Source organism: Micromonospora sp. NPDC049089, from assembly GCF_040648775.1.
Classification (GTDB): domain Bacteria; phylum Actinomycetota; class Actinomycetes; order Mycobacteriales; family Micromonosporaceae; genus Micromonospora.
The window spans coordinates 1-53,853 of sequence record NZ_JBEZEH010000011.1 but is presented as its reverse complement, the minus strand read 5'-3'; the positions used below and the strand labels follow the sequence as shown (position 1 = coordinate 53,853).

64 protein-coding genes and 1 pseudogene (1 of these 65 only partly in view) are annotated in these 53,853 nt (G+C 72.2%); 37 read left to right on the top strand and 28 right to left on the bottom strand.

What is annotated here, in order from left to right; translation table 11 throughout:
* A protein-coding gene (locus tag AB0B48_RS04065) for a hypothetical protein (protein ID WP_357195545.1) crosses the window boundary here: on the bottom strand, positions 1-584 show its start. Its footprint begins 895 nt before the window's first position; 584 of the gene's 1,479 nt are visible here — the first part of the coding sequence; it begins with the start codon at positions 582-584; the stop codon falls past the left edge of the window.
* Positions 585-712: 128 nt separating this feature from the next.
* On the opposite strand from AB0B48_RS04065, the gene ndhC reads away from it, so the two are divergent.
* Positions 713-1,090 (top strand): NADH-quinone oxidoreductase subunit A, encoded by a 378-nt coding sequence (gene ndhC, locus AB0B48_RS04060; protein WP_091394827.1) that lies wholly within the window; start codon positions 713-715, stop codon positions 1,088-1,090.
* Positions 1,091-1,157: 67 nt separating this feature from the next.
* Here the strand turns inward: ndhC and folP are convergent, their stop codons facing one another.
* Positions 1,158-2,027 carry a dihydropteroate synthase gene (gene folP / locus AB0B48_RS04055; RefSeq protein ID WP_357195542.1) on the bottom strand — a complete coding sequence of 290 codons (870 nt, stop codon included), beginning with the start codon at positions 2,025-2,027 and terminating at the stop codon, positions 1,158-1,160.
* Between the two features lie 156 nt (positions 2,028-2,183).
* On the opposite strand from folP, the gene AB0B48_RS04050 reads away from it, so the two are divergent.
* Positions 2,184-2,759, top strand: a complete 576-nt coding sequence (locus AB0B48_RS04050) for a DivIVA domain-containing protein (RefSeq protein ID WP_357195539.1) — start codon at positions 2,184-2,186, stop codon at positions 2,757-2,759.
* Positions 2,756-3,253 (top strand): SRPBCC family protein, encoded by a 498-nt coding sequence (locus AB0B48_RS04045; protein WP_355005087.1) that lies wholly within the window; start codon positions 2,756-2,758, stop codon positions 3,251-3,253. Before AB0B48_RS04050 ends, AB0B48_RS04045 begins: the two co-directional genes overlap by 4 nt.
* On the opposite strand, the gene AB0B48_RS04040 is transcribed toward AB0B48_RS04045, so the two are convergent.
* Positions 3,198-4,118: a sterol desaturase family protein gene (locus AB0B48_RS04040; RefSeq protein WP_355005088.1), complete on the bottom strand. Its 921-nt coding sequence runs from the start codon at positions 4,116-4,118 to the stop codon at positions 3,198-3,200. The two genes, AB0B48_RS04045 and AB0B48_RS04040, sit on opposite strands and share 56 nt — an antisense overlap.
* A 113-nt stretch (positions 4,119-4,231) precedes the next feature.
* Here AB0B48_RS04040 and AB0B48_RS04035 point away from each other — a divergent pair, with 113 nt between their 5' ends.
* A complete protein-coding gene (locus AB0B48_RS04035) occupies positions 4,232-4,813 on the top strand; it encodes a DNA-3-methyladenine glycosylase I (RefSeq protein WP_357195534.1) in 582 nt (193 codons plus the stop codon).
* A 13-nt stretch (positions 4,814-4,826) separates the two neighbouring features.
* Positions 4,827-5,450, top strand: a complete 624-nt coding sequence (locus AB0B48_RS04030; RefSeq protein WP_357195531.1) for a hypothetical protein — start codon at positions 4,827-4,829, stop codon at positions 5,448-5,450.
* Here AB0B48_RS04030 and AB0B48_RS04025 read toward each other — a convergent pair.
* The 4 genes from AB0B48_RS04025 to AB0B48_RS04010 are packed head-to-tail and all read right to left on the bottom strand — an operon-like array spanning position 5,447 to position 9,674.
* Positions 5,447-6,688: a DUF1501 domain-containing protein gene (locus tag AB0B48_RS04025; protein ID WP_357195529.1), complete on the bottom strand. Its 1,242-nt coding sequence runs from the start codon at positions 6,686-6,688 to the stop codon at positions 5,447-5,449. The genes AB0B48_RS04030 and AB0B48_RS04025 overlap by 4 nt on opposite strands.
* A gap of 13 nt (positions 6,689-6,701) precedes the next feature.
* Positions 6,702-8,000 carry a DUF1800 domain-containing protein gene (locus AB0B48_RS04020; protein WP_357195526.1) on the bottom strand — a complete coding sequence of 433 codons (1,299 nt, stop codon included), beginning with the start codon at positions 7,998-8,000 and terminating at the stop codon, positions 6,702-6,704.
* Positions 8,001-8,059: 59 nt separating this feature from the next.
* Positions 8,060-8,851, bottom strand: a complete 792-nt coding sequence (locus AB0B48_RS04015) for an enoyl-CoA hydratase-related protein (protein WP_355005093.1) — start codon at positions 8,849-8,851, stop codon at positions 8,060-8,062.
* Between the two features lie 4 nt (positions 8,852-8,855).
* Positions 8,856-9,674, bottom strand: coding sequence for a PaaX family transcriptional regulator C-terminal domain-containing protein (locus AB0B48_RS04010; RefSeq protein ID WP_091394799.1), 819 nt, complete (start codon positions 9,672-9,674; stop codon positions 8,856-8,858).
* A gap of 190 nt (positions 9,675-9,864) precedes the next feature.
* On the opposite strand from AB0B48_RS04010, the gene AB0B48_RS04005 reads away from it, so the two are divergent.
* Together AB0B48_RS04005 and AB0B48_RS04000 are read left to right on the top strand one after the other, a co-directional pair.
* Complete coding sequence (locus tag AB0B48_RS04005; RefSeq protein WP_007455245.1) at positions 9,865-10,032, top strand: DUF3117 domain-containing protein; 168 nt, start codon at positions 9,865-9,867, stop codon at positions 10,030-10,032.
* 147 nt (positions 10,033-10,179) lie between these two features.
* On the top strand, positions 10,180-11,655 hold the full coding sequence (locus AB0B48_RS04000; RefSeq protein WP_357195523.1) for a leucyl aminopeptidase family protein: 1,476 nt from the start codon (positions 10,180-10,182) through the stop codon (positions 11,653-11,655).
* 54 nt (positions 11,656-11,709) lie between these two features.
* Here AB0B48_RS04000 and AB0B48_RS03995 read toward each other — a convergent pair whose 3' ends face one another.
* A complete protein-coding gene (locus tag AB0B48_RS03995) occupies positions 11,710-12,405 on the bottom strand; it encodes an O-methyltransferase (protein WP_308193641.1) in 696 nt (231 codons plus the stop codon).
* A 189-nt stretch (positions 12,406-12,594) separates the two neighbouring features.
* Between AB0B48_RS03995 and AB0B48_RS03990 the strand changes: the two genes are divergently transcribed.
* Complete coding sequence (locus tag AB0B48_RS03990; protein ID WP_357195520.1) at positions 12,595-14,049, top strand: trypsin-like peptidase domain-containing protein; 1,455 nt, start codon at positions 12,595-12,597, stop codon at positions 14,047-14,049.
* Between the two features lie 97 nt (positions 14,050-14,146).
* Positions 14,147-14,572: a preprotein translocase subunit TatB gene (locus AB0B48_RS03985; protein ID WP_357195517.1), complete on the top strand. Its 426-nt coding sequence runs from the start codon at positions 14,147-14,149 to the stop codon at positions 14,570-14,572.
* A gap of 139 nt (positions 14,573-14,711) precedes the next feature.
* On the opposite strand, the gene AB0B48_RS03980 is transcribed toward AB0B48_RS03985, so the two are convergent.
* The 3 genes from AB0B48_RS03980 to AB0B48_RS03970 all read right to left on the bottom strand — a co-directional run bounded on the left by AB0B48_RS03980 (position 14,712) and on the right by AB0B48_RS03970 (position 17,866).
* Entirely contained in the window at positions 14,712-15,860 is a 1,149-nt protein-coding gene (locus tag AB0B48_RS03980) for an Mrp/NBP35 family ATP-binding protein (protein ID WP_357195513.1), read from the bottom strand.
* A 76-nt stretch (positions 15,861-15,936) separates the two neighbouring features.
* A complete protein-coding gene (locus AB0B48_RS03975; RefSeq protein WP_357195510.1) occupies positions 15,937-16,587 on the bottom strand; it encodes a DUF1003 domain-containing protein in 651 nt (216 codons plus the stop codon).
* Positions 16,580-17,866, bottom strand: a complete 1,287-nt coding sequence (locus AB0B48_RS03970) for a CBS domain-containing protein (RefSeq protein ID WP_355005098.1) — start codon at positions 17,864-17,866, stop codon at positions 16,580-16,582. Before AB0B48_RS03970 ends, AB0B48_RS03975 begins: the two co-directional genes overlap by 8 nt.
* Before the next feature lie 33 nt (positions 17,867-17,899).
* Here AB0B48_RS03970 and AB0B48_RS03965 point away from each other — a divergent pair, with 33 nt between their 5' ends.
* Together AB0B48_RS03965 and AB0B48_RS03960 are read left to right on the top strand one after the other, a co-directional pair.
* Complete coding sequence (locus AB0B48_RS03965; RefSeq protein ID WP_357195506.1) at positions 17,900-18,769, top strand: PhzF family phenazine biosynthesis protein; 870 nt, start codon at positions 17,900-17,902, stop codon at positions 18,767-18,769.
* A gap of 12 nt (positions 18,770-18,781) precedes the next feature.
* Positions 18,782-19,312, top strand: a complete 531-nt coding sequence (locus AB0B48_RS03960) for a hypothetical protein (protein ID WP_355005100.1) — start codon at positions 18,782-18,784, stop codon at positions 19,310-19,312.
* Positions 19,313-19,320: 8 nt separating this feature from the next.
* Here the strand turns inward: AB0B48_RS03960 and AB0B48_RS03955 are convergent, their stop codons facing one another.
* Entirely contained in the window at positions 19,321-20,040 is a 720-nt protein-coding gene (locus AB0B48_RS03955) for an HAD family hydrolase (RefSeq protein ID WP_357195503.1), read from the bottom strand.
* 106 nt (positions 20,041-20,146) lie between these two features.
* Between AB0B48_RS03955 and AB0B48_RS03950 the strand changes: the two genes are divergently transcribed.
* On the top strand, positions 20,147-21,103 hold the full coding sequence (locus AB0B48_RS03950; RefSeq protein ID WP_357195500.1) for a DMT family transporter: 957 nt from the start codon (positions 20,147-20,149) through the stop codon (positions 21,101-21,103).
* 7 nt (positions 21,104-21,110) lie between these two features.
* Here AB0B48_RS03950 and AB0B48_RS03945 read toward each other — a convergent pair whose 3' ends face one another.
* Positions 21,111-21,755 carry a hypothetical protein gene (locus tag AB0B48_RS03945; protein ID WP_357195497.1) on the bottom strand — a complete coding sequence of 215 codons (645 nt, stop codon included), beginning with the start codon at positions 21,753-21,755 and terminating at the stop codon, positions 21,111-21,113.
* A gap of 240 nt (positions 21,756-21,995) precedes the next feature.
* Here AB0B48_RS03945 and AB0B48_RS03940 point away from each other — a divergent pair, with 240 nt between their 5' ends.
* Positions 21,996-22,520 carry a SigE family RNA polymerase sigma factor gene (locus tag AB0B48_RS03940; protein WP_279515046.1) on the top strand — a complete coding sequence of 175 codons (525 nt, stop codon included), beginning with the start codon at positions 21,996-21,998 and terminating at the stop codon, positions 22,518-22,520.
* Complete coding sequence (locus AB0B48_RS03935; RefSeq protein WP_357195493.1) at positions 22,517-23,905, top strand: hypothetical protein; 1,389 nt, start codon at positions 22,517-22,519, stop codon at positions 23,903-23,905. Before AB0B48_RS03940 ends, AB0B48_RS03935 begins: the two co-directional genes overlap by 4 nt.
* On the opposite strand, the gene AB0B48_RS03930 is transcribed toward AB0B48_RS03935, so the two are convergent.
* On the bottom strand, positions 23,879-24,196 hold the full coding sequence (locus AB0B48_RS03930) for a hypothetical protein (RefSeq protein ID WP_357195490.1): 318 nt from the start codon (positions 24,194-24,196) through the stop codon (positions 23,879-23,881). The two genes, AB0B48_RS03935 and AB0B48_RS03930, sit on opposite strands and share 27 nt — an antisense overlap.
* Positions 24,189-25,013 carry an SDR family NAD(P)-dependent oxidoreductase gene (locus tag AB0B48_RS03925; RefSeq protein ID WP_357195567.1) on the bottom strand — a complete coding sequence of 275 codons (825 nt, stop codon included), beginning with the start codon at positions 25,011-25,013 and terminating at the stop codon, positions 24,189-24,191. Before AB0B48_RS03925 ends, AB0B48_RS03930 begins: the two co-directional genes overlap by 8 nt.
* A gap of 128 nt (positions 25,014-25,141) precedes the next feature.
* Between AB0B48_RS03925 and AB0B48_RS03920 the strand changes: the two genes are divergently transcribed.
* The gene (locus tag AB0B48_RS03920; protein WP_357195487.1) at positions 25,142-26,098 is read left to right on the top strand and encodes a CoA ester lyase; all 957 of its coding nucleotides are present in this window, start codon (positions 25,142-25,144) and stop codon (positions 26,096-26,098) included.
* Positions 26,099-26,173: 75 nt separating this feature from the next.
* Here the strand turns inward: AB0B48_RS03920 and AB0B48_RS03915 are convergent, their stop codons facing one another.
* Entirely contained in the window at positions 26,174-26,722 is a 549-nt protein-coding gene (locus AB0B48_RS03915; RefSeq protein ID WP_357195484.1) for a DUF4190 domain-containing protein, read from the bottom strand.
* Between the two features lie 118 nt (positions 26,723-26,840).
* Between AB0B48_RS03915 and AB0B48_RS03910 the strand changes: the two genes are divergently transcribed.
* A complete protein-coding gene (locus AB0B48_RS03910) occupies positions 26,841-27,746 on the top strand; it encodes an SDR family NAD(P)-dependent oxidoreductase (RefSeq protein WP_357195481.1) in 906 nt (301 codons plus the stop codon).
* A gap of 27 nt (positions 27,747-27,773) precedes the next feature.
* Here AB0B48_RS03910 and AB0B48_RS03905 read toward each other — a convergent pair whose 3' ends face one another.
* Positions 27,774-28,313, bottom strand: coding sequence for a DUF4190 domain-containing protein (locus AB0B48_RS03905; RefSeq protein WP_357195478.1), 540 nt, complete (start codon positions 28,311-28,313; stop codon positions 27,774-27,776).
* A gap of 177 nt (positions 28,314-28,490) precedes the next feature.
* Between AB0B48_RS03905 and AB0B48_RS03900 the strand changes: the two genes are divergently transcribed.
* Positions 28,491-29,687, top strand: coding sequence for an acyl-CoA dehydrogenase family protein (locus AB0B48_RS03900; RefSeq protein ID WP_357195564.1), 1,197 nt, complete (start codon positions 28,491-28,493; stop codon positions 29,685-29,687).
* Between the two features lie 105 nt (positions 29,688-29,792).
* Here the strand turns inward: AB0B48_RS03900 and AB0B48_RS03895 are convergent, their stop codons facing one another.
* Positions 29,793-30,200 carry a CoA-binding protein gene (locus tag AB0B48_RS03895; RefSeq protein WP_357195475.1) on the bottom strand — a complete coding sequence of 136 codons (408 nt, stop codon included), beginning with the start codon at positions 30,198-30,200 and terminating at the stop codon, positions 29,793-29,795.
* A 19-nt stretch (positions 30,201-30,219) separates the two neighbouring features.
* Positions 30,220-31,263, bottom strand: coding sequence for an Rv2578c family radical SAM protein (locus tag AB0B48_RS03890; protein ID WP_357195472.1), 1,044 nt, complete (start codon positions 31,261-31,263; stop codon positions 30,220-30,222).
* Between the two features lie 93 nt (positions 31,264-31,356).
* On the opposite strand from AB0B48_RS03890, the gene AB0B48_RS03885 reads away from it, so the two are divergent.
* Complete coding sequence (locus tag AB0B48_RS03885) at positions 31,357-31,776, top strand: DUF393 domain-containing protein (RefSeq protein ID WP_112620689.1); 420 nt, start codon at positions 31,357-31,359, stop codon at positions 31,774-31,776.
* Here AB0B48_RS03885 and AB0B48_RS03880 read toward each other — a convergent pair.
* The 3 genes from AB0B48_RS03880 to trxA form a co-directional block, all read right to left on the bottom strand.
* Positions 31,740-32,711, bottom strand: a complete 972-nt coding sequence (locus tag AB0B48_RS03880; RefSeq protein WP_357195468.1) for an HTTM domain-containing protein — start codon at positions 32,709-32,711, stop codon at positions 31,740-31,742. The genes AB0B48_RS03885 and AB0B48_RS03880 overlap by 37 nt on opposite strands.
* Positions 32,708-33,148 (bottom strand): hypothetical protein, encoded by a 441-nt coding sequence (locus tag AB0B48_RS03875; RefSeq protein ID WP_355005113.1) that lies wholly within the window; start codon positions 33,146-33,148, stop codon positions 32,708-32,710. The genes AB0B48_RS03880 and AB0B48_RS03875 overlap by 4 nt, the downstream gene beginning before the upstream one ends.
* Positions 33,149-33,301: 153 nt before the next feature.
* Positions 33,302-33,664 (bottom strand): thioredoxin, encoded by a 363-nt coding sequence (gene trxA, locus AB0B48_RS03870; RefSeq protein ID WP_007455291.1) that lies wholly within the window; start codon positions 33,662-33,664, stop codon positions 33,302-33,304.
* 548 nt (positions 33,665-34,212) lie between these two features.
* On the opposite strand from trxA, the gene AB0B48_RS03865 reads away from it, so the two are divergent.
* From AB0B48_RS03865 to AB0B48_RS03815, 11 genes are all read left to right on the top strand, one after another.
* Positions 34,213-34,728 (top strand): MaoC family dehydratase, encoded by a 516-nt coding sequence (locus AB0B48_RS03865; RefSeq protein ID WP_030486570.1) that lies wholly within the window; start codon positions 34,213-34,215, stop codon positions 34,726-34,728.
* 94 nt (positions 34,729-34,822) lie between these two features.
* Positions 34,823-35,359, top strand: coding sequence for a hypothetical protein (locus tag AB0B48_RS03860; RefSeq protein WP_357195463.1), 537 nt, complete (start codon positions 34,823-34,825; stop codon positions 35,357-35,359).
* 51 nt (positions 35,360-35,410) lie between these two features.
* Positions 35,411-36,034, top strand: a complete 624-nt coding sequence (locus AB0B48_RS03855; RefSeq protein ID WP_357195561.1) for an RNA methyltransferase — start codon at positions 35,411-35,413, stop codon at positions 36,032-36,034.
* Between the two features lie 10 nt (positions 36,035-36,044).
* Positions 36,045-36,791, top strand: coding sequence for a DUF6758 family protein (locus AB0B48_RS03850; RefSeq protein ID WP_357195460.1), 747 nt, complete (start codon positions 36,045-36,047; stop codon positions 36,789-36,791).
* Between the two features lie 116 nt (positions 36,792-36,907).
* The gene (locus AB0B48_RS03845; RefSeq protein WP_007455302.1) at positions 36,908-37,066 is read left to right on the top strand and encodes a hypothetical protein; all 159 of its coding nucleotides are present in this window, start codon (positions 36,908-36,910) and stop codon (positions 37,064-37,066) included.
* Positions 37,067-37,072: 6 nt separating this feature from the next.
* Positions 37,073-37,948, top strand: a complete 876-nt coding sequence (locus AB0B48_RS03840; RefSeq protein WP_357195457.1) for a PH domain-containing protein — start codon at positions 37,073-37,075, stop codon at positions 37,946-37,948.
* A 103-nt stretch (positions 37,949-38,051) separates the two neighbouring features.
* Complete coding sequence (locus tag AB0B48_RS03835; RefSeq protein ID WP_357195454.1) at positions 38,052-38,834, top strand: SigE family RNA polymerase sigma factor; 783 nt, start codon at positions 38,052-38,054, stop codon at positions 38,832-38,834.
* Positions 38,831-40,093 carry a hypothetical protein gene (locus AB0B48_RS03830; RefSeq protein ID WP_357195451.1) on the top strand — a complete coding sequence of 421 codons (1,263 nt, stop codon included), beginning with the start codon at positions 38,831-38,833 and terminating at the stop codon, positions 40,091-40,093. Before AB0B48_RS03835 ends, AB0B48_RS03830 begins: the two co-directional genes overlap by 4 nt.
* 53 nt (positions 40,094-40,146) lie before the next feature.
* Positions 40,147-41,019, top strand: a complete 873-nt coding sequence (locus tag AB0B48_RS03825; RefSeq protein ID WP_357195448.1) for a PHP domain-containing protein — start codon at positions 40,147-40,149, stop codon at positions 41,017-41,019.
* Positions 41,020-41,060: 41 nt separating this feature from the next.
* The gene (locus AB0B48_RS03820; RefSeq protein WP_091394729.1) at positions 41,061-41,675 is read left to right on the top strand and encodes a MarC family protein; all 615 of its coding nucleotides are present in this window, start codon (positions 41,061-41,063) and stop codon (positions 41,673-41,675) included.
* Between the two features lie 43 nt (positions 41,676-41,718).
* Positions 41,719-42,639, top strand: coding sequence for a PD-(D/E)XK nuclease family protein (locus tag AB0B48_RS03815; protein ID WP_357195445.1), 921 nt, complete (start codon positions 41,719-41,721; stop codon positions 42,637-42,639).
* Between the two features lie 22 nt (positions 42,640-42,661).
* Here the strand turns inward: AB0B48_RS03815 and AB0B48_RS03810 are convergent, their stop codons facing one another.
* Together AB0B48_RS03810 and AB0B48_RS03805 are read right to left on the bottom strand one after the other, a co-directional pair.
* On the bottom strand, positions 42,662-43,525 hold the full coding sequence (locus AB0B48_RS03810; RefSeq protein WP_357195442.1) for an oxygenase MpaB family protein: 864 nt from the start codon (positions 43,523-43,525) through the stop codon (positions 42,662-42,664).
* Positions 43,526-43,584: 59 nt separating this feature from the next.
* Positions 43,585-44,013 carry a Fur family transcriptional regulator gene (locus AB0B48_RS03805; RefSeq protein ID WP_357195440.1) on the bottom strand — a complete coding sequence of 143 codons (429 nt, stop codon included), beginning with the start codon at positions 44,011-44,013 and terminating at the stop codon, positions 43,585-43,587.
* Positions 44,014-44,215: 202 nt separating this feature from the next.
* Between AB0B48_RS03805 and AB0B48_RS03800 the strand changes: the two genes are divergently transcribed.
* Complete coding sequence (locus tag AB0B48_RS03800; RefSeq protein WP_357195558.1) at positions 44,216-44,698, top strand: DUF2231 domain-containing protein; 483 nt, start codon at positions 44,216-44,218, stop codon at positions 44,696-44,698.
* A gap of 34 nt (positions 44,699-44,732) precedes the next feature.
* Here AB0B48_RS03800 and AB0B48_RS03795 read toward each other — a convergent pair whose 3' ends face one another.
* Positions 44,733-45,233: a hypothetical protein gene (locus AB0B48_RS03795; RefSeq protein ID WP_357195437.1), complete on the bottom strand. Its 501-nt coding sequence runs from the start codon at positions 45,231-45,233 to the stop codon at positions 44,733-44,735.
* A gap of 170 nt (positions 45,234-45,403) precedes the next feature.
* Between AB0B48_RS03795 and AB0B48_RS03790 the strand changes: the two genes are divergently transcribed.
* On the top strand, positions 45,404-45,586 hold the full coding sequence (locus AB0B48_RS03790) for a hypothetical protein (RefSeq protein WP_355005124.1): 183 nt from the start codon (positions 45,404-45,406) through the stop codon (positions 45,584-45,586).
* 124 nt (positions 45,587-45,710) lie between these two features.
* Here the strand turns inward: AB0B48_RS03790 and AB0B48_RS03785 are convergent, their stop codons facing one another.
* The gene (locus tag AB0B48_RS03785) at positions 45,711-45,908 is read right to left on the bottom strand and encodes a hypothetical protein (RefSeq protein ID WP_357195433.1); all 198 of its coding nucleotides are present in this window, start codon (positions 45,906-45,908) and stop codon (positions 45,711-45,713) included.
* Between the two features lie 281 nt (positions 45,909-46,189).
* On the opposite strand from AB0B48_RS03785, the gene AB0B48_RS03780 reads away from it, so the two are divergent.
* Complete coding sequence (locus AB0B48_RS03780; protein WP_357195570.1) at positions 46,190-46,414, top strand: hypothetical protein; 225 nt, start codon at positions 46,190-46,192, stop codon at positions 46,412-46,414.
* Between the two features lie 14 nt (positions 46,415-46,428).
* Here the strand turns inward: AB0B48_RS03780 and AB0B48_RS03775 are convergent.
* Both AB0B48_RS03775 and AB0B48_RS03770 read right to left on the bottom strand, forming a co-directional pair.
* Positions 46,429-46,635, bottom strand: a pseudogene (locus tag AB0B48_RS03775) (FmdB family zinc ribbon protein); the annotation flags it as partial.
* Positions 46,632-47,309 (bottom strand): 5-formyltetrahydrofolate cyclo-ligase, encoded by a 678-nt coding sequence (locus AB0B48_RS03770; protein WP_357195430.1) that lies wholly within the window; start codon positions 47,307-47,309, stop codon positions 46,632-46,634. The gene AB0B48_RS03770 and the pseudogene AB0B48_RS03775, both read right to left, overlap by 4 nt.
* An 84-nt stretch (positions 47,310-47,393) precedes the next feature.
* Here AB0B48_RS03770 and AB0B48_RS03765 point away from each other — a divergent pair, with 84 nt between their 5' ends.
* From AB0B48_RS03765 to AB0B48_RS03745, 5 genes are all read left to right on the top strand, one after another.
* Positions 47,394-49,748 (top strand): diguanylate cyclase, encoded by a 2,355-nt coding sequence (locus tag AB0B48_RS03765; protein WP_357195427.1) that lies wholly within the window; start codon positions 47,394-47,396, stop codon positions 49,746-49,748.
* A 9-nt stretch (positions 49,749-49,757) separates the two neighbouring features.
* Entirely contained in the window at positions 49,758-50,720 is a 963-nt protein-coding gene (locus AB0B48_RS03760) for a UTP--glucose-1-phosphate uridylyltransferase (RefSeq protein WP_357195424.1), read from the top strand.
* Complete coding sequence (gene glp, locus AB0B48_RS03755; protein WP_357195422.1) at positions 50,717-52,030, top strand: gephyrin-like molybdotransferase Glp; 1,314 nt, start codon at positions 50,717-50,719, stop codon at positions 52,028-52,030. Before AB0B48_RS03760 ends, glp begins: the two co-directional genes overlap by 4 nt.
* Positions 52,031-52,141: 111 nt before the next feature.
* The gene (locus tag AB0B48_RS03750) at positions 52,142-52,792 is read left to right on the top strand and encodes a GNAT family protein (RefSeq protein ID WP_357195419.1); all 651 of its coding nucleotides are present in this window, start codon (positions 52,142-52,144) and stop codon (positions 52,790-52,792) included.
* A gap of 200 nt (positions 52,793-52,992) precedes the next feature.
* On the top strand, positions 52,993-53,775 hold the full coding sequence (locus tag AB0B48_RS03745) for a hypothetical protein (protein ID WP_357195416.1): 783 nt from the start codon (positions 52,993-52,995) through the stop codon (positions 53,773-53,775).
* Positions 53,776-53,853: the final 78 nt, after the last annotated feature.

Below are 53,853 nucleotides of genomic sequence, written 5' to 3'. Positions count from 1 at the left end.
ACGGTGACCTGGAGGGTGGCGGCCATGCTCGGCGTGTTCCAGTACGCCTCGGTGAGGGTGACGTCGCCGGTGGTGACCTGCACGCCCAGCGGGCTCTGCGGCGGCGGCGCCGAACCCGGGGCGGGCGGGCGGACCGTCGGCCCCGGCGGTGTCGGCGGGGCGGGGGGCGCCGTCGGTGGCACCGGGGGAGCCGGGCTGGGCGGTCGGGTGGTGGCGTCCGGCGCGGGCGCGACGGTGGTCGGTGCCGGCGGGATCTCCGGGGCGGTGGTCACCGGTGCCGGTGGTGTCGTCTCCGGTGGTGGCGCGGAGGTCTCCGGCGCCGGGCCGGTCGGCTCCGGTTCACCGCCCGGGTCCTCGGTCGGGGTGGGCTCCTCCGCCGGTGTGGTCGGGGGCTCCTCGCCTCCCGGCTCGTTGACCGGCTCGGCCGAGGTCGCGACCGGCTCCGCGTCCGGTGCGGCCGCGCTGGCCCAGGCCGGCCCCACGGCGAGCGCCGTGAGCAGGCCGAGCGCGAGCGCGGTCGCCAGCAGGGGCGTGGAACGTCGCCCCTCCGCCCGGTTACCGGGCGATGTCTTCACGCGGGACATCAATCCTCCGGTGACATGGGTGGGTGTCCAGTATTCGGTAACAGTTGCCCCGGGGCACTAGTCCCATGCGAAACAAATTCGTAACGTGTTTGGGACGACCCGTCCGGGCGGACGGTAGGCTGCCGACTGTGAACGGATACCTGGGCTCGTACGCGACGCTCGGGCTCCTGCTGCTCGCCAGCGTTCTCTTCTTCGTTACGGCGTTCTCGGCGAACCGGGTGTTACGCCCGGCGCGTCCGGCCGACCCGCCGGGCAAGCGGGCCAGCTACGAGTGCGGGCTCGACCCGGTCGGTGCCGACTGGGCGCAGATGCAGATCCGCTACTACGTGTACGCCTACCTCTACGTGCTGTTCGCGGTCGAGGCGGTGTTCCTCTTCCCCTGGGCGGTGGTCTTCGACCGGCCCGGCTTCGGTCTGGTGACGGTGGTGGAGATGGCGGTGTTCGTGGCCGTGCTGGCGCTCGGCATCCTCTACGCCTGGCGTAGGAACATCCTCCGCTGGACCTGAGCGCCACTGCTTCCGGCGATCGTGTCGGTCCCTCGGACCGTTCGCTGTCGGTTACGGCGACGACCGGTCAGGCGAGGCCCCGGCGGGTGGCGGTGGGCGGGCGGTCGCCTCGGATCGAGGCCACCATGTCCAGCACCCGGCGGGTCGGGCCGACCTGGTGGGCCCGGAAGACCCGGGCACCCAACCAGGCCGAGACGGCCGTCGCGGAGAGCGTCCCCTCCAGCCGTTCGGCCACCGGCAGGCCCAGCGTCTCCCCGATGAAGTCCTTGTTGGAGAGCGCCACCAGCACCGGCCAGCCGGTAGCGGTCAGCTCGTCCAGTCGGCGGGTGATCTCCAGCGAGTGCCGGGTGTTCTTACCGAAGTCGTGCGCCGGGTCGATGAGGATGCCGTCGGGGCGTACCCCTGCCGCCACCGCGCGCTCGGCGAGCCCGGTCACCGTCGCGACCACGTCGGCGACCACGTCGGTGAAGGCGGCCCGGTGCGGCCTGGTCCGCGGCGTCAGCCCGCCGGCGTGCGAACAGACCAGGCCGGCACCGGTCTGCGCGGCCACCCGGACCAACGCCGGGTCGGCGCCCGACCAGGTGTCGTTGAGGAGGTCGGCGCCGGCCGCCACGGCCTCCGTCGCCACCTCGGCCCGCCAGGTGTCGATGGAGATCACGACGTCCGGAAACGCGGCTCGGACGGCGGCGATGGTGTCCACCGTGCGCCGGATCTCCTCGGCGACGTCCACGTCCGCGCCGGGGCCGGCCTTGACGCCGCCGATGTCGATGATGGCCGCGCCCTCGTACACCGCCCGCTCCACCGCGCGCAGAGCGCTGTCGGCGGCGTAGGTGGCCCCGCGGTCGAAGAACGAGTCCGGCGTGCGGTTGATGATCGCCATCACCACCAGCTCGCCGGGGGCGAACGTGTGCCCACCCAGCCGAAGCGCCCCGGCCATGCCCGCCTCCTGCAAGTTCACGCCGCCGCCGCCGCGTCGGCCGGTCCCGACGCTAGCCGGTCGCCCGTCCACCATCCCGGGCGGGCGTCGGCACCGATCGTGATCGAGGCGGGTGGCGGGGTCGCTCCCGGCCGGCTGCCATGCCACGATCAGTACATGGGTCAGCTTCTGCTCCTTCTGGTCGTGGCGTTGACAGTCGCAGCGGTGATATTCGGTGTGACGGTGCTGGTCAGCGGGCGTGATCCCGGCCTGGTGCCGGCCGAGCCGGATTCGCAGGCCGTGGCGTTGCCGGGCACCCGCCCGTTGCGTGAATCCGACGTGGGGGCGGTCCGTTTCGACACCGGGTTGCGCGGGTACCGGATGGACCAGGTCGATAAGGCGTTGCGCCGTGCCGCCTACGACATCGGTTACAAGTCCGAGCTGATCGGCGTACTGGAGTCGGAGGTCATCGCCTTGCGTGAGGGGCGCACCGACGACGCGGACGTGCTGCGGCAGGCCCGCGAGCAGTCTGCCAGCAAGGTGACTCCCGCGGACGCGACCGAGCCGGGCGAGGCGGCCTCGGCCCCGGTCGGTTCGACGACTTCCGACCCGTTGCCCGCCGCCAGCTCGTCCCCGACGGATTCCGACGGGGTGGCGCCTGCCGCCGCGCCCGCCGACGGCGAGTCGGCCGATCGTGAGCAGACCGCCGGCACCGACCAGCACGACGCGGTGGTTCGGTCGGAGTCGGCGTGACCGAGCCGGAGGGCGCTGACGATCTTCGCGAGGCGGCCCGACCCGGTGCCGGTGAGGTGACCGCCACGGTGATCGTCGAAGCCCCGGCGGAGCGGGTGTTCGCCGCGCTGCTCGCCTGGGAACGTCAGTCCGACTGGATCCCGTTCACCCGCGTCCGGGTGGTCGAGGGCGACGGCCGCGAGGGCAGCCGGATCGAGGCGGTGACCGCGCTCGGCCGGGCGACGCTGCGCGACGAGATGCTGGTTGTCCGGGTCGACGAGCCGTACGAGATCGGCGTCGTGCACCACGGCCAGCTGCTGCGCGGCCCGGGGGTGCTGCGCTGCACCCAGCTGGACCGGGACCGCACCCAGGTCGTCTGGCACGAGTGGTTCCACCTGCCGGGCGGTCGGGCCGGTCGACTGGCGTGGCCGGTGCTCTGGCCCGGCTCCAAGCTCGGCCTCACCCAGGCGCTGAAGAGGTTTGCCCGTCTGGTCGAGCAGGGCCGGCTGCCCTGACCGGGGAGCCCGGTGCCGGCTGCCAGCCCGGTGCGCGGAAGAGATGCCCGACCCGGTGCCGCCAGGTCACCGCGGCCCGCAGGTCCCGGGCGATCGAGGCGTACTCGTGGAAGGCCACCCGGACCGGGTTGTAGCTGCCGACGTTCTTGGTCAGGCCGTACACGCAACGTTCCCCTTCCGGCGCGAACGACCCGAAGAGCCGGTCCCAGACGATCAGGATGCCGCCGAAGTTGCGGTCCAGGTAGCTGCCCTGCGACGCGTGGTGCACCCGGTGGTGCGACGGGGTGTTGAACACAGCCTCGTACCAGCGCGGCATCTTCTCGATCCGCTCGGTGTGGATCCAGAACTGGTAGAGCAGGTTGACCGAGCCACAGAACGCGACAACGGCCGGGTGGACGCCGGCCAGGATCAGCGGGATGTAGAACACCCAACTGGTCAGGCCGGTCCACGGCTGGCGCAGCGCGGTGGAGAGGTTGAACCGCTGCGACGAGTGGTGCACCACGTGCGAGGCCCAGAGGATGCGGATCACGTGGTGGCCGCGGTGCGACCAGTAGTAGCAGAAGTCCTGCGCGAGCAGGATCAGCGGCCAGGTCCACCAGAGCTCGGCGACCCGCAGTGGGGTGAGCGCGTAGAGCAGCGCGTACGCGGCGGCGATCGGCACCTTCCAGAGCAGGTCGGCGAAAATGCTTCCCAGCCCCATCGTCAGGCTGGTCGCGGTGTCGGCGCCGCCGTAGCCGACCTCGTCGTCGTCGCGGTGCAGCAGGTAGGAGATTCGCTCCAACACGATGAGAAGCACGAAGGCCGGGATCGACCAGGCGATGACGTCCGGGAACTCCTTCACCGCGCGGCCTCCGCTCGCCGTCACCGGTCGGGGCGCACCGTCGGGTGACCTCGACCTACCGGTCGGTAACAAGCACCATAGGCAGCCGGGCGGCCGGTGGCAATGGGGTGTCGGACGGATGCCCTAGCGTGTACCAGGTGACTGACCTGGTGATCGGCGCCGACGGGCTGGCTCGCTGCGCCTGGGGGTCGAGCACCCCCGACTACGCCGTCTACCACGACACCGAGTGGGGGCGACCGCTGCGCGGAGACGACGCGCTCTACGAGCGGATGACGCTGGAGGCGTTCCAGTCCGGGTTGTCCTGGCTGACCATCCTGCGCAAGCGTCCGGCGTTCCGACTGGCCTTCGACGAGTTCCACATCCCGACCGTCGCCCGCTACGACGATGCCGACGTCACCCGGCTGCTCGCCGACGCCGGCATCGTCCGCAACCGGGCCAAGATCGAGGCGGCGATCGCCAACGCCCGCGCCGCACTGGAGCTGCCGGAGGGCCTCTCCGCGCTGCTCTGGTCCTTCGCGCCGGAGCCCCGGCCGACTCGCCCCGCCTCGTTCGCCGAGCTGGCGCCGATCACCCCGGAGTCGACGGCGATGGCCAAGGCACTCAAGAAGCGCGGCTTCCGGTTCGTCGGCCCGACCACCGCGTACGCGCTGATGCAAGCCACCGGGATGGTCGACGATCACATCGTCGGCTGTCACGTCACCGTCCCACCGGCGGCGTGATGAGATGGCAGGCATGACGACCGAGACCGCGCACCGGGCCGGTGCGGCCGGCAACGCCGACGGGATGGGCACCTGGGCCGTGCTGCTGCCCGCCGAACGGTACGACGCCGAGCGGCTCGTACACCACGACACGCTGGAGCTGACCGGGCTGACCGACGTCGCCCGGCCAGGGCCGGGCGACCAGGTGGCAGTGCTGGTCGACGCGCCGCCCCGGCTGGTGGCCCTCGGCCGGGTCACCGAGCCGGGACGACGCCACCGCGAGGACCCGGACGACCCGCAGTCCCCGGTCGAGCCGGGCACGCTCGTCGTCGCGTACACCCGGCGGGCCTTCGACGAGCCGGTGCCGGCCGACCTGCTGACGCTCGACGGGCCGGTGACCGCCGTGGAGCCGGCGGCCTTCCGGGCGCTGGCCGACCAGCTCGGCCCGCCCCCGGTGCGCCGCACCTGGCTGGTCAGCCTCGACCTGCCGATCGAGGCCGACACGCCGGCCGAGGCGGTACGGCTCTTCTGGTCCTACGTGCAGGAGCTGGGCCCGCGTGAGCTGCCCGCCTTCGTCTCGCCGGCCGGCGACGAGCTGGCCATGCAGGCGTTCGTGCTGGGCGAGCAGGCCAACCAGGACCCGGAAGAGGACGATTAGAAGAGCTTGTCCACCCGTCCCCGCCAGTCGGCGAGGACCGGGCCCGGGTCGGTGTCCAGCACCCGTTCCAGCAGCGTGGCGTAGACGTCTCGGAAGTCCGTCGTGTATTTCAGGTCGCCGTCGTCGAGGTCGGTGAGGCTCGGCGGTGCGCCGTGCCAGCCGCCCCGGACGCCCGCGCCGAGCAGCAGCACATCCGAGGCGGTGCCGTGGTCGGTGCCGTCGGAGGCGTTGGCGCGTACCCGACGGCCGAACTCGGAGTAGACCGCCACCACCACCTTCCGGCCCGCCTCGGTGCGACTCATCCGGTCGGCGAACCCGGTCAACGCCCGGTCCAGCTGACCCAGCAGCACCGCCTGCAACTGCTTCTCGTCGGCGTGCGTGTCGAAGCCGCCCAGCGACACCGAGAAGACCCGGGTGGACACTCCCGCCTCGACGCACTGCGCGACCAGGTCCAGTTGGGCGTCCAGCGGAGTCTTCGCCCCGCCGGTGGCGGTCGCCGGAGCCTGCTCGCCGTCCGGGTCTGCCATGTCCGGGTTGTCGGAGTCGCGGACCTGGCGGATCATCTCGTCCACCGACCGCAGGTCGGCGAAGCAGGTGGCGGCCCGGGCTCGCGCGGCGGACTCACCCGGCTCGGCGGCCCCGAACGCGGTCAGCGTCTGCGCCGACAGCCCCTTGGCTGCCTTCCGGTCGGTCACCGGCACTGCCGCACCGGCGCTCTGCGCCCCGGCCAGCAGCGGCGGCAGCGCCGGCTCGAAGGAGACCGCCAGCCGGGGGTCGCCACCGGCGCCGTCCAGCCACCGCCCGAGCCAGCCGGTGTTGCCGGGCCGGTCCGGTTGCGCCGTGTGCCAGATGTCCATCGAACGGAAGTGGCTGCGGTCCGGCTTCGGGTAGCCGACCCCACGCACGATCGCCAACCCACCGCCGGACCAGCGCTGGTGCAGGCCGGCCAGCGCCGGGTTGAGGCCGAAGTCGTCGTCCAACCGCTGCACCTCCCCGTCCGGGTACGTGAGCTCCGGTCGAGCCGCCCGGTAGGCCGGGTCGCCGTACGGGATGACCGTGTTGAGGCCGTCATTGCCGCCGTAGAGGGTCACCAGCACCAGCGTGCGGGACTGCGGGTCCCGGTCTCCGCTGGTGTCCAGCAGGTCCCGCAGGCTGTACGCGCCGGCCCCGGCAGCCAACGCGCCAGCGCCGACCACTCCACTGGTCAGCAGGAACCTGCGTCGGGTCAGGGTGTCCATGTCGACTCTCCGCTCAGCTGACTGTGTATTCGGGGCTGACCAGGCCGGCGGCCAGCAACGTGCGGGGCTCACCGGCCAGCGGGGTGAGAGCGGCGCGGGTGCGCGCGCCCCAGCCGTCGACCACGAGCAGTCGGGCCAGCGCGTCCGGTCGCCCGGGGGTGGGCGCGGCGGTCAGCCGGGCCAGCACCGCTGGAGCCGTGGCGGCGGCGAGCACCCCGGCCGTCCGCAGCCGCGCCTGTAACGACGAGGTGGTCAGCCAGGCGGACCCGGCCGGCCAACCGCCCACGCTGGGTGGACGCAACGGCACCTGGTCGAGCGCGTTCAGACCCGCCAGCAGTTGTCTGCGTTGCTGCTCGGGCAGCGCGGACGGTCGGATACCGAGTTGCCGCAGCGCACCGACCAACCACTCCACCGGCTGCTTCACCAGCGTGCCCCGGGTCTGCGCGAAGGCCGGTGCGGAGAAGAGCGCGCGTAGGGTCGCGATGGTGTCCGCGCCGGCCAGGCCGTCCGGGGCCGGGGTCTCGGTGCCGGCATAGCGGAACCAGAGCCGACCGGCCACGAAGGTCGCGGCCGCCGGTTGGGCGGCCAGCAGGCCGGCGTACGTCTCGGCGTCGAACCGGCCGCTCTGCCCGAGGATGCTCTTCTCGCCACTGTCGTGTCGGCGGGCCTCGAAGCGGGCCGCACCGGTGCGCCTGTCGACCACCCAGCCGGTCAGGGCCCGCGCGCCGGCCTTCACGTCGGCCTCGCTGTAGGCGCGGATGCCGAGGGTGAACAGCTCCATCAGCTCGCGGGCCAGGTTCTCGTTCGGCGCCTTGCGGGTGTTCTTCTGCCCGTCCAGCCAGACGATCAGGGCGGGGTCGCGCACCATCGCGGCGACCAGCGGGCCCAGCGGCCCACGACCGTGCCGGCGCAGCGTCTCCAACTGGCCCACCATCAGGCGCGCCGACTTGACCTTCTGGGCGCTGGTCGCCCAGTGCCCGTGCCAGAAGAAGACCAACTTCTCGGTCAGCCCGTCCTCGGCGGTCACCATCCGGTCCAGCCACCACTCGGTGACCTGCTGGAGTTGCCTGCGGCGCTCCGCGTTGGCCTGCTGCCGTTGCTCGCGGGTGGAGTCCTTGGTCAGCCCGGCGTACGGGTCCGGGGGCAGCGTCGGAACCGGCGTGGCCGCCGCACCCCGGTCCGTCGCGGGCGGGGTGAGCAGCCGGTCCAGCGTCGCCGCCGTCCCGGCCCGCTCGGCCGCGTCCACCTCGTCGGCGGTCGGCCCGAAGGTGGCCCGGCGCAGCAGGTGCGCCACCGCTTCACGATCGCTCATACCGGCCGACGCTAGGCGGCCCGTGTTCGAGGACGGTAAGGGCGGCGTCCGGATCGCGTTCAGCGTCCCTCGAAGACCGGTTTCTGCTTGCCGACGAAGGCGAGGGTGGCCGCCCGGTGGTCGGCGGTGGCGCCGCAGATCGCCTGGGCCTGCGCCTCGGCGGCGAGGGCGTCGGCGAGGGTGCCGGCGTCGGCGATGGAGAGCTGTCGCTTGATCGCCCCGTACGCGACGGTCGGGCCGGCGGCGAGGCGGGCGGCCAGCTCCTGGGCGACGGGCAGGACCTGCTCGTCGTCGTCCGTCAACCGGTTGAGCAGGCCCAACCGGCAGGCCTCCTCGGCGCGGACCGGCTCGGCCAGCATCAGCAGCTCCACCGCCTTGGCGTGCCCGACCAGTCGCGGCAACGTCCAGGAGGCGCCGGTGTCGGCGGCGAGACCGACCTTGGCGAAGGCCATCAGGAAACTCGTGGTCGGACCGCCGATGCGGATGTCGGCCAGGAACGCCAACGACGCGCCCGCCCCGGCGGCCATCCCGCGGACCGCGGCGATCACCGGCTTGGGCAGGTTGGCGAGCCGGGCGGCAATCGGGTTGTAGTGCGCCCGCACGGTGCCCAGCGGATCATTGCCGGAGTTTTCCAGGGTGGCCACGTGCTCGCGCAGGTCCTGCCCGGCGCTGAACGACCCGCCGGCCCCGGCCAGGACGACCGCTCGGCAGGACCGGTCGGTCTCCAGCTCGGCGAGGGCGTCGCGCAGCGCCTCCTTGAGCGCCACGTCGAGCGCGTTCATCGCCTTCGGCCGGTTCAGCGTGAGGGTGACGACGGCATCGGTCCGGTCGACCAGCAGCGGCTCGGTCACGTGTCTAACGACCCTTCTGTCGGACGATGCGGTTGCCGGCGTCGAGGCACTGTTCGACGTACCGGTCGGCGGCCGGACGCAGGCGGGCCGCGTGCCGGTCGAAGAAACTGGCCGCGGCGGTGCCGGGCCACCGCTCGGGCAGCAGCGCCGGGGGCAACTGCGGATCCTGGAAGAGGAACGTACGCCAGGCGTGCACGAGGCGGAACCGCGTCGCGTACGCCTCCTCGTCGCTGCTGCGTACGGTGACCGCGGCGAGCAGCGGGCGCTGGTCCGCGACGAACCGCTCGTAGGCGCGGCCGATCTCGGCCAGGTTCCAGGCGCGTCGGACCACGCCCATCGCGCCGGGGGTGCCGGAGAAGTGCGAGGCGGTGAACCGCTCGAACCGGATGCCGGTCTCGGCGAGGAGCAGGTCGACATCCTCGGCGGGGCGGGTGGCGACCCAGGTCTGCTCGTCGAGCGTCCCGTAGCCGAGGAAGCTCAGGTTGGCGGCGAGCCGCTGGCGGTCCCGCCGGGAGCCCGGGGCCTCCAACACCAGCAGATCGAACCGGCCGTCCCAGGTGACCCGGCCGGTCCGGTAGATCCGGGCAGCTGCCTCGTCGAGTCGGCGGGCAGCTTTCGGTGTGATCGAATATCCGGGTCCGGAGACCAACCGGAGGGGCTCGAGCCAGCCTTGGCGCACCATCCGGGAGACGGCGGTGCGAACTGCTGGCGGTGCGATTCCCAGCGGTGCCAGTAGCTTGACCAGGGCAGCAACCGGTGCCCGGCCACCCCTCGGACGGAGGTGGTCGCCGTACAGGTCGAAGAGTGCCGACCGTGCCTGCATGACCGCACATTGTGACAGGCCTTCTCAAGATAAGCTAGATGCTGTTACATCAATGCTGCTCCGGTTTGGGTCCGGCGGTGTTCATCAGGGAAAATCGTTTGTTGACACCCCCGCGACCGTTGCGGGTGGTCGTGACGAAGTGGCTGTGGGGCAACCCACCGACCCTGGTGTAGGTCTGAGGGGAGACAACATGGCGGCGATGAAGCCGCGGACGGGCGACGGTCCGCTGGAAGTCACCAAGGAGGGGCGGGGCATCGTCATGCGGGTCCCGCTGGAGGGCGGTGGCCGGCTCGTCGTCGAGATGACTCCCGACGAGGCCAACGCGCTCGGTGACGCACTGAAGGCAGCGGCCGGCTGAGTAAGGAGTGCTCCGGGCGGCTCAGGCCGCCCGGAACGTTCTTCAGGCCCTGAGCCACCGGAACCACCGGTGGCTCAGGGCCTTCAACGCTGCGGGCAGGCAGGTTGGCCGCCGACCCGCGACACTTTCCTGGAGGTGCGGTTCCGCGTGCTCGCCATTCGTCTGATCGCCGAGCCCGACCGGCTCGACGTCCTCGTTCTGCCCGTCCGCTCCGCCGATTCGACGGCGGAAGGTGACACCTCGGCCGAGCCGGTACCGACCGCCGTGGCGGGCCCGGACGGCACGGCTGACGAGGCGACAGCGCTGGTGTCAGCGGCCCGGCTGACCGGCCGAGCCGGCGAGATCCACACCCAGCTGCGCCCCGGGCGTACCCCCGGTCGGCTGCTACTGCTCGGCATCGGCGACGGCGACGAGGCGGCCTGGCGGGCGGCCGGCGCGGCCCTGGCCCGCTCAGCCTCAGCTGAGACGCATATCACCATCGCGCTGCCGGCCGAGGTGACAGCTGCCGCGGTTCGCGGGTTGACCGAGGGGCTGCTGCTCGCCCCGTACCGCTTCCGGCTCACCGAGGCCGGCGACCGACCGGCGCTCACCGGCGTCGACCTGCTGCTCGACGACCCCACCGGGTACGAGGACACCGTCGCCACGGCCCGAACCACGGCCGCGATGACGCATCTCGCCCGGGACCTGACCAACACCCCCTCCTCGGTGAAGACCCCGCAGTGGTTCGCCGACCAGGTGGCCTCCGCCGCAGCCGACCTTCCGGACCTGCGGCTGCGGGTCCGTGGCCCGGCCGAGCTGACCACCGAGGGCTTCGGCGGGATCCTCGCCGTGGGCGGCGGCTCCGCCAGCGGACCGCGGCTGGTCGAGTTGGACTGGCACCCCGCCAACGCGCGCACCCACGTGGTGCTGATCGGCAAGGGCATCACCTTCGACACCGGCGGCATCTCGATCAAGCCGGTGGCGTCGATGAAGCTGATGCGCAAGGACATGGCCGGCGCGGCTGCGGTCGTCGCCGCCACGGTGGGTGCCGCCGCGCTGCGGCTGCCGGTCCGGATCACCACGTTGGCCCCGCTGGCCGAGAACATGGTCAGCGGCTCGGCGTTCCGCCCCGGCGACGTGATCCGGCACTACGGCGGTACGACCAGCGAGACGACCAACTCCGACGCCGAGGGTCGCCTGGTCCTCGCCGACGCGCTGGCGTACGCGGTGCAGCAGCTCAAACCGGACCTGCTGCTCGACCTGGCCACGCTCACCGGCGCGAACTCGGTGGCGCTCGGCAAGCGCACCGCCGCCCTGTACAGCGAGAACGACGAACTGGCCGCCAGCGTGCTGGCGGCGGCCGAGGCGGCCGGCGAGTCGGCGTGGCGGATGCCGCTGCACACCGACTACATCGAGTACCTCGGCAGCGAGATCGCCGACCTCTACAGCGCGCCCACCCAGGGTGCCGGCTCGGTGCTGGCCGCGCTCTACCTGCGCGAGTTCACCGGTGAACTACGAGATCGCTGGCTGCACCTGGACATGTCCGCCCCGTCCTGGGCCGACGGAGACCAGGCCGAGGTCAGCCGCGGCGCCACCGGTTGGGGCGTCCGCTCGCTGCTGCGCTGGCTCGCCGACGTCAACTAAGGTGCGGGTCAGAGCCTCGGCGCAACCGGGGCTCTGACCCGTCCTGGGCTCGAATCAGCACTTCACCGCGGCGAGCAGCCCGTGCCCGACCGGAAGCAGCGCGGGGATCCAGTGCTCCGACTCCCGGACCGCTTTGATCGTTTCGCGAACCGTCACCGTCTCCGCGTCCCGGGCGGACGGGTCTCCGATCCGGCCGCTGGCCAGCACACCGTTGAGCGCCAGCACACCCCCTGGGCGCAACAGTCGCAGCGCCGCCTCCACGCAGGCGTGGAAGCCGGTCGCCTCCGCGTCCACGAAGACCAGGTCGTACGCGCCGTCGGCGAGCCGGGGCAGCACGTCGAGCGCCCGACCGGTGATGATCCGGGTACGCCCGGCCGCGAAACCCGCCTCGGCGAAGATCCGTCGGGCGATCCGCTGGTGCTCCACCTCCACGTCGATGGTGGTGAGCACGCCGTCGACGCGCATGCCGCGCAGCAACCAGACACCGCTGACCCCGGTGCCGGTGCCGATCTCCACCACCGCACGGGCGTTGCCGGCGGCGGCCAGCAGCCGCAGCGCCGCCCCCGCGCCGGGCGTGACCGCGTCGAGGCCGACCTCCCGGGCCAGGCTGCGGGCGGTACGCAGAACGAGATCCTCGGTGACGTACGACTCGGCGAAATGCTGGGCCTGTGTCGTCGAACTGCCGGAACCGGCGACCGTGGCGATGGGGCACCTCCGGGGGCGGTGCGTGGTGCGGGGGCGGGTTGGCACTGTGAGCGTAGAGGCGACAGTCCTGGGGCGCGCAGCCGCGCCTCCGCCCGGAGCGATCACCGGGGCAACCGCTGACTGCACCGCGTCCATCCGTGCAATCCTGGAGGCGGTATCCCGTCAGCCGCGACCAGACCGGCCCGTGGCCGGGCGACGCGGCACGGGATCCGGGGACGGACTGGGAGGCACCACGTGACCGACGGCTGGGACTGGCGCCGGGGCGGTGAGACTCCGGCTCCGGCGCGACCGCCCGGGGCAGGAGCCCCGTCGGTGGGGCCGCCGACCATGCCGGGGGCTGACCGCCCGCCCCTCGGCCCGCCAGGCAGCGGGCCGGCACCGGGCTGGCCGGCGTCTTCCGGCGGACCGACACCCGCCTGGCCGCCGTCTTCCGGCGGACCGACACCGGCCTGGCCGACGTCGGCTTCGGGCGGGCCCGGCTCTGCCGATGCGTCGGCCTGGTGGTCGGACGCGCTCGCCGACCCCTGGCGCGACCCGGCGGCCCCGACCGCTGTGGTGGTGCCCGGGGTGGTGGCTCCCGGCGCCGAGCCCGAGCCGGTCACCGACCCTGATGCGCCGGGCCGGCCGACACTGCGCCACCTGTTGCTCATTCCCGTGATCACCGCGCTGCTGGCCGGCACCCTCGGCGGTGCGTTGGGCTACGCGTTCGCGGTGCGCGGCGGCGCTGGTGCGGCGGTCCTCGGCGGTGCGCCCGCAGAGGTGCCGGCGCTGGCGCAGCGCAAACCGGAGTCGCTGGCCGGGGTCGCCGAACGGGTCCTGCCCAGTGTGGTCACCGTACGGGTGAGCAGCCTCGGCGGGACCAGTGAGGGCTCCGGTTTCATCGCCACCACCGACGGCCATGTGATCACCAACGACCATGTGGTGGCCGGCGGCACCGGCAAGGCATCGGTGGTCTTCAACGACGGCAGCACCGCGCCGGCGACCATCGTCGGCCAGGACGCGGAGTCGGACATCGCGGTGATCAAGGTGAGTCGTCCCGGGTTGCGACCCGTGGAGTTCGGCGACTCCGACGCGCTGGCGGTCGGCGACCCCGTCCTCGCCATCGGCTCGCCGTTGTCGCTGGCCAACACGGTCACCGCCGGCATCGTGAGTGCGCTGGACCGGACGATGCAGGCCGGTGAGCCGGGCGGCCCGGTGCGTTACTACGCGGCCATCCAGACCGACGCCGCCGTCAACCACGGCAACTCGGGCGGCCCACTCGTCGACGGCGCGGGCCGGGTGGTCGGAGTGAACTCCACCATCAAGTCACTGGTCGCCGAGGGGCAGGAGGCCGGAAACATCGGGCTCGCCTTCGCCATTCCGATCAATCAGGCCAAGCGGGTGACCCAGGACATCATCGGCACCGGCAAGGCCCGGCGTACGGTGATCGGCGCGCGGGCGGACGGCCCGACCGGGGTCGTCGGGGGCGGTCTGCGGCTGGCCGAGGTGGAGCCGTCCGGCCCTGCGGACGGCGCCGGACTGAAGGTCGGTGACGTGATCCTCAAGATCAACGGGCGGCCGATGACCGAGCCGACGGATCTGACCGCGTTGGTCCGCAAGTACGCGCCGGGTTCGATCGTGACCGTCGAGTATCGGCGGGGCTCTGCCCGGCAGAACACCTCGGTAACTCTCGCCGCGGACGCGAAGTGACTCAGCGCGGAAGTGAAGTGAACAGCGGCGCACCCCTTGCCCGAAAGCCGTCCACCGTGCGTAGTCTTGCTGCTGACGCCGAGAGGAGGCCCGCGGGATGCTCGACAACCTGAACTGGTGGGAGATCGGTGCGCTGCTGCTCCTGGCGCTGTTGATCTTCGGTGACCGGCTTCCCGCCGTGATCACCGACGGCCTGCGGTTGGTGCGAAACCTGCGCAACATGGCCCGCAACGCCACCGGTGACCTGAGCCGTGAGCTGGGCACCGACATCCAGCTGGAAGACCTGCACCCGAAGGCGTTCATCCGCAAGCACCTCCTCAGCGAGGAGGACGAGGCGGCGATCCGCAAGCCGTTGCAGGGCGTCTACGACAACCTGCGCGCGGACGTCAGCGGCGTGCACAACGACCTGAAGGACGTGGCCAACGCCGCCGACCTGCGGTCGAACGGAAATTCGCCCGCCAGCACGGCCACCAGCACTGCCTCGGCCCCGGCCCCTCGGGCCAGCTACGACGACGCCACCTGACCGACCCGCCCCCGGGGCCCCGCGCTTGCCTTGATCAACTCGGTTTTCAGGAAGTCGGCCCGTCAAACGGCGCGGGATGCCCCGATTTCCAGAAACCCGAGTCGACCATGCGGCCAGGGCCTGGCGGACTACGGACCGGTCAGCGACCGGCGGGCTTGAGACCGAGTGGCTTGCCGAGCAGCGATTCGCGGCGCAGGGCGAGCCGGTCGGCGACCGTGCCGAGCGCCTGAGCGGCCGGGGACTCCGGCTCGGCCAGCACGATCGGGTTGCCGGCGTCGCCGGCCTCGCGGACCCGGGTGTCCAGAGGGATCTGACCGAGCAGCGGCACCTGCGCGCCGATGGTCCGGCTCAGCGACTGGGCCACCGCCTCACCGCCGCCGGCGCCGAAGATCTCCATCCGGGAGCCGTCCGGCAACTCCAGCCAGGACATGTTCTCGATCACGCCGACCACCCGCTGGTGGGTCTGCAGGGCGATCGCCCCGGCCCGCTCCGCGACCTCGGCGGCGGCGGTCTGCGGGGTGGTGACGATCAGGATCTCCGAGTTGGGCAGCAACTGGGCCAGCGAGATGGCCACGTCACCGGTGCCCGGCGGCAGGTCGAGCAGGAGCACGTCCAGGTCGCCCCAGTAGACGTCGGCCAGGAACTGCTGCAACGCCCGGTGCAGCATCGGGCCGCGCCACACGACTGCGGCGTTGCCGGACGTGAACATGCCAATCGAGATCACCTTCACGCCGTGCGACTGCGGCGGCATGATCATGTCTTCGACCCGGGTGGGTCGTGCCTCGGTGCCGAGCATCCGAGGCACCGAGTGGCCGTAGATGTCGGCGTCGACGACCCCGACGGAGAGCCCACGGGCGGCGAGCGCCGCCGCCAGGTTGACGGTGACGCTGGACTTGCCGACGCCACCCTTGCCGCTGGCCACCGCGTACACACGAGTGCGCGAGCCGGGCTGGGCGAACGGGATGACGGGCTCCTCGGTGGCGCCGCCGCCGCGCAGCTGCGACTGCAGCGACTGCCGCTGCTCGGGGGTCATCACCCCGAAGTCGATCTCAACGCCGGTGACTCCGGGCACCGAGGCGACGGCGGCGGTGATGTCCGTACGCAGCTTGTCCTTCAGCGGGCAGCCGGCGACGGTGAGCAGTAGCTCGACGCGGACCACACCGCTGGCACCGATCGTGGCGGAGCGGACCATGCCCAGCTCGGTGATGGGCCGGCGGATCTCCGGGTCGTTGACGGTGGCCAGGGCGGCCTGGATCGCGTCCTCGACGGTGCTCACGGGTGCTGACATGCCCGCAATGCTACGTCGCGGGGCATCCGTTGCCGCCGCTGCCCAGCGCGGTGTGAGCCAATCGATGACCCGTCGGTCAGCCCTCCGACCGGCGCGGGCCGGTGCCGTCCGGCCGGGCGTTGCGGGTGAAGTCGCCGTCCAGGTCGTCGCGGGGTTCTTCCAGGCCGACGCCGTCGGTCGGCCGCTGGCCACGTCGCTCCTGCCGGTTGTCCTTCTCCTGCTGGCGGCGCTCCAGTCGCTGCCGGCGTTGCCCCACCTCGTCCAGTTCCTCGGCCAGTCGGGCCAGCTCGGAGCGGAGGAAGTCGCGGGTGGCGACCTCGCCGAGCGCGATCCGCAGGGCCGCGATCTCCCGGGCCAGGTACTCGGTGTCCGCCTTCTGCGCGGTGGCGCGCCGCCGGTCCTCCTCCAGGGCCACCCGGTCCCGGTCGGCCTGCCGGTTCTGGGCCAGCAGGATCAGCGGGGCCGCGTAGCTGGCCTGCAACGACAGCACCAGGGTCAAGAACGTGAAGGTGTACGGGTCGAAGCGCAGGTTCGCCGGGGCGAGGGTGTTCCAGACGAACCAGATCGCGATCACCACAGTCATGACGACGATGAAGTTCGCGGTGCCCATGCCCCGGGCGATGCCCTCGGACCATCGACCGAACGCCTCCGCGTCGAACCGGGGCAGCTTGACGCCCCGGGGCTCGCGTGGCTGGTCGAGGCGCTCCGTCCGACGCTGGTCAGCCATCCGTGCCGTCCAGCGCGGGGTCGGTGGTGCCCGGGGCGACGAGGGCGTCGCGGTCCCGCCAGTCCCGGGGCAGCGAGTGGTCCAGCACGTCGTCCACCGTCACGGCACCGACCAGCCGGTTGTTGCGGTCGATCACCGGCATGGCGACCAGGTCGTAGGTGGCCATCCGGCGGGTGATCTCCGGCAGCGGCGTGGTGGGGCGCAGCGGGTCGATGTCGTTGACCACCACCTTGCCCAGCAGGTCGGCCGGGGGTTCGCGCAGCAGCGCCTGGAAGTGCACCATGCCCAGGTAACGGCCGGTCGGCGTGTTCTGCGGTGCCCGGGTCACGAAGACCTGCGCGGCCACGGCGGGGGAGAGCTGTGGCTCCCGGATCCGGGCCAGCGCCTCGGCGACTGTGGCGTCCGGCGGCAGGATGACCGGCTCCGAGGTCATCACACTGCCTGCCGTGCCGGGGGTGTACTTGAGCAGTTGGCGTACCGGGTCGGCCTCGTCCGGCTCCATCAGGTCCAGCAGCACGTCCTGCTCGGGTGGGGGCAGTTCGTTGAGCAGGTCCGCGGCGTCGTCCGGGTCCATCTCCTCCAGGACGTCGGCGGCCCGCTCCCGGTCGAGGGCGGCGAGAATCTCCACCTGGTCGTGCTCCGGCAGCTCGCTGAGCACGTCGGCCAGTCGTTCGTCGTCCAGCGCGGCGGCGACCTCGTTGCGTCGCGCGTCGGGCAGATCCTGCAACGCGTTCGCCAGGTCGGCGGGGCGCATGTCCTCCAGGACGGCGAGCAGGTTCGCCGTACCCCGGTTGTCGGCGATGCCGCTGAGCCCGCGCACCCGGTCCCACTCGACCTGGTGCAGGTGGCCGCGGCGGCTGAGCCGACCGGTCTGTTCGCGGACGGCGACACGGGTCAGCGACCACTCGCCACCCCGGGTGCACTCCATCGCGACGTCCACGACGGCGCCGGGCTGGCCGCCGGGGTCGAGTTGCACCCGCCGGTCGAGCAGTTCCTGGAGCACCAGCAGCTCGTTCGGACGCTTCTCGAACCGGCGCAGGTTGAGGGTGCCGGAGCCGAGCACGACGGCGTCCGCGTCGATGGAGGTGATCCGGTTGATGGACAGGAAGATCCGACGACGCATCGGCATCTCGGCGACGAGGCCCACCACCTCCGGCGGACGCTTCGTCGCCCGCAGCCGTGCCACGGCGTCACGAACCCGGCCCACCTGATCGCCGTTCGGGTCGAAGACGGCGACTCCGGCGAGACGGGCGATGTAGACCCGGGTCGGCGTACTCACGGGCACCAGCCTAAGCGCCTAGTGTTTATCAACATGTCGACCTTGGCCTACGAGATCGTGGACGTCTTCACCGATCGCCCCTTCGCCGGCAACCCGCTGGCTGTGGTGTTCGGTGCGGAGGCGCTGGCCACCGAGCAGATGCAGGCGCTCGCGTTGGAGTTCAACCTGTCCGAGACGGTGTTCGTGCTGCCGCCGACCCAGGTCGGCGTCACCTACCGGGCCAGGATCTTCACCCCGGTGGAGGAGTTGCCGTTCGCCGGGCACCCCAGTGTCGGTGCGGCGGTCACCGCCTGCCGGCGGGGCATGTTCGGTGTGGGGCAGGTCACCCAGGAGTGCCGGGCCGGTGTGCTGCCGATCGAGGTGACCGCGTCCGGGGCGACGCTGACCGGTGGCGCCCCGACGCTCGGGCCGGAGCTGGACCCGGAGCCGTTGCTGGAGATCGCCGGCCTGGTCGCCGAGGACCACATTGGGCCCGCCCCACGGGTCGCCGGCTGCGGGCTGGAGTTCCCGTACCTGCCGGTGCGTCCGGAGTCGGTGGCCCGCGCGCAGGTGAATGCCGCGGCGGCGCAGCGGTACGGGGTTTCGCACGTCAGCGTCTTCTCCTGGGACGCGGCCGCGCAAACCGCGCACGCCCGGGTCTTCGTGCCGGGTATCGGCGTTCCGGAGGACCCGGCGACCGGTTCGGCGGCCCTCGGCCTCGGTGTCTGGCTGGTCGCGAGCGGTCTGCTGCCCGGTGAGGGTCGGTCCGAGTACGCGGTCAGTCAGGGCGTGGAGATGAACCGTCCGTCCGCGTTGGCCTGCACGGTCACTGCGGCGAACGGGGCGGCGGTCGGCGCGACCGTCGCCGGCCAGGTGGTGCCGGTGGCCCGGGGCGAGATCGCCGTGCCACCGTTCGTGGGCTGAGCGGAGGCGCCGATGCGGGAGGATGCGGGTGTGACGGACGAGACCGCCCCCGGGGGCACCCCACTGGTCGACGAGGCGATGAAGAAGGCCGCCGTGGCCTGGGTCAGCGTTGCGGGTGGGCCGGCGCTTGCGCTCTGGTGCGCTCCGCTGGAAGGCGCGCTGCTGGTGGTCAGTGGGCCGGGCGAGCAGGCCGCACCGGGTCTGGCCGATGCGACCGAGGCCCAGGTCACCCTGCGCGGCGACCACGGCGGCCGGATCGTCACCTGGCCGGCCCGGGTGAGCCGGTTGCAGCCGGGCACCGAGGCGTGGGACGTCACTGCGCCGCTGGTGGCGGCGAAGCGCCTCAACGCGCCAGGTCCGACCGCTGACCTGGTGGCCCGATGGGCCGCCGACGGATGCGCGGTGAACCGCCTCGCCCCGGCCGGTACGCCGCTGGCCGGCGCGGAGTTGCCGGCCGACGCGCAGGCCGAGCCGCCCCGGGCGAGTCCGGCGGTCCGGGCCACCCGCAAGCCGTTCCGCCTGCACCGGGTCCGCCGCCGCTGATTGGTCGATCAGCCCGTCCGACCGCCGACGCCCGCCACCGCCGCCTCGGCGTCGACGAGGGCGAGCACCTCGCCCAGGGTGCCGAGGGCGGGGCCGCACCAGTCCCGGTCGGCGTTGAAGACCATGTGCGTGGCCAGATCCGGTGCGGCGAGCCGGACGGCGGTCATCCCGGCCCGCTCGGCGCCGGTCAACTCCTGGCTGCCGCCGTCACCGACGTAGAGGCAGTCGCTTGGCGCGAGCCCGAGCCGCTGGCAGGCCGTCAGGTAGAGCGTCGGATCCGGCTTGCACCGCCCGACCTGCACCGAGAAGACCCGTACGTCGAGCAGGGGGGCGACCGCGAGCTGCGGCAGGAAGGCCGGCAGTTCGTGCGTACAGTCGCTGATCACGCCGGTGCGCAGGCCGCGTTGACGCAGAGCCGCCAGCACCGGCACCGCGTCGGCCCGCAGCCAGGTGTCGGCGCGGACCGCCCGGTGCCGGGACGCCACCGCTGCCCGTACCGCGTGGTCGCTGGGGTGTACGCCGGCCTGGGCGCACACCCAGCGCAGTGTCGCCTCCGCGTCGCCGAGTCGGCCGCTGGCCCGCTCGTAGTAGGTGCGGTTCAGCACCTCGGTCAGGACTTCGGTGGGACATCCGAGCAGCTCGGCGGTGCCGACGTGCGCGACACCGCGTTGTACCGAACGGGTCAGGGTGCCGAAGAAGTCGAACAGCACCGCCTGGTAGCTGGGCATGGGAGAGCGCCTCCGGGCGGTCGAGGGTCGCCGGCGCGGAACCGCGTGATCGTAACGGTGTGATGACCCTCCGTGCTGACCGTCATACGTGTGAGGATTACGTCCCGTGCCCCCACCTTCACCCCGACCGTCACTGGATCCGCTGACCACCGGCGCGGTCGGGCTGGCAGTGGTCGCCGTGTCGTCGTCCGCGCCGCTGATCGCGTACGCCGCCGCTCCGGCGCTGGCCATCGCGTTCTGGCGCAACCTGCTCGCGGTGGCCGTCCTGAGCCCCTTCGCGCTGGTCCGACGCCGCGCCGAGTTCCGCAGGTTGACAGTGGGCGCGGGCCGGCGGGAGGGCCTGTTCTGCGTTCTGTCCGGGGTCGCCCTCGCCGGGCACTTCGCGACCTGGGTGCCGAGCGCCCAACTCACCTCGGTCGCCACGTCCACCGCCCTGGTCGCCACCCAGCCGGTCTGGCAGGGGCTGATCGCTCGCGCCCAGGGGCGTCCGCTGCCCCGGGTGGTGTGGACCGGCATCGCGGTGGCGGTCGGCGGCGCGGCGGTCGCCACCGGGGTGGACGTCGGGGTCTCCGGCCGGGCGGTCCTCGGTGACGTGCTGGCGCTGATCGGCGCCATGTTCGCCGCCGTCTACACCGCCTTCGGGGAGCGGGCCCGGGTCAGCATCAGCACCACCACCTACACCACCATCTGCTACGGGATCTGCTCGCTGATCCTGCTGGCCCTGTGCCTGGTCGGCGGCGTGCGGCTGACCGGTTTCGACGGGCGCACCTGGCTCGCCATCCTGGCCCTGGTGGCCGGCGCTCAACTGCTCGGGCACTCGATGTTCAACTACGCCCTGCGGAAGGTCCCGGCGACAACTGTGAGCGTGCTGATCCTGCTGGAGGCGCCCGGCGCGGCAGTGCTCGGCTGGGCCTGGCTGGGGCAGGTGCCCCGCCCGTACGCGCTGCTCGGCATGGCGATGCTGCTGGCCGGTGTGGCGGTGGTGGTGCTGGGCGGTGCCCGCGCCGGCCGCCGTGCGGCCGAACCCACAGCCCTGCCCGCCGATCCGACGCCACTGTCCTGACGGGGATTCACAGGTATGCGGCGAAGTGGTCCGCCACCAGGTCGGTCAGTCCTTCGCCGTCCAGGCTGCCGTCGACCCGGATCACGCGGACCTTCAGTCGTTCGGCCTGCACGACCGCGTCCGCCGCCACCAACTCATCGCGTTCCCACCGGTGACGGTTCGCAAGAGGCGGGTCGCTCACCCCGGCTACCGCAGCGCTGGCCCGGGGCAGTCGGGTGATCTGGTGGGCTCGGAACCCGGGGGTGGGCACCAGCACCACCATCTGCCGTACCGACTCCACCAGCGGCGCTACCAGTTCCGCTCGCAGCCCCCAACCCTCGGCCACCACCCGCCGTCCGCAGACCAGTGCGCTGAGGTCGTCGAGGACCCATTCGAAGCGACGGGGGAAGCCGGCCAGTGTCTCGGCCGCCATCCGCGCCGGATCGGTGTGCACCCAGGCGGCGTCCGGGTCGGGGTCAGCCGGCGGGTCACCACATCGGACGCGGTCGGCCACGCGTCGGTCGTGGTGGCCGCGAGCGTCGTGCCGGTCGTAGAGGTACGCGGTCAGCCCGTGCCGCAGCGCCAGGTTGACGGCGACAGTGGACTTGCCGGCCCACTGTCCGCCACCGATCCACAGGGCTCGTCGCGCGGTGGCTGTCGCATCGAAATCCATGGACTTACCCTGACCGCCGACCGGCCCAAGATCAAGTCTTGTTCTCGCGGGTCGAGGATGATGAAGTAAAGGTGGAAGGGCACGTCCCCCGCACCTCGACGCCCCCTGGTGGTCGGCGCGGAGTCGCCGAGAGCGGCGAGCAGCCTGCCCAGTTCCCCGTCGGCGAGGAACACAACATCAACGCTGGTTCCCTCCGCGAAGGGCCCGCCCGGCGTCTGTCCGGGTGAGGAGGGCGATCCGTTGACGACTGAGGACCGCACCCGGGACGGCTTCGCCGACTTCGTCCGGGCCGAGACCGCCGGGCTGACCCGGCTCGCGTACCTGCTGACCGGTGACCGGCATCATGCCGAGGACCTGGTCCAGGTGGCACTCGCTCGGGTCGCGGTGCGGTGGGAGCGGATCGCTGACCCGCGCGCCTACCTGCGCCGGGTGCTCTGCACGCAGGCGGCCAGTTGGTGGCGCTGGCGGCGGGCCCGCCCACCGGAGCGGCTGGACGGGGCGTTGCCGGAACGCCCCGGGCCGGGTGACGACACCGATCTGCGGCTGGTGCTGTCGGCGGCGCTGGCCCGGTTGACCGCGCGGCAGCGCGCGGTCCTCGTGCTGCGCTACTACGAGGACCGTACCGAGACGGAGACGGCGGAACTGCTCGGCTGCCGGGTCGGCACCGTGAAGAGTCAGACCCGCCACGCCCTCGGCCGACTCCGTGTCCTCGCCCCCGAGTTGGCCGAACTCGTCGGCCGTGACCCGCAGGAGGTGGCCCGGTGACCGCTCGGCTCTCCGAAGCGCTGCGTCGCCTCGCGGACGACGTGCCGCCCGCGCGCGTACCGGCGGGGCTCTTCGACGCGGCGCGGACCCGGCACCGTCGTCGCCGGGCCGTCGTCGCCGGCGCGCTCGCCGTCCTAGTCCTGCTCCTGGGCACCGGGTACGCGCTGCACCCGGTCGCCCTGCCGCTGCCCGCCAGCCCTCGGCACGACGCCCCGGGCCTGCCTACCCGGCTCGTCGATCCGCCCCTGCGGACCGCCTCGGTGCGGGCGTCGGCGCCGGGTGCCGCCGCGATGCTCTTCGGCGGTCCCGCCGTGCGCACCAACTGGTTCGAGACCCGGATGGCCGTGGTGGCGGCCGACGACGACCGCTACCGCGTGCTGAACGGGGATCCGGCCGTCGCGGGCTTCGAGGCGATGCTCTCCCCGGACGGCCGGTATGTCTGGATGGGCGCGTCGCTGCTCGATCTCACGTCCGGAAGGACCACCACGGATCGCCCGGACGGCTATCCACTCGCCTTCGCGCCCAACGGAAAACGCCTGGTCTACGCCGACGACGACACCACGTTCACGTCCCCGAACACCTACTCCACCCCGTACGTGGGGGTCTACGACCGGGATCGCGGAACCGACGTGCTGCGGGTGCGGGTCGGCACCACCTGGGTTCCGCCGGGGCGCACTGCCGCGCTGTCGCCGGACGGCGGCGACCTCGCCCTTCAGCTCCGTGACGAGGTCTGGCTGGCCCGGGTGGACGACGCGGGCGCGGATCGGGTGGCCGAGCCGTACCGGAAGCTGCCGTTGGCGGGCGGGCGGCTCGCCGGGGCCGGGTCCTGGCTGCCGGACGGCCGTTCGGTTGCTGTCCTCGGCCGGTCCACCTGCACCGACTGCCCGGTTCCGTCCTACCGACGCACCTGGACACTGGTCACCCGGTCCACAGTCGACGGCACTCCGCTGGCCGGCGCGGCGTTCCCGCCGCTGCGCTCCCGCTCGTTCGTGCAGCTGCTCGGCTGGCGCTCGGCGGACGAGGCGGTCGCGTTGGTCGGCGTACCGGGCCCGGCGGCGGTGGACAGCCCGGAGGAGCACGACGTCGCCTGGGGGCCCTATCACGAGGTCGGCACGGAGGCGGTGGAACTCGTGGTGCTACGTCGGGGGGCGACCGCGCCGGAGGTGCTCTTCCGGACGCCGGAGGGCATCACCGACCTGTCGGTCGCCGCCGACCTCGCGATCGACGGGGCGGTACGCGAATCCGGCCGCCCCCACTACGGGCCACCGCCGTTCTGGGCGCTCGCTGTGGGGTTCATCCTGGCGGTCCTGGTCGCGCTGCCCGTGCTGTCGTGGCTGCGACGCCGGCGCGCTCGACGGTCAGACCGACTCCTCCGCAGCGGCTGACCCCTCGTACACCTCGATGACCCGGGTCGTCGGGGCGGCCTCGCCGAGGGCGGCACGCAGGGCCGCCCGGTCCGGGTCGGCGAGGAACGACTCGTAGCCGGCCCGTCCGGCGAACCGGATCACGTGCACCTCGGTCTGCCCGTCGGTGCCGTGCAGTCGCCGTTCCAACCGGCCGCCGTGCCGTTCCAGCAGGGCCAGCACGGCGTCCTCGTAGCGCCGCCCGGCGGCCTCCGCCCCGACGGCGAACTCGACGATCGCGACGAGTGTCAGCTCATCGGCCCGGTCAGTCATCGAGACCGACCGCCTTGACGCTCGCCGCCCACAGCCGGGCGGCGAGCTGCGGATCGGCCGCCTTCCGGAGCGGTCGACGCGGGCGTCGGTCGACGTAGTACCCCCCGTTGATCAGCCGGGAACGCTCCTGTCTGGCCAACCACACCAGGGTCTCGGCGCCCTTCTCCGGGCTGCGGAACGGCATGAGACGCATGCCGATCGCGACGATCCTGCTGTCGTTGGCGAACCGGGTACGGACCACCCCGGGGTGGAAGCTGTATGCGGCAACGTCCGGCCAGCGCCGGGCCGCCTCGGCGGTGAACAGGACGTTCGCCTGCTTGCTGGTGCCGTACGCGCCCAGCGGCCAGTAACTACTCAGTGGCTTGTTCAGGTCGTCCGGGTCCAGTGCGCCGAAGCGGTGCGCGCCGGAGGCGGTCACCACGACCCGGCCCACCCGGTCGGCCAGCAGGTTGGTCAGCAGGAACGGGGCCAGGTGGTTTGCCTGGATGGACATCTCGAAGCCGTCGACGGTTTTCAGTGGTTGCAGCGCGATCGCGCCGGCGTTGTTGGCGAGCACGTCGATCCGGTCGTACGCCGCCCGGAGCCGCTCGGCCAGTCGGCGTACGTCGTCGAGGATCGCGAAGTCGGCCCGGAACAGCTCCGGACGTTCGCCGGAGGTCTCCCGAACCCGTTCGGCCGCAGCCTGCAGGCGGGCCGGGTCCCGCCCGACCAGCACCACCTGGTCGCCCCGGCAGGCCAGGTGCACGGCAGCGGCCAGCCCGATGCCGGAGCTGGCCCCGGTCACCACCACCAGTCGGCGCCCAGTGAGATCTTCCACAGGTCCATTCACCCCGGTCATGGCGCGAGGTTACCGTGACGTCACAACGCCCTTTGGGATCGTTAAGGTCCCGTATCTGTCGTCAGGTGGCGTCGGCATGCCCGCCGGACGCTGGAAGGAGCGCATCCATGGCCGCAGTCGGTCGCCCCCGCAGGTCCTGCCTCGCCGTGCCGGGTTCCAGCGTGAAGATGCTCGGCAAGGCCCAGGGCCTCCCGGCCGACCAGGTCTTCCTCGACCTGGAGGACGCCGTCGCCCCACTGGCCAAGCCGGACGCGCGCAAGAACATCGTGGCCGTCCTCAACGAGGGCGACTGGGCCGGCAAGACCCGGGTGGTCCGGGTCAACGACCTGACCACCCCGTGGACCTACCGGGACGTCATCGAGGTCGTCGAGGGCGCCGGCGCCAACCTGGACTGCATCATGCTGCCGAAGGTGCAGACCGCCGACCAGGTGCAGTGGCTGGACCTGACGCTCACCCAGATCGAGAAGACGATCGGCCTGGAGGTCGGCCGGATCGGCATCGAGGCGCAGATCGAGAACGCCGCCGGTCTGGTCAACGTGGATGCGATCGCCGCCGCCTCGCCGCGCGTGGAGACCATCATCTTCGGCCCGGCCGACTTCATGGCGTCGATCAACATGAAGTCGATGGTGGTCGGCGGCCTGATCCCGGACTACCCGGGCGACCCGTACCACTACATCCTCATGCGGATCCTGATGGCCGCGCGGATGCACGACAAGCAGGCCATCGACGGCCCGTTCCTACAGATCCGCGACGTCGACGCTTTCCGCGAGGTGGCCAAGCGCTCGGCTGCGCTGGGCTTCGACGGCAAGTGGGTGCTGCACCCGGGCCAGATCGACGCCGCCAACGAGGTCTACCAGCCGGCGCAGGCCGACTACGACCACGCCGAGTTGATCCTCGACGCGTACGAGCACTACACCTCGGAGGCCGGCGGCCGGCTCGGCGCCGTGATGCTCGGCGACGAGATGATCGACGAAGCGTCCCGCAAGATGGCGCTGGTGGTCGCCGCGAAGGGCCGGGCCGCCGGGATGAGCCGTACCTCGTCGTTCACCCCACCGGAGCAGTGACCGGCCGGGCCGGGACGACCGCCGCCGGCTGTCGAACCGGCCCGACAATCGCCGGTACGCCGGCCCGCCCGCTGGTCAGTAGCTGCTGCTGTCGTTGCTCGTCACGATCGCGTAGACGATAGCGGCAACGTAGAAGAGGATGACCAACACCAGGAACCCGGTGAGGATCCAGCCGACGATGATGGCAGCCTTCGCCATCCCCGCACCGCCCTCACCGCTGAGCCGGATCTGCTTCTGCGCGACGTGCCCGAGGATCGCGCCGATCGGCGCGGTGATGCAGGACGTGAAACCGATCAGGGCCAGCACGAACGCCGCGATGGCCATCCCGTTGGTCTTCGGCGGCTGCGGGTAGCCGTAGCCGGGGTACTGCGGCGGGTAACCGGGCGCGTATCCGGGCATCGGCTGGGTCGCCGGCTGCTTCGCTCCGGCGTACGGGTCGACCGGGGCGTACGGGTCCGGGGCGTACGGGCTGGTCGCGTACGGGCTGGGCGCGTACGGGTCGACCGGGCCAGGTTGCGCGGGCACCGGCTGACCGGCCACCAGGGTCGGATCCGGTGCGGGGCTCGACGGCTGGGCCGACCACGTGGGGTCGCTCCAGTTGCCGGGCGGCGGGGGATTGGTCATACGAACTCTCCGTCAGGTTGGGGTGCGCAGACAGGGTAGCCAGCGCTGCCCAAACCCGACGCCCCCGCTTCCGGGTGCCGCGTTGCTCGGGCCGGTCGTAACGGGCAGGATCCCTGACATGGCATACGACGCGCGCGCCGCGGACCGCTCCGGCAGTCGACCCCGACGGGACGTCAGCCGCCCGGGTGCGGCCCGGCGCGCCCGGACGGCCCCTCCGGCGGGCAGCCCCGGCCCCGACGAGCCGGTCGCACTCACCGACCCGGTCACCATGCGCCTCGACGGGCGGGTCGCCCTGGTCACCGGGGCGGGCAGCCCGGACGGCATCGGGTACGCCACCGCCCGTCGACTCGCCGACCTGGGCGCGCGGGTGGCCATCGTCTCCACCACCCGACGCATCCACGAGCGGGCGACCGAGCTGGGGGTGACCGGTTTCGTCGCCGACCTGACCGACGAGTCCGAGGTCGGCGCGTTGGCCGATGCCGTCGCCGAGCAGTTGGGCGACGTCGAGGTGCTGGTCAACAACGCCGGCCTGGCCAGTCGCGCCAGCCAGGGGGTGCTGCGGCCGGTAGCGCAGCTCACCTACGACGAGTGGCGCGGCGAGATCGACCGCAACCTCTCCACCGCGTTCCTGTGCAGCCGGGCGTTCATCGGGGGGATGGCCGAGCGGGGTTGGGGTCGGATCGTCAACCTGGCGGCCACGGCCGGCCCGGTCAACGCCCTGCCCACCGAGGCCGCGTACGCCGCGGCGAAGGCCGGGGTCGTCGGGCTGACCCGGGCCCTGGCCATGGAGATGATCGCCGACGGGGTGACCGTCAATGCGGTGGCGCCCGGCACCATCTACACCGCGGCGTCCACCATGGCCGAGATCAAGCAGGGGTTGGGCACCCCGGTGGGGCGGCCGGGCACGCCGGACGAGGTCGCCGCGGCGATCAGCTTCCTCTGCTCGCCGGCCGCCTCGTACATCACCGGGCAGATGCTCGTGGTGGACGGCGGCAACAGCGTCCGCGAGGCCCGCTTCCGCTGACCTTGACGGGCCACACCGGCCCGTTCGTCAGTAGCTGCCACTGTCGCCGGAGTTGCTGAAGGCCACCAGCGCCAGCCAGCCACAGCAGGCCAGCACTGTGAGCCCGGTGAAGACGTAGCCCAGGATCAGTCCCCAGGTCGCGAGCTGGTCGCCCTCCTCGCCGCTGGTACGGATCTGCCGCTTGGCCACGTGACCGAGGACGGCGCCGGCCGGCGGAAAGACGAAGGCGAACACCAGCGACAGGATCGCCAGCACGTTCGTGCCCCGACCCGGCCCGGCGGGCGGTGGACCGTACTGGCCGTAGGGGCCCTGCGGGGGGTACGGCGGTTGCTGACTCCAGTGCGCCGACTGCTGCGGCCCCTGGTGGCCGTACGGCGACGGTTCGCCCTCCGGCGGCCCGTACGGTGAGCGTTCCGCTGGCAGCTCGTACGCCGGCTGGTCCGGCTGCGGCGCGTACGGTGACTGGCCGGCCGGCGGTGGCGCGTACGGCGACTGGTCCTTCGGTGGCTCGTAGGGTGACGGCGGCGGCTCGTCCTCGGGCGGTCCCGACGGCGGTGGGTAGCTCACAGCTGTCCTCCTCCTGCCGGTGCCGGAAAAGTCCCTCTTGCCGGACGCTACCCGCAGCGGTGAACCTTTTCACAGCGGTTGTGTGGACTGGTCACCTTGGCCTCCTCGACCCGAGGGGCCGATACTGACCCAGCGTTCAGTTACCCATGAGTAGTGCGCGGATCCCCGGAGGCTGAGATGGCCCGACTCGCCCAGACGCCCGGCCTGACCGATGTGCAACAGTCGATCCTGGAGACCGTTCGGGACTTCGCCGACAAGGAGATCATCCCGCACGCGCAGCGGCTGGAGCACGCCGACGAGTACCCCACCGACATCCTCGACGGCATGCGCGAGATGGGGCTGTTCGGCCTCACCATCGACGAGGAGCACGGCGGCCTCGGCGAATCACTGCTCACCTACGCGCTGGTGGTGGAGCAGTTGTCCCGCGGCTGGATGTCGATCTCCGGCATCGTCAACACCCACTTCATCGTGGCGTACCTGATCTCCCAGCACGGCTCCGCCGAGCAGAAGGCCCGGCTGCTGCCGAAGATGGCCACCGGCGAGGTGCGGGGAGCGTTCTCCATGTCCGAGCCCGAGACCGGCTCCGACGTCTCGGCGATCAAGTCCCGGGCCGTCCGCGACGGCGACCAGTACGTGCTCAACGGGCAGAAGATGTGGCTCACCAACGGGGCCTACTCCTCGGTGGTGGCCACCCTGGTCAAGACCGACACCGGCGCGGAGTCCGTCTACGGCAACATGAGCACCTTCCTGCTGGAGAAGGAGCCGGGCTTCGGCGAGACCGCCCCCGGCCTCACCATCCCCGGCAAGATCGAAAAGATGGGTTACAAGGGCGTCGAGACCACCGAGATGGTGCTCGACGGCGTCACGGTGCCCGACTCAGCGATCCTCGGCGGCGCCGACCAGGTGGGTCGCGGCTTCTACCAGATGATGGACGGCATCGAGGTGGGCCGGGTCAACGTGGCAGCCCGCGCCTGCGGCATCTCCATCCGCGCCTTCGAGCTGGCGGTGAGCTACGCCCAGCAGCGCAAGACCTTCGGCCAGCCTCTCGCCAAGCACCAGGCGATCGCCTTCAAGCTCGCCGAGATGGGCACGAAGATCGAGGCCGCGCACGCCCTCATGGTCAACGCCGCCCGGCTCAAGGACGCCGGCCAGCGCAACGACGTGGAGGCCGGGATGGCCAAGCTGCTCGCCTCCGAATATTGCGCCGAGGTCGTCCAGGAGGCGTTCCGCATCCACGGCGGCTACGGCTACTCCAAGGAGTACGAGATCGAGCGGCTGATGCGGGAGGCCCCGTTCCTGCTCATCGGCGAGGGCACCTCGGAGATTCAGAAGACCATCATCTCCCGAGGCCTCCTCAAGGAATACAAGCTCTAACCCCGCCCAGCCCCCCGCGATCTTGCACTTTCGGTTGCCCGATTGACCCTCATGCCGGGTTTGTCGCGACAGTAAGTGCAAGATCGCGGCGGGGGTGGGGGTGGGTCAGGGCAGGCGGGTCAGGTTGGCGGCGGCGCGTTCGACGATGAGGCAGCGGTCTTCGACGTAGTCCATGCCGGCCTCCTCGGCGATCCGCCGCGCCTCGGCCGAGACGATGCCCAGTTGCAGCCAGACCGCGGGAGCGCCGATCGCCGCCGCGTCCCGGACCACCTGCACGGCGTCAGCCGCCGGTCGGAACACGTCCACCAGGTCCACGGGGTGCGGAATGTCGGCGAGGGTCTTGTAGGCCCGTTCCCCGAACAGTTCGTCGACAGTCGGGTTGACCGGGATGATGCGCCAGCCGTACTGCTGCATCTGCAACGGCACGCCGTGCGCGGCCTTGAACGGGTCGCGGGACGCGCCCACGACGGCGATCACGGCGGATTCGGCGAGGATCTGCTGAGCGGTACGCACCCGCCGACTGTAGCTCCGATCAGAGCAGCGTCAGCTGCTCGGCTGACGGTGGCGGCGACTCGGGCAGGCTGCGGTTGTCGCCCCGCTCCCCGCGGTGCAACCCGTGTCGCCGGGCGGCGATCCGCACCCGTGCGGTCAACTCCCGCTGGTACGCCTGCGGCGTGTACGCGCCGGCCCGGTAGAGCTCGCGGTAGCGGGGCACGAGGTGCGGGTGCTCGCGGGCGAGCCAGTGCGCGTACCACTCCCGAGCCCCCGGACGCAGGTGCAGCGGCAGGGCGGTCACGCTCGTCGCGCCGGCGGCGGCGATGGCTGAGACGGTGGCGTCGATCGACTCTTCGCTGTCGCTGAGGCCGGGCAGGATCGGGGCCATCAGCACCCCGACGGAGAAGCCGGCGTCGGCGAGCGCCCGGACGGCGTCCAGTCGGCGGCTGGGGTGTGGTGTGCCCGGTTCGACGGTGCGCCAGAGGTGTTCGTCGACGAAACCCACCGAGAAGGAGATGCCCACCGTGGTCACCTCGGCGGCCTGACGCAGGAGTGGCAGGTCGCGCAGGATCAGCGTGCCCTTGGTGAGGATCGAGAACGGGTTCGCGAAGTCTCGCAGGGCACCGATGATCTGCGGCATCAGCCGGTAGCGACCCTCGGCCCGCTGGTAGCAGTCCACGTTGGTGCCCATCGCCACGTGGGCGCCCCGCCAGCGCGGCGCGGCCAGCTCCCGCCGGACCAGCTCACCGGCGTTGACCTTGACGATCACCTTCCGGTCGAAGTCCGCACCGGCGTCGAGATCGAGATAGGTGTGAGTATTTCTCGCGAAACAATAAGTGCAGGCATGAGAGCAGCCTCGGTACGGGTTGATCGTCCACTCGAACGGAACGCGGGACTGCCCGGGCACCCGGTTGAGGATGGACTTGGCCTGCACCTCGTAGAAGGTCATCCCGGCGAACTCGGGGGTGTCGAAGGTGCGGGCGACGGCGCCGGGCAGCGCCAGCGGCAGGGGTGGCGTCGCTGGCGCTGCCCGCTCGGGGTCTCCCTCGACCGGGGGAGCGGTGAGGTTGTCCCAGCGCATGGGCACTATTCGAACACGTGTACGAGGCAAGCGCAAGTGACCCGCCGTACACCGGTGGGCGTCCGGGTGGTCGGAGAGGGAAGGATGGGAGCCATGGAGACGTCGACCTTCGTCTACGACGGGGACTGCGCGTTCTGCACGAGCTGTGCGGAGTTCATCGAGCGCCGCATCCCCACCGCCGCACGCGTGGTGCCCTGGCAGTTCGCCGACCTGGACGCGCTCGGCCTCAGCGTGGCCGAGTGCGAGGAGGCCGTGCAGTGGGTCGGCGCGGACGGCTCACGCGCGGCCGGTCCGGACGCCATCGCGAAGCTGCTCGCCGCGAGTGGTCCGCTCTGGCGGGTCGCCGGCGCTGGCCTGCGGATTCCTCCGGTACGCGTCGCGGCCTGGCCGTTGTACCGCTGGGTGGCGCGCAACCGGCACCGACTTCCCGGTGGCACGGCGGCCTGCTCCCTGCCGCAGGAGGCCCGGGAGCGGCTCTACGGGCCGGCCGGTCGCCCGACCACCGGCGCCTGATCGTCGCGTGCCGGCCCCGAGCCGGCTGTCACCGGGCCCTGGTCGGTCGGCACCGGGTCGACGTCGGCCGGGCGCGGCACCGAGGCGTCCGTCGTGGCCGCCTCGGGAGAGCCGCGGCCGACGAGCCGGCGCGCCCAGACCAGCGGGCGCACCCGCTCCAGCGGCAGGAAGCTGGTCATCGCGGCCAGGTGCGGCGCGAACGAGATCGTGATGGTCGCGATGGTGACCGCGTGGAACGAGTAGAAGAAGCCGACCATGGCGAGTCGCCAGCGGGGTGGCAGGAAGAAGACCACCGGGCTCAGCAGTTCGAACGCCACGATGCCGAACTGGGCGACGATCAGCAGGTACGGCACCTGGGCGATGAGGTCGGCCAGGTCGGTGCCGCGCCGGATGATCGCGCGGGCCAGGACCGAGCCGGTCAGCCAGTCCAGGCCGCCGAACCGCAGCTTGGCGAAGGCGGCCAGGAAGTACGTGCAGATCACCGCGATCTGGGTGACGCGTAGGGCCCAGCCGCCGGCCTCGGTGCGGGTGGTGTCGCCGTGTCGCGCGCGGCCGGCGGTGGGCAGCACGGCCAGTGCGACGAGCAGCCCGAACCGGTCGTGGTCGACCTTCCCGTAGCTCATCGCGATGATCATCCACTCCAGGTACAGCGCGCACACCGCCCAGCCGAGCAGTCGGGGCGCTCGTCCGGTGGCGGCGAGGAGGGCGAGCAGCAGCAACGCCCAGAAGATCACCGTCACCAGCGTCTCGGTTGGCGTCGGCAGTGGGAGCAGGCGGCCGATCAGGAGTGGTTGGTACAGGTCGCCGGGCACGCTTACCCGGGTGCGCACCCAGGGGGTGAAGATCACCAGGTCGGCGGCGACGAACAGGTAGATCAGGGTGCGGAAGGCGGCCACCCGGCCCCGGGGTACGGCCTCGGTCAACCAGCGGTTCATCGGGCGGCCTGCCAGCTCACGACGGTCTGGTCGGTGTGCTCGCCGGTCGGTCGGCCGGCGCGGATGCCGTGCCAGCGGATGACGATGCGGACCTCGACCAGCGCGGGGGCGTCCGGGTGGCGTTCGGCGTACGCGTCGGCGACCTCGGTGAGCAGCGTCGGGTCGGCGGCGTATCGGGCCTGCTGGCCCTCGATCTCGGCGCGGCGGATGCCTGTCGCGTTCTGGTCGAGGTCGATCACCGCCCCGGAGCTGTTCACCCCCTCGACGCGGGTGTCAGGGGCGGGTGCGTTCGGCGGGTTGGAGGTGGAGTACATCCGGAACGGGCCGAACGGGAAATCGTCGTCGCTGCCCCAGAAGGTGCCGACGACGAGCAGGACGAGGCCGAGTGCGGTCGCGCCCAGCCGGGTCACGCGCCCGCGGGTGGTCAGATTCTCCATCGGGTCGTGACGATACGGGATGTACCGACGGCCTCGGGTCCCTCCGATGGCCAGTTCGGCCCGACCAGGCAGGTGATCATGGGTGGAGTCGGCGGGTACGACGAAGGCCGGGCCCGTACCGGGCCCGGCCTCGCGTGTCGTCGTGGGGACGACTCAGTGGTTGTGCTCGGCCAGCTGCTTGCGGACGTCGTCCATGTCCAGCGCCTCGACCTGCTCGATCAGGTTCTCCAGCGCGGACTCGGGAAGGGCGCCCGGCTGGGCGAAGACGATGACGCCGTCGCGGATCGCCATGATCGTCGGGATCGAGCGAATGTCGAACTTGGCGCCCAGCTCCTGCTGAGCTTCAGTGTCGACCTTGCCGAAGACGATGTTCTGGTGCTTCTCCGAGGAGCGCTCGTAGACCGGGGCGAACCGCTTGCACGGACCACACCAGTCGGCCCAGAAGTCGACCAGGACGATGCCGTCGTTGCCGGTCACCTCGTCGAAGTTCGTCGAGGTCAGCTCAACGGTTGCCATTGCACTCTCCGATCACCGCGGTTTATCTACGTCCCGTAGAACCAGGGCTGACCGTATCGAATTCCCGGGGGGTGGGGCACGAAACGTGCCCGGGGCTGCCGGGGGGTGCCGACGGTCATCGACAAGCATCTGTTCACACCCGACCTGCGGAACGCAAGTGCATGACGCACTTGCGTGACCTGCGGTGATGGGAGCGTTTCCAGGGAGATCCACGCGATTGAGCACTACGAATCGGTAACTTGGGCCTTGACAAGGAGGTATCCGGCCTGCAGAGATCGCTGATCAACCTCCGCTTCGTCACTCACGGTAGTGTTACAAAAAGATAAATGTGATCGCGACCTCTGTTGAAGCTACGCACCCGTAGGGCAGAATTCCTCACATCAGAGCGTGGGCGGCGGGTGCCGGGGAGGGCCCCGCCGCTCATTGCGTCTCCCCCCAGGCGAGTGACCGGTGTGACATTTCCGCCGCCGCCGCGCCCCGCCGGTCGCCTTAACCATCGGTAAGGCATGCTGTGCCGAACTCCATCGCCGCCCGTCGAAGGGACCAGCATGCAGTTCGGTCGCTACTACGAGGAGTTCGAGGTCGGCGCGGTCTACCGGCACTGGCCGGGCAAGACCGTCACCGAGTACGACGACCACCTCTTCTGCCTGCTCACCATGAACCACCACCCGCTGCACATGGACGCGCACTACGCCGCGACGGCCAGCCAGTTCAAGCGCAACGTCGTGGTCGGCAACTACATCTACTCGCTGCTGCTCGGCATGTCGGTGCCCGATGTGAGTGGCAAGGCGATCGCCAACCTGGAGGTCGAGTCGCTGCGGCACGTCGCGCCGACCTTCCACGGCGACACGATCTACGGCGAGACCACGGTGCTGGACAAGCGAGAGTCCGGCTCGAAGCCCGACCGGGGTGTGGTGTCGGTGGAGACCCGCGGCTACAACCAGGACGGCACGATGGTCTGCGTCTTCCGGCGCAAGGTCATGGTGCCGAAGCGGGAGTACGCGGCCGCCGCGGTGCCCGACGGCGTGGATCCGGAGCGGCCCAGCTTCCCCGAGCCGCGCTGACAGGTCGCGGCGGGCTACGACCGTCGACGAACACCGGCCTCCTTCCCCGGCGCGGGTCTGCTGGGGAAGGGGTCCGGTGCCCGTCGCGGGGCATATGCTGACGCCGGAGGTTCCGATGAGCCACTCCGTCGCGGGAGAGCCGCCCTCTGCCGGCCGCCGAGCCGCACCCTTGACCACCGCTGTCTACTCCGCCGTCGAGTGGGATCTGCTCACCAGCCTGCCCGGTCGGGTCCTCGTGGCCGCCGCGGCACCGGGGCCTGACCGGACGGAGCGTGGAGTGATGGCCGGCCTGGCCGGTCTGGATGCCGTGGCCGCGGGCCGAGCCTCCGACAGCGACCTGGTCCGGGCGGTGGTCGCCACGATCTACGCCCGCCACGACGGCACCCCACAACCCGCCGAGCGGCTCACCGACCTGGTGGACCTGCTGGCCGCCTGCCGGGCGGTGAGCCGGGTCCTCCGGCGGCGGGCCGACCCCGCCGACTCGGCCGCGTACCGCCAGTGGGTGCAGTCGGTCGCGGCCCGGGTCTGTCGCGCGGTGCCCGGCACCGGCACGCGCCGGGTGGACCCACCGGCCAGCCCGGCGGACCGGCGCTTCCTGGACCGGCTCGGTGCCGCCCTCGACCTGGGCTGACCGGCAGGTCGGCGCAGCCGACGGCGACGCGGTCCGTACCCTCTGATGACCGTGACCGACGACCAGCTTGAGGTGGGCGTGGGCCCCTGGCAGGGGGACCCGCCGGACGACAGCCGCTTCGACCCGCAACTGCTCGCGGAGGGAGACCGGCGCAACGTCGTCGACCGCTACCGCTACTGGCGGCACGAGGCGATCGTCGCCGACCTGGACCGGCACCGGCACGGCTTCCACGTCGCGATTGAGAACTGGCAGCACGACTTCAACATCGGCACCGTGGTGCGCAACGCCAACGCGTTCAACGCCGCCGAGGTGCACATCGTCGGACGCCGACGGTGGAACCGGCGCGGCGCGATGGTGACCGACAGGTACCAGCACGTACGGCACCACGAGACGATCGAGGAGTTCGTCGCCTGGGCGGCCGAGCGGCAACTGCCGGTGTTCGGCATCGACAACCTGCCCGGGTCGCGTCCGCTGGAGACCGGCACCCTGCCGCGGGACTGCGTGCTGCTGTTCGGCCAGGAGGGCCCCGGCCTCTCCGCGCCTGCCCGTGCCGCCTGCCACCAGCTCTACTCCATCGCCCAGTACGGCTCGACGAGGTCGATCAACGCGGGGGTGGCCAGCGGAATCGCCATGCACGCCTGGATCCGCGCGCACGCCGGTACGCCGCCGGACTGACCCACGTACGGTGCCGAATCGGACGTTCCGGCTTGACGTGCCGGCGGTCCGGGGCGACGGTGGGGATGTGAGTGTCGCGGTGAGTTGTCCGAGATGCGGGGGCCCGGTACGGGCGCCGGATCTGATGAACACCGACTCGAGATGTGCGCGCTGCGGCCCGGTGCCGCCATTGCACGTGCCCGAGCACATCGGAGCGGACATCGTGGCGAGCGTGGTGGAACGGATCACCGCGACCGGCGATCCACCGGTGACACCGCTGTGGTGCCCGTGGCCGCTGCCGCCCGGTTGGACACTCACCGGCGTGGCGTACGCCGGGGACGACCGCACGGGTGTGCGGGCGACAGTGGTGGCGTGCGCGGGCCCCGCGCCCCTCGGTGGTGGTCCGGCCGATCTGGTCTTCGTGGCCGAGGAACCAGGTGTCGGCCTGGGCACCCGCCTCGCCGGTCTGACCGGGCCGGACCCGGGACCGGAGTTGGTGGACGCGTTGACCGACCCGGGGCCGGGTCACCCTGACCACGTCGGACAGGCGAAGATCAAGGTCGGTGGGCACCCCACTCCACTGTGGTTGGTGAATTCTCCAACGGATCGAAGCGCGTACGCCGGCGAAGCTCGGGGAATGTGGCTCCATGCGATAGCCTGGCCGGCGAGTGCGGGTCACCTGCTCGCGGAAGACGTCGTGCTACACGACCTGACCGAGTGGACTCCGCCCGAGCTCGTGTACGGCGCACCGTCCCCGTATCTACCCGGTAGAGCTTGACAACTCTTCCGGATTGACGGAGAACGGACGCAGATATTCACTGTACGACACCACACTGATACTCTGGGTGCCGCTGCGGTAATGGGACCCGGCGCCGCGCGAGAGGATGGCCCGCCATGGTCAAGAAGGTCCTCACCTGGGCCGGAATCGCATTCTTGATCTTCTTCGTCGCCTATCGACCAAACTCGGCGGCGGACGTGTTCAAGTCGCTCGGCGGCGGGATCATGGATATCGCCCAGGGGTTTGGCGACTTCTTCACCAGCCTCGTCGCCTAGCCGCCGATGGGCAGCCCCTCCGGTCCACCCTTCGACCCGGACGACCCCGACCGGGAACGTCGCGAGCGCGACACCGAGCCGATCCCGCGGATCGGGCCTGATGACGGCCCGGGCTACGGGGCCGGCCCCGGCCTGTCCGACGGTCCGTCCCTTTCGGACGACGTCGGCTATGGCGACGGGCCCGGCTACGCCGGCCAGGGTCGTTCCGGTCGGGGGTGGATCCGAGATCCGGAGGCCAGCTACCAGCCGCCGCAGATCTCCGAGGACGAGCTGGCCGGGTTGCGTGCCGACGCGACCGGCTCGACCCCTCGGCGGGTGCTGCCGCTGGAAGACGAGCCCAGTTCGCTGGTGGCTCGCTACCTCTTCCCCACCGAGCGCTACCGGGGCGAGTGGAAGCGACACTGGATCCACCTCAGCAACCCGCTGTTGATCGGCGTCGCGGCGACCTTCGTGCTCGGCTATCTCTCCGGCTTTCTCGCCGGTCAGGACGTCGGCGCGTTGACCACCATCGCCGTGCTGCTGTGGTTCGCGGTGATGGGCTGGGTGGCGTGGAAGGTCGCCGACTGGTGGTATGACCGGTTCATCCTGACCAACAAGCGGGTCATGGTGGTCAACGGGATCGTCACCCGCAAGGTGGCGATGATGCCGCTGGTCCGGGTCACCGACATGAAGTACGAGCAGACCCCGACCGGTCGAGCGCTCAACTACGGCACCTTCGTGCTGGAGTCCGCCGGCCAGGAGCAGGCGCTTCGCGAGGTCAAGAACCTGCCCAACCCGAACGAGCTCTACCTGCGCGTCGTCGAGGAGATGTACGAGCCGCAGGCCGTCGAGGCGCGGCTCGGCAAGGAGGCCGACGAGGCCAAGGCCGACGACGGGGCATGAAGGTTTTCGACCGAACATCGGAGCAAGTGCGCACCTTTCGTCATGGACCAGACCGCCCCTGACGTGGCACTCTGCCAGGACGGCAGGGGTGTGGAGGTGGGCGGTGGCGAGCAAGGACTCGTTGGAGGAGCAGTTCCGCGAGTTCGTCGCGGCCCGCTCCGCCGCGCTCCTGCGCACCGCCTATCTGCTCACCGGCGACTGGGCCACGGCCGAGGACCTGCTCCAGACGGCGCTGACCAAGACCTACCTGGCGTGGAAGCGGCTCGGCGGGATCGAGGCCGTCGAGCCGTACGCCCGGCGTGTGATGGTCAACACGTCGACCAGTTGGTGGCGGCGGCGCTGGCACGGCGAACGCCCTACCGAGGTGCTGCCCGAGCGGGCCGGTGTCGACGAGATCGAGCAGCAACTTGACCGGGATCTGCTCTGGCGGCATCTCCGGGAGTTGCCCAACCGGCAGCGGGCAGTGCTGGTGCTGCGCTACTACGAGGACATGTCGGAGGCGCAGACCGCCGCGATGCTGGACATTTCACCGGGCACGGTGAAGAGCCAGGCGTCCCGGGCGCTCGCCACGCTGCGTCGGCGACTGGGCGCGGACGCACCGGAGCTGGCAGCCGCCGCCGGCATCGCCGGCCGGACTGGCGCTGCCGACAGTGCTGCGGGCGCGATCGGCGCCGGCGGCCGGGCGGCGGGCTCGGGTTCCCGGACCGGGCGGGTCCCGGCCACCGGTGCCGCTGCCTCACCCCGTCCCGGACGGGCGGCTGGCCGACCCGTGCCCCGCCCCACCGCTCCGCGCCCTGCCGTGCCGCGCGGGATCGATCCGCAGGTGGTCCTGCCCACCGCCCCGGCGGCCGTGCCCGTCGGCACGGGCTCCGGGGAACAGCAGTGAGTCAGTTCCCCGGCCGACGCGACAACCTGACGGACGGCCCGCAGCGTTCCTACCAGGTGCGGCCTGACGAGTTGGAAGGTGCGGTGCGGGAGACCCTCTCGCACCAGGTCGCCCTTGCCCGCCCGCTGAGCGTCGACCCGGCCGGCCAGGCCATCCGTCGCGCGAACCGGATCCGGCGTCGACGCACCGCCGCCGGCCTCGCCCTCGCGGCGGCCACCACCGTGCTGCTCAGCGCCGGCATGGCCCAGCTCGGTGCCGAGACCAGGCGGGACGGCTCACCCATCGTCGTGATCGGCGACCCCGACCCGACCAGTCGACCGTTCCCGACGGCCAGCATTCCCGGCCCCGACCCCTCGCCCACGGCGTCGACCTCGCTCATCGCCAGCGAGACGCTGGTCAGCGCCGACGGGCGGCGGCTGGTGTTGTCCGACGTCGGGCCGGCCGAACGCGTCCAGCCGCTGCCCAGCGGAGGCGGTTGGCTGGTGGTGGGCGCGCCGAGCACCGCCGGGCGCTTTCTGTGGGTGGTGCAGGACGACGGCCTGGTACAGGTGCTGCTGGCCGGTGCCGGCGCGATCGTCCTGGCCCCGGACAGCCGCCAGGTCGCCTGGCGCGACGGAGGCGATCTCCTGACGGCGGGTGTGGTCGGCACCCAACTCATCGGGTCGGTGCGCACCCCGATGCCGGCGGCGGCGGAGCCCGTCCGGTTCGTCGGTGACAGCGTGCTGGTCCGCCTCGACCCGGCCAGCGCCGGTCACACACTCTGGCGGCCCGGTGCGGGGCCGCTGCCCGACGCCCTCGACCGGAAGAGCCTCAACGTCTACGGGCAGCTGCCCGACGGGCGGCTCGTCGGGCAGGTCAGCACGGCCGATCCGGACCGGACCTGCCTTGCCATCCTCACCCCGACACGTCACCTGGACCCGGTACGCACGGGCTGCGGTCCGGACCTGAGCCAGGACGGCGTCGGCGGGGTCTCGCCGGACGGGCGGTGGCTGCTGGTCAACGAGGACAGCGGCTCGGCCGGTCGGTCCCTGCTGGTCGACCTACAGCGGCTCGGGCCGGGTGCGACAGCCGTCGCGGCCGGGCCGCCGATGACCGGGGCGATCGTCTGGAGCGACGAGGCCCAGGCCTCCTACCTCGACGGCGACGGCGAGCTGGTCCGGGTCGACGTCGGCCAGGTGCGGGCGGGAAAGCCCGCCGGCCCCGCTGCGGTGCCCGGCGTGCCGGCCGGAGAGCGGCCGATCCTGGTGCAGGGCTTCTGACCCCAGGTGGCCCATGTGAGCCGGGCTCACCGTTTCCTCGGTAACGTCGGGCGGTGACCTCGTGTACCGGCCCCGCTTCCCGGATCGACCTGCACGCCCATTCGACGGCCAGCGACGGCACGCTGACCCCGGCCGAGCTGGTCGGCGCGGCCTCCGACGCCGGGCTGGACGTGCTGGCGATCACCGACCACGACACCACGGCGGGCTGGGCGCCGGCAGTGGCCGCGCTGCCACCCGGTCTGCGCCTGATCCGGGGTGCGGAGTTGTCGTGTCGCTGGTCCGGTCCGCAGCCCGCGGTGCCGCTGCACCTGCTCGCGTACCTGTTCGATCCGGGTCACGCGGAGCTGGTGGCCGAGCTGGCGCGGGTCCGGGCCGCCCGGGAAGAGCGTGGCGAACGGATCGTCGGCCTCCTGCGGGCCGACGGCATCGACGTGAACTGGCCGGACATCCTGGTCGGCGCGGGTGGCGGCACAGTGGGACGTCCGCACATCGCGCAGGCACTCATCCGCGCGGGCCTGGTCGGCAGCGTCCGGGAGGCGTTCGGCCCGGACTGGCTGGGCGAGCGGTACCGGCTGCCCAAGGAGGACATCGACGTGTTCCGGGCCGTTCGGCTGGTCCGGGCGGCCGGAGGCGTGCCGGTCTTCGCCCACCCGCGAGCCACCCGACGCGGCCGGGTCGTGCCCGACGAGCTGATCGCCGAGCTGGCCGCCGCCGGGCTCGCCGGGCTCGAAGCCGACCACGAGGACCACAGCCCGGCCGAGCGGGAACACGTGCGGGCGCTCGCCGCCGAGCTGGGTCTGTTCGTCACCGGCTCCTCGGATTTTCACGGCACCCACAAGACCGTCCAACTCGGCGCGTTCAGCACCAGCGTCGAGGCGTACGAGCGGATCGTCGCCGAGGGGGTGACCGAGGTCGCTTCGGGCTGATCCGGGTATTTCGCCCATCGCGACGCGGCTAGTTTGATCACGTGGATCTGAAGCTGTTCGGCGAGGTTTTCGTGACTCTGCTGGTGATCACCGACCCGCCGGGCATGATGCCGATCTTCCTGGCGCTGACCGGCCCCCTGCCCGCCCGCGACCGCAACCGGGCAGCCTGGCAGGCCGTCGCGTTGGCGCTCGGCGTCATCGTGATCTTCGCGGTGGCGGGGCAGACCCTGCTCGACTACCTGCACGTGGACCTGCCGGCGTTGCAGGCAGCCGGTGGGCTACTGCTCGTGCTCGTCGCCCTTGAGCTGCTGACCGGCAAGGCCGACGACCCGAGCCAGCAGGTCACCTCCAACATCGCCCTGGTGCCGCTGGGCACGCCGTTGCTGGCCGGCCCGGGTGCCATCGTGGCCACCATGCTCTTCGTCCAGCAGGCCGACGGGCTGGGAGAGTTCAGCGCCATCGCCGTGGCGATCCTCGCCGTGATGGTCGCCGTCTGGATCGTCCTGCGCTTCTCCGGCGGCATCGTGAAGATCCTCCGGCCGGGCGGGATCGAGGTGCTGACCCGGATCGCCGGCCTGCTGCTGGCCGCGATCGCCGTGCAGCTCATCGCCGACGCGGTGGCCGCCTTCGTCACGCAGTACGTGAACATGGCCTGACGGCACACGCGCGATGTCGGAGATGAATGGCAGGATCTGAGACGTGCGACGATCCTCATCAGCGGGGCGGCCGGCCGCCGGCGGCCGGACCCCGCGGCAGCGCGCCGGCGACGCCGAGCAGCTCGGCTTCGAGGGCATGCCCGAGCGGCTGTTCGTCTGCACCCCGAGCAAGCTGGGCGCGTACGCGGACTGCCCGCGTCGTTACCGCTACTCCTACGTCGACCGGCCCGCCCCACCCAAGGGCCCGCCGTGGGCGCACAACTCGCTCGGCGCCAGCGTGCACACCGCCCTGAAGAACTGGTATGCGCTGCCCGCCGACCGAAGGCGTCCCGAGGCGCTGGCCACACTGCTCAAGGGCACCTGGGTCCGGGAGGGCTACCGCGACGACGAGCAGGAACGGGCCGCCTACCGGCGGGCGTTGGGGTGGCTGGAGTCGTACGTCGAGACGCTGGAGCCGGATTCCGACCCGCTCGGCGTGGAGCGGGTGGTGGCGGTCAAGACCGCGGTGCTGGCGTTCAACGGTCGTACCGACCGGATCGACTCGCGGCCCGGCCCGGACGGGCCGGAGCTGGTCATCGTGGACTACAAGACCGGCCGCACCGGGCTGGACACGGACGACGCCAGGGGCTCGCAGGCGCTCGCGCTCTACGCGTACGCCGCCGAGCGGGTGTTTCGTCGGCCGTGCCGCAGGGTGGAGCTGCACCACCTGCCGACCGGCACGGTCGCCGGCCACGACCACACAGTCGAGTCGCTGGCCCGACAACTGACCCGCGCGGAAGAGACGGCCCGCGACATCATGGCCGCCGAGCGGGCGGTCGCCGACGGCGCCGACGCGGACGAGGCTTTCCCGGTGGCACCCGGCCCGCGCTGTGGCTGGTGCGACTTCCGGCGGCACTGCCCGACGGGCGCTCAGGTCCCGGGCAAGGAGCCGTGGGCGGCAGTGGACCGGCCGGCCGACGGCTGATCTCCTGCCGCCGAGGGTCGGGTCAGCCGGCCAGCGAGGCGGCAGCGTGCCGCGCGGCCCGCTCCTTGGCCGCCTGAATCAACGGCCCCTCCAGGTAGCGACGGGGGACGGCGGCGAACGCGAGCCGCAGCGCGCGCACGGTCAGGTCCGCCGACAGCGCGGTGGTCGGTAGACCGGGACCTCCGTACATCCGGCGTGCCCACGCCGGCAGCAGCGCGAACGCGGTGCTGGCGATCCCCAGGTACGCCCAGCGTGGCGGGCCCAACGTGAGCCCCAACCGGACCGGCAGGCTGAGCTTCCACGGCAGCGGCGGGGCGGTGAGGAACACCGCCGTCTCGGCGGCCTCCCGGGTCATCCGCAACTGTGGCCGTACGGCCTCGTAGTAGTCAGCGACCTCGGCGGCGGTCCCCGGGACGGTGGCCGGGTCCAGGCCGACCAGGGCTGCGGCGCGGCGCTGCTCGGTGTAGTAGCCGTCCACCTCGTCGTCGCTCAGCGGCAGCCCGGCGCGTCGGGCCGTGCTCAGGAACGACTCGACCTCGGTCACGTGCACCCAGCGCAGCAGGTCCGGTTCGTCGATCCTGAACTGTTCACCGGTGAGCGTGTCGGTGGCCCGCAGGCGGTCGTGCAGGCGGCGCAGCCGGGCCCCGGCGGCCTCCGCCTCGGCGGTGGTCCCGTAGACGGTGGTCGCCACGTAGGTGGCGGTGCGGAGAAGTCGACCCCAGGCGTCGGTGCGGTAGTTGCTGTTCTGCGCGACCCCGGCCATGGCCCGGGGGTGCAACGCCTGGAGGTAGAGCGAGCGCAGGCCGGCGACGATCAGGATCGGCTCCTCGTGCACCTTCCACGTGACCGAACCCGGACCGAAAAGGCCGAGGTCATCGGAGTCCACCGCACAAGAGTGCCACGATCGGGCCGACCTCGCCGGTCACGTGCCTCCGGTGCAGATGCTCAGACGTCGGCGGAGCGGCGGGCCCGGCAGCCCGGGCAGAGGCCCCAGAAGGTCACTTCGGCCTCGTCGACCTCGAACCCGTGCGCGCTGCTCGGCTCCAGGCACGGTGCGCTGCCCACCGCGCAGTCGATGTCGGCGATCTCGCCGCAGCCTCGGCAGACCACGTGGTGGTGGTTGTCGCCCACCCGCGCCTCATAGCGGGCGGGACTGCCCGCCGGCTCGATCCGGCGGGACAGCCCGGCCCGGGACAGCGCGCCCAGTACGTCGTAGACCGCCTGGGTGGAGACCGAGTCGAGGCGTTCGCGCACCCGCCGGGTGATTTCGTCGACCTCCAGGTGGCCGCCGTCGGCCAGCACGTCGAGCACCGCGAGGCGGGGGCGCGTGACACGCAGACCCCTCGACCGCAGCAGCTCCTCGGCACCGGACATTGGCCAATGACAACACGCTCGACCCGCATCGACAACCGTCGCCCGCTCCGGGTGGCCACCGACACAGCCAGGCAGGATCGGGAGTACGGCCCCAGCGAATGAACCCGATCGACGTGGCGCGCGTGTCATCCGTCGAGAGCCTGGGGACGATCGGCGGACCATAGGCTGAACACCCCTGACCATGATCCACCTGGAGGGTTCGATGTTCGAGGAGATCCTGGGTCTACCGGTGCACGTCCTGGTAATCCACGCGGTCGTCGTGTTCGTACCGCTGCTGGCGGTGCTGGCCATCGCGTACGTGGGGCTACCGCGGTGGCGGCACCGGCTGGACTGGGCCCTGGGCCTCCTCGCGGTGGCCGCGCCGGTGACCGCCTACGTCGCGGTCAAGTCGGGTGAGGCACTCACCGACGCGCTGGTGGCGCGGGGCTTCCAGGGGCCGATCCTCGATCAGATCTTCGAGCACAGCCGCTACGGGGACATCCTGTTACGCGTCGTGGTGCCGCTTGGGATCGTGGCCATCCTGCTGCTCGTGGCGACGAGTGGGCACCCCCGGGTGCCGCAGCTACCCGCGCTGGTCATCCCCGTGCTGGCGGTAGCGGCAGTGGGGCTTTCCATCGCCGCCCTGATCTACGTCTACCTGACCGGCCACTCCGGCGCCGAGACGGTGTGGGGCACCACCCTCTGAGCCGCTGGCCGGCGCTGCCGCCCGGGGGTGGGCATCAGAAGATGAGCCGCGAGCAGAGCAGACAGAGCAGTACCAGCAGCACCACGCCGGCCGCCGCCCCGAAGCCGTAGGTGACCCGCTGCGATCGCTGCTCGGCCGCGTCCAGGTCGGCCATGTCCTGCGGTGGCAGCCGTCGCGGCGGCGCCGGCTGCAGATGTACGGGTGGACGCCAACCCGCCGGCGGCGGCACGCTCGGCGGCGGGCCGGAGTATCCGCTGGTAGTGCCTCCCGCCGGTGCGATCGGTGCGGGCGGCGGGCCCGCGCTCCCGCTGACAGGGCCTCCCGTCGGTGCCGATGCGGGCGGCGGGCCCGCGTTCCCGCTGGCAGGGTGGCCCGTCGATGCTGGGCTGGCCTGCTCGTTCTGCTGTGAATTGGTGGGCCCGGCCGGTGGTGTGGTCGCGGGCGCGGCGGGAGGTTGGCCGGCCACCGCGTCGTCACCGGTGTCGGGCCGTCGCCAGTAGTCGTCCGGGTCGCTGCCACCGCTGGGGGTCGTCACGCCGTCCGACGCTACCAACGCCATCGGCGGCCCGGTCGCTTCTGGCCGGCGCGCCCACTGTCGGCGGTCCGGCCGGCGTGCCCAGTGCCGGCGGTCCGGCTGGCTCTGGCCGGCGTGCCCACCGCCGGTGGCCCGGTCCACCGCCGTCGGCTGCGCTAGTCTTGCCGCTCGTGAGCACCGAGGACCCTGGCACGCACGGCGCACCGCGAGACGATGACCGCGCCGTCGACCTGAGCGAAGACTTCGTGGTGCTGCCCGAGCAGACCACCGACGACACCGACCGTGGTTGGGGTGAGCGGTCGGGCGGCAACGACGACTGGCTGCTCGCCGAACGCCCCCCGCACTGGGAATGACCCCCGCAGCTTCGGCCAGACCCTGACGATCTCGATCCGCCAGCTCTCTGCCCTGGGCGGTGGCCGGTGCTCGACCGGGGCGGATGCCTGTCCTGCTGCGCTCGCCCGACCGACCTTGGTCGGCCTACCGGGTCGGGTCGTCCGCCACCGATGGAGAGTCGGAGGGCACGGCGGTCGGAGGGCATCCGGTCGGGGTGTGCAGGACCGCGGCGGCCAGGCCGAGCAGCGCGGCGACCAGACCGGCCCGGAGCAGGGTGCGCCCGCCGGGCAGAGTGAGCTGGCGCAGCGGGCGCAACGCCCGCGCGGAATCTGGATCGACCATCGCCTCTGCCGCCTCCCGTCCCCGAGCGCCGCAGTGGCACTCATGCAGGGGAGGCTAGGCAGTTCCCGCCGCCTCGGCCGACCCACGGCCACCGCCTGTGGACAACCGCCCGGCCTGTGGACAACGCGCATCCGCCGGTGCGATCTGCTAGGAGAATCGCTTTGATCGACTCGGGATCAGGGAAATCGGGCGGTCAGAGCGACGGGGACAGGCCGGCTTCCTGGAACCCGAGTCGATCGAGGCTCGACCCGTGGTGGGGTCGGGCCTTCGGCGATCAGGACGTGGAGCTGGCCGTCGCCGCCTTGCCGCCGCCCGATGCGCCCGAGGACGACCCGGAGGACGACCCCGAGGACCCCGACCCCGAGGACGAGGACGACCCGGACGAGGACGAGGACCCCGAAGAGGACGACGAGCTGTCAGCGGAGGACGACTCGGACTTCGCCGGCTTGGTGGTCGTGCCGCCGGCGGTCGTCTCGGAACCGGACGCCCGGGAGTCGGTGCGGTAGAAGCCCGAACCCTTGAAGACGATGCCGACCGAGTTGAAGACCTTGCGCAGCCGCCCCTGACACGCCGGGCACTCGGTCAGCGGCTCGTCAGAGAAGGACTGCACCGCCTCGAGCTGCTCACCGCACGTGGTGCAGGCGTACTGGTACGTGGGCACGTTCTCCTCCGGATCTGGGCTCAGCCAGTTGGCACTCGACGTATTCGAGTGCCAATGGTGCGTCATTCGCCCCGGGTTCGTCCAGCAGACGTGTGGGGCGCGACACCGTGCGCCGCACCCGGGCCGCCGTCAAGCGTACGCACCCCGTCGGCGGGAGTGACGACCGCGCGCACCCGACGGTCGTGGGGCTCCGCCGGCAGCGCCTCGACCAGCTCACCGTCGTGCAGCGGCACCACCGTCAGGGCCGCCGCGGGGACCCGGGCGAGGGCGCGGTCGTACGACCCGCCACCGCGCCCGAGCCGCCGACCGTGGTGGTCGACCGCGAGAGCCGGAACGATCACGAGTTCCGCGTGTGCCACGGCGGCCACCCCGAGACGGGCACCGACCGGTTCTCGGATACCCCGTCCCGCAGCGATCACGGCATCGGGCCCGGTATACGCCGCCCAGTCCAGATCCAGGTCACCGAGGAGCACCGGCAGCAGCAACTCGGCGTCCGCCGGCAGCGCCGCCCGCAGCACCTCGGGCAGGTCGGGCCCGCCCGGTTCGGAGCCGACCGGCACGTACGCCGTCATCCGGTGTGGGCGCAGTCGGCGTACCAGGGCGACCAGCTCGGCCTGCACGCGCCCGGCGGCGGCTGCCCGGGTCGCGGCGGGCAGCGACCGGCGGCGGGCGAGCAGCTCGACGCGGGTGTTCCGCTTCGCCACTCGGGTCACTTCCGCTTCATCAGAAAATTCCGGCACGCAACACTCCTGACGCAACGCCTCTCCCACGGTTGCACTGTGTCAGCATCGCAAGCAACGGAGGCGGAACTTCCGGGGGGACGAGTGACGCTACGCGGGCGGTTGACGGCAGCCTTCCTCGTGGTGGTGCTCGGGCCCGTCCTGCTCGGCGCGCTCTTCGTCGCCTCCACAGTCGCGGCGGTGGACCGCAGCCGCTCCACCGAGCGCCTGGCGGTGGCTGCATCCGCGGTTCGCACCTCGGTCGACGCGCTCTGCCAGCAGCTACGCGCCACCGCCGACGCGGTGGCGCTCACCGCCGACCCCGCCGTCGCCGCCGCGCAACTGGTCGGTCGGGGTCTGGCCGCCGCGGTGCTGGTCAGCGACGTGGCCGGCCAGGTCACCTACCTGTCGCCCGGTGCTCCGTCGACCCCGTGGCAGGACTGCGACGGCTCGGCCGAGGGCACGAACGGGGGCTCGAACCCGGGCTCGGCGGGCCCGGTCCGTGCGTTGGCCGCCCAGGTCGACCTGCACGATCGCGCCGGCACCCGGCTGGGCACTGTGACCGCCGCGCAACTGGTCGACCCGGCCTTCGTGGCCCGGCTGGCGGCGGTGACCGGGGTGGCGGTCACCCTCCTCGACAGTGGGGCGAGCGCCGCTCGGGTCACCCATACGACCGAGTCCGGTGACGTCCGCGACGCGGTGCTGGCCGCCGCCGTCGGCGTACGGGGCGAGCAGGTCACCGAGACCAACGAGGGCCGGTACGTGCGCAGGCTCGGGCCCTCCGACACGCAGCCGCTGCCACTGGTGCTCTCCGTGCCCAGTGAACGGCCACCGGGGTTGCACGCCACGCTGCTCGGGGTGGTCGTGCTGGCCGGGCTGCTCGCGGTGCTGGCCGCTTGGCGGCTGGCCCGGGTGACCACCCGGCCGCTGGCGGAGCTGGCCGGTGCCGTCGACCGGGTGGCCCAGGGCGATCTGACCGCCCGGGTGCCGGTGCGCAGTCGTGACGAGTTGGGTCGGCTGGCCGCCGCGTTCAACCGGATGACCCGGGAGACCGGCTCCTACGTCGCGGCGTTGACCAGCAACCGGGACCAGCTGCGCGGGCACCTCGCGGTGCTCGGCGACACGCTGGCCAGCACACACGACCTGCAACGCATCCTGCGCGTGATCCTGCGCAGTGCCATCGGGGCCACGGGCGCGCGCGCCGGTGCCGTGCTGCTGGTGGAGACCGGCGGGGTGCTCGTCGCCCAGTGCACGGAGGGGTTGGACGGGCGCTGGCCGGCGGAGGAGGCGGACGGGTCGCAGACGCTCCGGGTGCCGGTCGGCGTCGGCGTGGTCGGTGAGGTCGCCGCCACCGGGGAACCGCAACGGGGCAGGGCGGAGCAGACCGAGACGCCAACGGGTGAGCCACGCTGTCGTACCTACGTCGCGGTTCCGTTCGCCGCCCCGCCCGGCGGTGCCACGGCCACCCTCGGCGGATCCTCGGGGCCGGTCGACGAGGCGGGCGCGGCGGCCGCCCTCGGCGTGCTGGCCCTCTATGACCGGCTGGGCGCCGACGAGTTCGACGACGACGACCTGGCCACCCTGCGCACCTTCGCCGGCCACGCGGCCGTGGCGGTGGACAACGTCCGGGTGCACGAGGAGGCGCAGCGGCTCTCCCTCACCGACCCGCTCACCGGGCTGTGGAACTACCGCTACCTGCGCGAGTCGATCCGGCGGGAGGTGGAACGGGCCAGCCGCTTCGGGCGGATGCTCAGCGTCCTCGCGTTGGACCTGGACCGGTTCAAGGACGTCAACGACACCTACGGGCACGCCGCGGGGGACACCGTCCTGGCCGAGTTCGCCCGCCGGGTGCGCGGGGAGATCCGGGAGGTCGACCTGGCCTTCCGCCAGGGTGGTGAGGAGTTCGTGCTGCTGCTGCCGGAGACAGACGCCCGGGGCGCGGCGATCGTTGCCGAGCGGCTCGGCGCGGCGGTGCGCGACACGCCCATCGCCGTCGAGGCGTACGCCGGGCCGGTCCTGGTGACCGTGTCGGTGGGCATCGCCGTCTTCCCGGACCACGGCAGCACCGGGCGAGAGGTGCTGGAGGCCGCCGACGACGCCCTCTATGCGGCCAAGGCGGCGGGCCGTGACACGTACCGGGTCGCCGAGGTTCGCTCGGATCTGCCGACCCGGGAAATTCCCGTGCTCGCGTGCGCGGTGAGCCCTACCGACGGGCTGCCGCGCGCCGGCCAGCCGGTGCAGGCCAGCCGGGAGCCGGGCGGGCCCGCCCGGTCCGACCCGGCGGTGGGCGTACCGGAATCATCGCTGGCGGGCCCGGCGCAGGCCCGGCCGGATTCGGTCGACGACACGCCGGACGTCGCGACGGACGCGGCGCGGGCCGGCCCGGACGCGGCGCGGCCGGGGCCGGGTGGCGGCGCGTCTTCTGGGCCACACCCGCCGCGGCAGAGCCGTGGCCGATAGTCTCGCGGCATGTCGGAGCACTCAGCGAACCCCTCATCGACGGTCGCCGCAAACGGCCGTCCCCTGGCGGTCAAGGCCGTCATCCCGGCCGCCGGACTGGCCACCCGGTTCCTGCCGGCCACCAAGGCGGTGCCCAAGGAACTGCTGCCGGTGGTGGATCGGCCGGTGTTGCAGTACATCGTCGAGGAGGCCACGCAGGCTGGCATCGGTGACGTGTTGCTGATCACCGGTCGGGGTAAGACGTCGATGGTGGACCACTTCGACCGTCGTCCGGACCTGGAGACCAGGTTGGAGGAGAAGGGCGACTCCGAGCGGCTGGCCGCCGTACGTCGGCCCAGCGAGCTGGCCGAGATCTACACCGTGCGGCAGCCCGAGCAGCTCGGGCTCGGCCACGCCATCGGGTACGCCGAGTCGCACGTCGGCGACGCCCCCTTCGCGGTGCTGCTCGGCGACGAGTTCGTCAAGCCGTCGGAGCCGCTGCTGCCGGCGATGCTGGAGTTGCAGGCCCGCACCGGCGGTGTGGTGCTCGCCTTCTTCGAGGTCGACCCGTCCGAGACCAAGCGGTACGGGATCGCCTCCGTCGAGCCGGCCGAGTCGGAGCTGACCGACATCGGCGAGGTCGTCAAGGTGACCGGGATGGTGGAGAAGCCGCAGCCGGAGGACGCCCCGAGCAACCTGGCGGTGCTCGGCCGCTACGTGTTGCCGGGCAAGATCTTCGACGCGATCCGGCGGACCAAGCCGGGCAGCGGCGGCGAGATCCAGCTGACCGACGCGATGGAGCTGCTGCGTACCGAGGGCACCCCGGTGCACGCGATCGTCTACCGGGGCACCCGCTACGACACCGGCATGCCGCTGGGATATCTCCAGACGGTGGTGCAGATCGCCGCCGAGCGCGAGGACCTGGGCACCGAGTTCCGGTCCTGGCTGGCCGACTTCGTCAAGGCCGACGCGGCAGGCGGATCTGGTACATGACAGCGACGGCCGACGCCGAGGCGGCCGCGAACGAGTTGACGCCGCTCGCCGACTACCTGGGCAGCGTGCTGCGCAGGTTGCGCGCGCTGCCGCCACTCGACCTCGACCTCACCCAGGCGCACGGCAACGTCCTCGCCGAGGACGTCGTCGCGCCGCACGCCTTCCCGGCCTTCGACCAGGCGGCCGTGGACGGCTACGCCGCGCGCTGGGAGGACATCTCCGGAGGGGGGCGGGGGCCGAGCTACGTCCCGGCCCCCTCCGGCATGCCCGGCGGTCGCACCATCCGGCTCAACGTGGTCGGCGATCTCGGCGCCGCGAGCTGGCGGCCGGTCCGGCTCACCCCCGGCTCGTGCTTCTCGGTGGCCGCCGGGGCACCGCTGCCGGTCGCCGCTGACGTCGTTGTCCCGGTGGAGTGGACCGACCAGGGCATGGCCGCAGTGGAGATCTTCCGCACCCCCAAACGGGGGTACGGGGTACGCCGAGCGGGTGAGGAGCTGCCCGCCGGCACCCTGCTCGCTCGGGCCGGCACCTACGTGTCCCCGGCCCTGGTCGCCGTCTTCGCGGCGACCGGCATCGGGCACGTGGTGGTCCGGCCCAGTCCGCGGGTGGTCATCGTGGCCACCGGTGACGAACTCGTCGACGTCGGCCGGGGTAGTCAGCCCGGTCAGGTGGTGGACGCGAACTCGCACGCGCTGACCGCCGCAGCGGCCGAGGTGGGCGCGCTGGCGTACCGGGTGGGAATCTGCGACGACGACCCGGAGGGGCTGCGCGGGCTGCTGGAGGACCAGACGCTGCGTGCCGACCTGATCATCACGACCGGGGGCACCGGCACCGGCCCCGGAGACATGGTGCGTCGGATCCTCTCCCGCCGTGAGGGCGGTCGCGCCGGGCCGGTCACCTTCACCGACGTGGCGCTCTACCCCGGCACCGCGCTCGGGTTCGGCACTGTCGGCGCCGAGGAGGTGCCGGTGGTCTGCCTGCCCGGCGACCCGGGTGCCGCGTTGATCGGCTTCGAGGTGCTGGCCCGCCCCGCCATCCAACTGCTCGCCGGTGCCGAGCCGGTGTTCCGACCCAGTGTGCGGGCACACCTGCTGGAGACCGTGTCGTCGCCGACCGGGCTTCGCGAGTTCCGGCCGGCGCACGTCGCCGAGCGGCGCGGCGGCGGGTACACGGTCCAGCCGCTCAGCGGAGGACCGTTCACCCTCTCCGGGTTGGCCGAGGCCAACGGGCTGCTGGTGCTCGGCGAGCGGGTCACCACGGCCGCCGCCGGCTCCACAGTGGACGTCCTGCTGCTGGACCGCCGCCGGTGACGCGTCCCGGCCGGCCCGCTCGCGGCCCGCGTCGGGTGATCGTCGGATCTGTGCGGTGAACGCGGTGAGGCCACTTGTGCGCGACACGGTCCCGCGCGGGAGACTGTCCAGGTGAGTCTCTTCGGTCCCGCGCGGGCACCGGGCTGGCCGGTGGAACTGGCCGACGGCCCAGTGCTGCTGCGGCCGTACCGGCGCTCCGACGCGGCGGCGTGGTCGGAGGTGCGGCGGGCCAACCGGGCCTGGCTGGCACCCTGGGAGTCGTCACTGCCCGGCGGCTGGGACGAGATGAACTCGCCGGCCGCGTTCCGCTGGGTGCACCGTGACCAGCGGCGCTCGGCCCGCGAAGGTGAGGGCATGCCGTTCGCGGTCTGCCTGCGTGAGGCCGACCGGGACCGGCTGGTCGGGCACATCAACGTGGGCAGCATCGTGCGGCGGGCCCTCTGCTCCGGCTACGTCGGCTACTGGGTGGACGCCCGGGCCGCCGGCCAGGGTGTGATCCCGACTGCGCTGGCGCTCGCCGTGGACCACGCGTTCGGCCCGGGCGGGCTGCACCGGGTGGAGGTGAACATCCGTCCGGAGAACCGGCCGTCCCGGCGGGTGGTGGAGAAGTTGGGCTTCCGCGAGGAGTCGTACCACGTGCGCTACATGCACATCGACGGCGCCTGGCGGGACCACATCGGGTACGCGATGACGAGTGAGGAGATCGCCGCCGAGGGTGGCCTGCTGGCCCGCTGGCACCGGGTTCGCGCCAACGCGCGGTAGGAGGATTTCCCGACATCGGCCCACTCGTCCCACGGACGGGATCGGCGCGGCGCGGTGGCAACCCGGTCGGTGCGCCGTAACCTCAAGTAACTGCAAGCTGCGGCAAGCGCTCCCCGGCCGGACGATCCACGCGCCCAGGCGTGATCCATGGAAGATCCTGCGGTCGGGTGGCGGTTGCTTCGAATTCGGTGACGGGAGGGGTGAGGGTGCCGACCTCGGTGCTCCTCGCCGTCCTCGCCGCCGCCGGCCTGCTCGCCCTGGCCCCGGCGTTGGTTCGCCGGTACGACGCCACCGAGCGGCTGGTGGCGGAGCGGGCGCAGTCGACGGCGCGGGTGCTCCAGCGCCGCCGACGGCGCCGCACTGTGCCGGGACGGCGACCCGTCCATCCTCCGCGCTCACTGATAGTCACCCTCAGTGAAGATGCGACTACCGGCGTGTTGGGCGCGCCGGTCTCCGCGCCGCCGGCCGTCCGCCGCTCCGGTCGACTGCGCGCCGTGCCCGCCGCACCGAAGCGGTCCCGTCGCCGCCCGCCGCCGCGCCGGCAGCACACCCCCGCCGTCTACCGGCGTCGCCGTGTGCTCGCCGCCCTGCTGCTCCTCAACGTCGTCGAGTTGATCGGTGTGCTGTTCGTCAGCCCCGGCTTCTGGGTCGGCTTCGGGGTCACCTTCCTCCTCCTGGCCCTCTACGTCGTGCACCTGCGGGGTCAGGCCCTGGCCGGGCGTCGCCGCCGCCGCGCCCGAGCCCGGGAGGCCGCCTGGTTGGCTGCCCGGCAGGCCGAGGTGCGCCGGGAGCAGGCCCGTAGGGCAGCGGCCCGCCGGGAGGCGCAGCGCCGCCTCGCCGCCCAGCGCGAAGGGGTACGCCGCGCCGCCATGGGCCTGGACCGGCCGGGAGACCTGCCGGCGGCGGTCAACGGTGGATCGGTCTCGTACCGGCGGTCGGGCGGCCTGCGTGGCCGCCCCTACGAGGCCGGCCGAGGCGCCTGACGGCCGGTCCCGGCCGGGGCGCGGGCCCCGCCGGGCCGCGGTCCCGGCCGGGCCCGGCTGGCTTGATGGACTCGGGGT

Excerpts from the sequence above, each read along its gene's own strand:
- trxA (WP_007455291.1), bottom strand. The coding sequence starts at position 33,664 with ATGGCAACCGTTGAGCTGACCTCGACGAACTTCGACGAGGTGACCGGC.
- AB0B48_RS04010 (WP_091394799.1), bottom strand. The coding sequence starts at position 9,674 with ATGCAGGCACGGTCGGCACTCTTCGACCTGTACGGCGACCACCTCCGT.
- AB0B48_RS03900 (WP_357195564.1), top strand. The coding sequence starts at position 28,491 with ATGGCCCGACTCGCCCAGACGCCCGGCCTGACCGATGTGCAACAGTCG.
- AB0B48_RS04025 (WP_357195529.1), bottom strand. The coding sequence starts at position 6,688 with ATGGACACCCTGACCCGACGCAGGTTCCTGCTGACCAGTGGAGTGGTC.
- AB0B48_RS03845 (WP_007455302.1), top strand. The coding sequence starts at position 36,908 with ATGGTCAAGAAGGTCCTCACCTGGGCCGGAATCGCATTCTTGATCTTC.
- AB0B48_RS03955 (WP_357195503.1), bottom strand. The coding sequence starts at position 20,040 with ATGCCCAGCTACCAGGCGGTGCTGTTCGACTTCTTCGGCACCCTGACC.
- AB0B48_RS04050 (WP_357195539.1), top strand. The coding sequence starts at position 2,184 with ATGGGTCAGCTTCTGCTCCTTCTGGTCGTGGCGTTGACAGTCGCAGCG.
- AB0B48_RS03785 (WP_357195433.1), bottom strand. The coding sequence starts at position 45,908 with ATGGTCGATCCAGATTCCGCGCGGGCGTTGCGCCCGCTGCGCCAGCTC.
- AB0B48_RS03875 (WP_355005113.1), bottom strand. The coding sequence starts at position 33,148 with ATGGAGAATCTGACCACCCGCGGGCGCGTGACCCGGCTGGGCGCGACC.
- AB0B48_RS03885 (WP_112620689.1), top strand. The coding sequence starts at position 31,357 with ATGGAGACGTCGACCTTCGTCTACGACGGGGACTGCGCGTTCTGCACG.
- glp (WP_357195422.1), top strand. The coding sequence starts at position 50,717 with ATGACAGCGACGGCCGACGCCGAGGCGGCCGCGAACGAGTTGACGCCG.
- AB0B48_RS03985 (WP_357195517.1), top strand. The coding sequence starts at position 14,147 with ATGCTCGACAACCTGAACTGGTGGGAGATCGGTGCGCTGCTGCTCCTG.
- AB0B48_RS03960 (WP_355005100.1), top strand. The coding sequence starts at position 18,782 with ATGCGGGAGGATGCGGGTGTGACGGACGAGACCGCCCCCGGGGGCACC.
- AB0B48_RS03980 (WP_357195513.1), bottom strand. The coding sequence starts at position 15,860 with ATGTCAGCACCCGTGAGCACCGTCGAGGACGCGATCCAGGCCGCCCTG.
- AB0B48_RS03860 (WP_357195463.1), top strand. The coding sequence starts at position 34,823 with ATGCTGACGCCGGAGGTTCCGATGAGCCACTCCGTCGCGGGAGAGCCG.
- AB0B48_RS03805 (WP_357195440.1), bottom strand. The coding sequence starts at position 44,013 with ATGTCCGGTGCCGAGGAGCTGCTGCGGTCGAGGGGTCTGCGTGTCACG.
- AB0B48_RS04020 (WP_357195526.1), bottom strand. The coding sequence starts at position 8,000 with ATGAGCGATCGTGAAGCGGTGGCGCACCTGCTGCGCCGGGCCACCTTC.
- AB0B48_RS03930 (WP_357195490.1), bottom strand. The coding sequence starts at position 24,196 with ATGACTGACCGGGCCGATGAGCTGACACTCGTCGCGATCGTCGAGTTC.
- AB0B48_RS03910 (WP_357195481.1), top strand. The coding sequence starts at position 26,841 with ATGGCATACGACGCGCGCGCCGCGGACCGCTCCGGCAGTCGACCCCGA.
- AB0B48_RS04030 (WP_357195531.1), top strand. The coding sequence starts at position 4,827 with ATGACGACCGAGACCGCGCACCGGGCCGGTGCGGCCGGCAACGCCGAC.
- AB0B48_RS03890 (WP_357195472.1), bottom strand. The coding sequence starts at position 31,263 with ATGCGCTGGGACAACCTCACCGCTCCCCCGGTCGAGGGAGACCCCGAG.
- AB0B48_RS04005 (WP_007455245.1), top strand. The coding sequence starts at position 9,865 with ATGGCGGCGATGAAGCCGCGGACGGGCGACGGTCCGCTGGAAGTCACC.
- AB0B48_RS03800 (WP_357195558.1), top strand. The coding sequence starts at position 44,216 with ATGTTCGAGGAGATCCTGGGTCTACCGGTGCACGTCCTGGTAATCCAC.
- AB0B48_RS03975 (WP_357195510.1), bottom strand. The coding sequence starts at position 16,587 with ATGGCTGACCAGCGTCGGACGGAGCGCCTCGACCAGCCACGCGAGCCC.
- AB0B48_RS03880 (WP_357195468.1), bottom strand. The coding sequence starts at position 32,711 with ATGAACCGCTGGTTGACCGAGGCCGTACCCCGGGGCCGGGTGGCCGCC.
- AB0B48_RS03915 (WP_357195484.1), bottom strand. The coding sequence starts at position 26,722 with ATGACCAATCCCCCGCCGCCCGGCAACTGGAGCGACCCCACGTGGTCG.
- AB0B48_RS03920 (WP_357195487.1), top strand. The coding sequence starts at position 25,142 with ATGGCCGCAGTCGGTCGCCCCCGCAGGTCCTGCCTCGCCGTGCCGGGT.
- AB0B48_RS03760 (WP_357195424.1), top strand. The coding sequence starts at position 49,758 with ATGTCGGAGCACTCAGCGAACCCCTCATCGACGGTCGCCGCAAACGGC.
- AB0B48_RS03945 (WP_357195497.1), bottom strand. The coding sequence starts at position 21,755 with ATGGATTTCGATGCGACAGCCACCGCGCGACGAGCCCTGTGGATCGGT.
- AB0B48_RS03965 (WP_357195506.1), top strand. The coding sequence starts at position 17,900 with ATGTCGACCTTGGCCTACGAGATCGTGGACGTCTTCACCGATCGCCCC.
- folP (WP_357195542.1), bottom strand. The coding sequence starts at position 2,027 with ATGGCCGGGGCGCTTCGGCTGGGTGGGCACACGTTCGCCCCCGGCGAG.
- AB0B48_RS03865 (WP_030486570.1), top strand. The coding sequence starts at position 34,213 with ATGCAGTTCGGTCGCTACTACGAGGAGTTCGAGGTCGGCGCGGTCTAC.
- AB0B48_RS03840 (WP_357195457.1), top strand. The coding sequence starts at position 37,073 with ATGGGCAGCCCCTCCGGTCCACCCTTCGACCCGGACGACCCCGACCGG.